Origin of the sequence: Cupriavidus sp. Met-2 (assembly GCF_049843575.1) — a bacterium.
Lineage (GTDB): Bacteria > Pseudomonadota > Gammaproteobacteria > Burkholderiales > Burkholderiaceae > Cupriavidus > Cupriavidus metallidurans.
The window spans coordinates 224,076-281,746 of record NZ_JBBHZL010000002.1 but is presented as its reverse complement, the minus strand read 5'-3'; the positions used below and the strand labels follow the sequence as shown (position 1 = coordinate 281,746).

Genomic DNA, 57,671 nt, shown 5'->3' with positions numbered 1-57,671 from the left:
TCCTTCTTCTGATTCGGTTGCCGGGTCATGCGTCCATTCCCACGGTTGCCTACCAGCGCAATTGCGCGTTACGCGTGCCGGTGGTGATCTTGATGGACTTTGTCTGACCCTTGTAACTGGCCTCGATATTGTAGCTGCCTTCGGGCGCACGTATGAGGCAGCGAGGGCCGCCGGCCTTGAAATTAGCCACGGGCTGGCCTTCCAGTGTCATCTTTACGTCAACGTCGGACAGGTATTCGCCATCACCCTGGGTGAACAGGACACTCATGTTGAAGTTCTTTTCCTGAGCCGCCAGTTTCGCGCGTTCATCCGCTGCAATGCCGCCGCAGACGTAGCTGACGGGGCCCATGGTGCGAATCACCATCTCGTCGGCCGCAAATGCGGGACACAGTGCGGCTCCAATCGTCAGGGCCATGCCTACCAGCGTTGCAGCGATGACGCGCCTGCGCCGCGTTACGCGGGCAGTTCGCGAGAACAGCGTTCTGCTGTTCGAGAGATACCGATTGAACGCTTCCTGCTTGTCCATCGACGCCTCCGTATTGACATGCGTACCCGGAAATCATAACCGGGCCATGTGGTCCTGGCTGTCAGCAAGACACCGACGCCTTTTTCGTTGCCACGCCCGGCAGCGTGCCGCCCGCGGTCTGGATGGCCAGAGCCGCGGACTCGGCGTTGCAAGCTCCGATCCTACAGTACGTCAGCGGCGTGGTCGGCCAGGCGCGAGCGTTCCCCGCGTGCCAGCGTCACATGACCGCTGTGGCTCCAGCCCTTGAAGCGGTCCACCACGTACGTCAGGCCGGACGAACCTTCGGTCAGGTAAGGCGTGTCGATCTGCGCGATATTGCCCAGACAGACGATCTTCGTGCCAGGGCCCGCCCGCGTGACCAATGTTTTCATCTGCTTCGGCGTCAGGTTCTGCGCCTCGTCGATGATCACGAACTTGTTCACGAAGGTGCGGCCGCGCATGAAGTTCATGCTCTTGACCTTGATGCGCGAACGGATCAACTCCTGCGTGGCGGCACGGCCCCACTCGCCTGCGCTGTCGTCGCTCTTCTGCAGTACCTCGAGGTTGTCGTCGAACGCGCCCATCCAGGGCTGCATCTTCTCTTCCTCGGTACCGGGCAGGAATCCGATATCCTCGCCCACGGGCACGGTGGCGCGCGTGACGATGATCTCGTTGTAGAGTTTCTGGTCCAGCACCTGCTCGAGGCCGGCTGCAAGCGCCAGCAGCGTCTTGCCGGTGCCAGCCTGGCCGAGCAGCGTGACGAAGTCCACGTCCGCGCTCATCAGCAGGTTCAGCGCGAAGTTCTGCTCGCGATTGCGGGCTACCACGCTCCACACATTGTTCTTGTTGTGGGTGTAGTCCTTCAGCGTCTGCAGCAGGGCGGTCTTGCCGTTGATTTCCTTGACCTGCGCATAGAGCGGCAGGCTGCCGTCCATCGGCTCCAGGTAGACGAACTGGTTGACCAGGAACGACGGCACCAGCGGCCCGGTCAGGCGATAGAACATCGTGCCGGACTTCGGATCCTGCCAGCTTTCCACGCCTTTGCCGTGCTTGGCCCAGAAATCGTTGGGCAGCTGAAGCACGCCCGAGTAAAGCAGGTCCTTGTCTTCCAGGACCTGGTCGTTGAAGTAGTCCTCGGCGGGCAGGCCCAGGGCGCGCGCCTTGATGCGCATGTTGATGTCTTTCGACACCAGCACGACCTGGCGGTCCGGGTACTGCTGCTGCAGGGCGCTCACCACCGCAAGGATCTGGTTGTCCGCCTTGCCTTGCGGCAGGCCTTCCGGTAGCTTGATGTCGTTCAGGCGCGTCTGGAAGAACAGCTTGCCCTGGGCATCGCGATTGCCGAGCTTGGCCAGCGGTAGCCCTTCGTCGAGCACGCCGTCGGTGCCTCCCACGAGCTGGTCCAACGTCCGGCTGACCGTGCGCGCGTTACGCGCAACTTCGCTCATGCCTTTCTTGTGGTTGTCCAGCTCCTCGAGCGTCATCATCGGCAGATAGATGTCATGCTCTTCGAAGCGGAACAGCGACGACGGATCGTGCATCAGCACGTTGGTGTCGAGGACGAACAGCTTGCTCGGGCCGGTGGCCTTGCGTGCGCGGCGCGTGGGGCTGGCGCCGGGCTGCACCAGGCTGACGGCTGGCGTCGGGGCCGGAGCCTTGGTCGATGCCGGGGCTTCGGTGGTCTTGGCCCGGGTGGTGCTGCCAGCGCGCGCGGTGGCAGGCGCATTGGTGTCGCCGGTCTCGAGCAATGCCACACGCTCGAGGGCCGGCACAGGTTTCTTACCCTGCGCGACTTTGGCCTTGGGCAGTGTGACCGGGGCGAACTCGCTCGGGTCCAGCAGTTGGGCAGGCTTGGCGGGCATGGTAGGCAGCGGCATGCTTGGCTTTCCTTTCAGGGGAACAGACGGGGGCGGAATGGCTGGCGCGTCAACGCCAACGAACGGCAGAAAACCGGAAAACCGTAGAGTGAGGTTGAGGGTGTGGACAAACAAAAAAGCCGCCAGACCTGGTGGACAGGGATGGCGGCTTGCTTGCGGACCCGCGACGCGGCAGGTCCGCTACCAGCCCGGGGACTGAGCCTGCTGGGCTGGACCGATACGGCAGCGTGGCAACTGGGATCTGAACGCATTACGACCCAATCTACCCGAACGATTCCGGTTTGGCAATCAGGCGAAAACGCATCGTTGCGTCACTGTTGCATCGCTGTCGCGAGGATGTCTCCGGTCACATCCCCTTGACGATCTCCAGCACTTCGTCCACGTGATTCGGCACCTTGATGCCGCGCATTTCGTGGCGCAGGACACCCTTGGCATCAAGGATGAACGTGCTGCGCTCGATGCCGCGCACGTCCTTGCCATACATCTTTTTCATCTTGATGACATCGAAGAGCTGGCAGATCGCCTCGTCGGCGTCCGAGATCAGTTCGAACGGCAACTCCAGCTTGGCCTTGAAGTTCTCGTGCGACTTCATGCTGTCGCGAGAGATGCCGTAAACCGCGGCGCCAGCCTTCTCGAAATCGTCGTACTGATCGCGGAAGTTCATCGCCTCCGTGGTGCAACCCGGCGTGTTGTCCTTCGGGTAGAAGTACAGCACGGTGGTCTTGCCGCGCTGGTCGGCAAGACGGAAGTCCCCACCGGTGGCGGGGGCCTGGAAGTCGGGTATGGCCTTGTTGAGACTGACGGTCATGCTGGTGGCTCTCCTGGGATGGCGTGCATCATCGGTGACGGCGGCAGCCCGATGTCGGCCTCGGGCTTTGCGGCCATGGCGAGTGCAGATTGGGGCAGTTCTACGGACTTCAAGCGTGGCGTAAACCGAACCCGGCGGGAATCCGCGGCCCCGGCGGTACGCGCTGGCTCGTCAGGTTGCCCGATGCCGTGCTTCGGCAAGTCAGGCAGCCGGCTCCACCAGCAACACCGCCGCAACCTTGCGGCCTTCGGCCATGAGGATATTGTAGGTGCGGCATGCGGCCTGCAAGTCCATTGCATCCACGCCGATATGCAGGCGGGAGAGAGCGGCGGTCAGGCGCGGGTGGGGAAAGCGCAGCGTGCTGCCGGTGCCCAGCAGCACGACTTCGGGCGATTTTTTCAGCAAGGCTTCGAAATGGGCGGGTTCCAGGTCCTCGAAACGGCTGACCGGCCATGGTTCGACGTTGCCTTCGGGCATCACGAGCACCGCCGTTTCGTGCCGGATCGCATTGATTTCTATATAGCCGGGACCGTAGCCGGTCACGGTATTGAGGCTTTGGGGTTGGTCGGCGTGGAGTTTCAAGTGGGGGCCTCATGCCGTCGGGATGTGTCCGGTGAGCCACCCGGTGCAGAAGGGTGGCCGAAGCAGGAGACTGGCGACGGGTTGGTGGCAGGATCGTGCGCGCGGGAGGGCAAAACGCTCGCCGCAATGCAAGAATCCGTGCCGAAGTCTGTCATAATCCGATATCTTATAGCTTTTGCCTCCAGGTCTGCCACGCCTCGCGAGCCTCATTGCGGACGCGCCGCCAGACGCGCAGGACAATCCAGAGATTCCCAGATTCCGCTGCCGCCAGAGACCGGCAGCTTGCCCTGACATCGCCAACACCGCCGTGAAACCCATCCAGAAATCGCACAAGCTCCAGAACGTTTGCTATGACATCCGCGGCCCGGTGCTGGAAAAGGCCAAGCAAATGGAGGAAGAGGGGCACAAGATCATCAAGCTGAACATCGGCAACCTGGCGGTGTTCGGCTTCGACGCGCCGGAGGAGATCCAGCAGGACATGATGCGCAACCTGCCCAATTCGGCGGGTTACTCGGATTCCAAGGGCATCTTCGCCGCGCGCAAGGCGATCATGCACTACACCCAGGAAAAGAAGATCCAGGGCGTGGGGCTGGATGACATCTATGTGGGCAACGGCGCGTCCGAGCTGATCGTGATGGCGATGAATGCGCTGCTCAACAGTGGCGACGAAATGCTGGTGCCGGCGCCTGACTACCCGTTGTGGACGGCCGCGGTGAGCTTGTCCGGCGGCACGCCGGTGCACTATGTGTGCGACGAGGCCAACGAGTGGATGCCGGACCTCGATGATATCCGCCGCAAGATCACCCCGAACACGCGCGGCATCGTCATCATCAACCCGAACAACCCCACCGGGGCGCTGTATTCGGACGAACTGCTGAAGGAGATCGTGGCCATCGCGCGCGAGCACGGCCTGATCATCTTCGCCGACGAGATCTACGACAAGGTCCTGTACGACGGCAATACGCATACGTCGATCGGCTCGCTGTCCACGGACGTCCTGACCGTGACCTTCAACGGCCTGTCGAAGAACTACCGTTCGTGCGGCTACCGCGCGGGCTGGATGGTGGTGTCGGGCGACAAGCGTCCCGCGCTCGACTACATCGAAGGGCTGAACATGCTCTCGTCGATGCGCCTGTGCGCCAATGTGCCGGGCCAATGGGCGATCCAGACGGCGCTGGGCGGGTATCAGAGCATCAATGACCTCGTGACCGAAGGCGGCCGCCTGCGCCGCCAGCGCGATCTGGCGTATGAGCTGATTACCAAGATCCCGGGCGTTACGTGCGTCAAGCCCAAGGCGGCGCTGTACTTGTTCCCGAAGCTCGACCTGTCCATGTACCCGATCCAGGACGATCAGGAGTTCATTTACGAACTGCTGCAGGAATCGAAGGTGCTGCTGGTGCAGGGTACCGGCTTCAACTGGGGCGCGCCGGACCATTTCCGGATTGTGTTCCTGCCACACGAGGAAGACCTGCGCGAGGCCATCACCCGCGTCGGCCGCTTCCTTGAAAGCTATCGCAAACGTCACGGTACGGCCTGAGCCACCGGACGCCCCTATTTCAGAATCAAGCAAACCAGAGTCAGACGTTCATGAATCCCATCAAAGTCGGCCTTCTCGGCATCGGTACCGTCGGTAGCGGCACGTTCAACGTGCTCAAGCGCAATCAGGAGGAAATTCGTCGCCGTGCAGGCCGCGGCATCGAGATTGCGGTGGTGGCTGACCTGAACACCGAGCGCGCCCGCGAGCTGACTGGTGGGACGGTGGACGTCGTCAGCGATGCGAACGACGTGGTGACGCGTCCGGACATCGACATCGTCATCGAGCTGATCGGCGGCTATGGCATCGCCCGCGAGCTGGTGCTCAAGGCGATCGAGAATGGCAAGCACGTGGTCACCGCCAACAAGGCGCTGCTGGCCGTGCATGGCAACGAGATTTTCGAGGCCGCGCGCAAGAAGGGCGTGATCGTCGCCTTCGAGGCGGCAGTGGCGGGTGGCATCCCCATCATCAAGGCGCTGCGCGAAGGCCTGACCGCGAACCGCATCCAGTGGATCGCCGGCATCATCAACGGCACGACGAACTTCATCCTGTCCGAGATGCGCGACAAGGGTCTGGATTTCGATACCGTGCTCAAGGAAGCGCAGCAACTGGGCTATGCCGAGGCCGATCCGACCTTCGACATCGAAGGCGTCGACGCCGCGCACAAGGTCACGCTGATGAGCGCGATCGCATTCGGGATGCCGGTGCAGTTCGACCGTGCTCACGTGGAAGGCATCACCAAGCTGTCGGCCATCGATATCAAATACGCCGAGGAGCTGGGTTATCGCATCAAGCTGCTCGGTATCACCCGTCGCCGCGAGGAAGGCGTGGAGCTGCGCGTGCACCCGACGCTGGTGCCGGCTTCGCGCCTGATCGCCAACGTGGAAGGCGCCATGAACGCCGTGCTGGTGCAGGGCGATGCCGTAGGCGCCACGCTGTACTACGGCAAGGGCGCCGGCGCCGAGCCGACCGCCTCGGCCGTGATTGCCGATCTGGTCGACGTGACCCGCCTGCACACCGCCGATCCGAACCACCGCGTACCGCACCTGGCATTCCAGCCGGACGAGCTGTCGAACGTGCCCGTGCTGCCGATCGACGAAGTCACTAGCTCGTACTACCTGCGCATGCGTGTGTCGGACGAAACTGGCGTGCTGGCAGAGATCACGCGCATCCTGGCGGAAGCCGGCATCAGCATTGACGCGATGCTGCAGAAGGAATCGCGCGAAGGCGAGCCGCAGACCGACATCATCATCCTGACGCACCTGACGCGCGAGAAGCACGTCAATGCCGCGATTCGCAGCATCGAAGCGCTCCAGACCGTGCTGTCGCCGGTCACGCGCCTGCGCATGGAAGAACTGAACTGATAGCTGACAGACGGACCTGACTCGCCTCATGAATTACCAGTCGACGCGCGGCCATGACGTGCCGCAATCGTTCTCCGAGATCCTGCTCGGTGGCCTGGCGCCCGATGGCGGCTTGTATCTGCCCAAGCAGTACCCGCAGATCACGGCCGAGGAACTCGAAGCCTGGCGCAAGCTCCCGTACGCCGACCTGGCGTTCGAGGTGCTGTCGCGCTTCTGTGACGACATCCCCGCCGAGGACCTGCGCGCGCTGACGCGCAAGACCTACACGGCAGACGTGTACTGCAACGCGCGGGCCGGCGACAACACCGCCGACATTACGCCGTTGCGCACACTGGGCGAAGAGGGCGGCACGAAGCTGCAACTGCTGGGCCTGTCCAACGGCCCGACGCTGGCCTTCAAGGACATGGCGATGCAGTTGCTGGGCAACCTGTTCGAGTACGCGCTCAAGCGCGCGGGCCTGAAGCTGAACATCCTTGGCGCAACTTCCGGCGATACCGGCAGCGCGGCCGAGTACGCGATGCGCGGCAAGGAGGGCATTCGCGTGTTCATGCTGAGCCCGCACCGCAAGATGAGCGCGTTCCAGACCGCCCAGATGTTCAGCCTGCAGGACCCGAACATCTTCAATATCGCGATCGAAGGCGTGTTCGACGACGCTCAGGACATCGTCAAGGCCGTGTCGAACGATCATGCGTTCAAGGCGCGCCAGCGCATTGGCACGGTCAACTCGATCAACTGGGCCCGCGTGGTCGCCCAGGTGGTCTACTACTTCAAGGGCTGGCTGCTGGCGACCAGCGGTCCGGGACAGAAGGTGTCGTTCTGCGTGCCGTCGGGCAACTTCGGCAACGTCTGCGCCGGCCACATCGCGCGCATGATGGGCCTGCCGATCGACAAGCTCGTGGTGGCCACCAACGAGAACGACGTGCTGGACGAGTTCTTCCGCACCGGCACGTATCGCGTGCGGACCTCGGCCCAGACGTACCACACGTCGAGCCCGAGCATGGACATCTCGAAGGCATCGAACTTCGAGCGTTTCGTGTTCGATCTGCTGGGCCAGGACGCCGACAAGCTGGTGGCGCTGTTCAGCGACGTCGACACCAAGGGTGGCTTCGATCTGGCGGGCACGCCGGATTTCGCGCGCATCGGCCAGTTTGGCTTTGTTTCCGGCCGCAGCTCGCACCAGGACCGTCTGGCGACGATCCGCGACGTGAACCAGCGCTATGGCGTGACGATCGACACCCATACCGCCGATGGCGTGAAGGTGGCGCGCGAGTACCTGCAGCCGGGCGTGCCGATGGTGGTGCTGGAAACCGCGCTGCCGGCCAAGTTTGCCGACACAATCCACGAGGCTTTGGGCCATGAGCCGGAACGTCCGGCTGCGTTCGACGGTATCGAGAAGCTGCCGCAACGCTTCGAGGTGATGCCGGCCGACGCGGACAGCGTGAAGGCGTATATCGCCCAGCACACCGGATTGTGATCGAAGGGCGAATAGCCCTTATCACAGCAGGATCGGCCGGTCCGGCGCCAACTCGTTACAATCGGGTTTGCCGGGCTCCGCTGCCACGGCCCCCAGGCTTCCCGGCCCGGGGGCTGTTTCATTTGGAGCCAACCTGAATCCCACACGCATCCCATGACCCAGACTGCTGCGCGCCCTCCGATGCTGACGATGGCCCAGGCGCTCGATGCCCTGATGGCCGGCGTTCGCCCGATCACCGATTCCGAAACCGTTGATACGCTGCAGGCCAACGGCCGGGTGCTGGCGGCCGGGGTCACCAGCGCGTTGCGCGTGCCGCCGGCCGATAACACGTCGATGGACGGCTATGTGATGCGTGCCGCCGATGTGCCGGCGCCGGGCACGCGGCTGCCAGTCTCGCAACGGATACCGGCGGGCCACGTGGGTACCGAACTGGCCCCGGGTACCGCCGCGCGCATCTTCACCGGCGGCCTGATTCCGCCTGGCGCCGATGCGGTGGTGATGCAGGAGCAGTGCCAGGCCGATGGCGACGCGGTGATCGTCAATCATGCACCGGCATCGGGCGAGTGGATTCGCCGTGCCGGCGAGGATATCGAGGCCGGCAGCGAGATCCTGCCCGCCGGCACGCGCCTGTCGCCGCAGGCGCTGGGCCTGGCCGCGTCGGTGGGACAGGCAAAGCTCGACGTGGTCCGCCGCGTGCGCGTGGCCGTGTTCTTTACCGGCGACGAACTGGCAATGCCCGGCGAGCCGCTCAAGCCCGGCGCGATCTACAACTCGAACCGGTTCACGCTGCGCGGTCTGCTGGAGAACCTCGGCTGCGAAGTGACTGACTTCGGTATCGTCCCGGACACGCTGGCAGCCACGCGCGACACGTTGCGCCGCGCCGCCGAGGGCAACGACCTGATCATCACGTCGGGCGGCGTATCGGTAGGCGAGGAAGACCATATCCGTCCGGCCGTCACGGCGGAAGGTCGGCTGGACCTCTGGCAGATTGCGATCAAGCCGGGCAAGCCGCTGGCCTTCGGGCAGGTGGCCAACGGCACCGAGCTGCCCGCGTTTTTCCTGGGCCTGCCGGGCAATCCCGTGTCGAGCTTCGTCACATTCCTGCTGTTCGTGCGCCCGTTCATCCTGCGTCTGCAGGGCGTCGCGGATGTGACGCCGCGTCGTCTGCCGCTGCGTGCGGATTTCGATCTGCCGCGCGGCGACCGCCGCAACGAATTCCTGCGCGCGCGCATCAACGATGCTGGCGGCCTCGACTTGTTTCCGAACCAGAGCTCGGGCGTGCTGACGTCCACCGTGTGGGGCGATGGCCTGATCGACAATCCGCCGAACCAGACCATCCAGCGCGGCGACGTTGTGCAGTTCATTCCATTTGCCAGTTTGCTGGCCTGATCATGCAACTAGAACTCCGATACTTCGCCAGCGTGCGCGAACAGGTGGGGCAGGGCGCCGAACGCGCCGAGGTGCCCGCCGAGGTTCGCACGGTTGGCGACCTGCGCGCATGGCTGCGCGGACGCGGCGGCGCCTGGACCGAGGCTTTGGCCGATGGCCGCGCGCTGCGCATGGCCGTGGACCACGCCGTGGCACGTGCCGACACCCCGCTGGCCGACGGCTGCGAGGTGGCCTTTTTCCCTCCCGTGACCGGAGGCTGAGATGGCGGTGCGCGTTCAGCACGAGGATTTCGATCTCGGCGCGGAAGTGGCGGCGCTGCACGCCGGCAATCCGGGCGTTGGGGCGGTGGCCAGCTTCATCGGAACGGTGCGCGATGCCAGCGAAGGCACGCGCGTCAGTACGATGGAGCTCGAGCACTATCCCGGCATGACCGAGAAGGCGCTGGAGACGATCGAGGCGGCGGCGCGCGAACGCTGGCCGCTGCTTGGCGTGACCATCGTGCATCGCGTGGGCCTGCTGCAGCCGCTGGACCAGATCGTGCTGGTTGCCGTGTCCTCGGCCCACCGTGGGGCCGCGTTTGCGGCGTGCGAGTTCATCATGGACTACCTGAAGTCCGAGGCACCGTTCTGGAAGAAAGAAGACACGCCAGAAGGCGCGCGCTGGGTCGACGCGCGGGTCTCGGACGATGCCGCGCTGCGCCGCTGGGGTATCGAATCGTTCAACGCGGATCCCGCCAATAACAAGGAAGAATGATGGGCCCGATGGGTTTCGTGGCGGTCGGCGTCGGTGCCGCCGTCGGCGCCTGGCTGCGCTGGTTTTTCTCGGTCACGTGGAACGCTATCAATCCGGCACTGCCGTATGGCACGCTGGCATCGAACCTGGTCGGGGGCTACCTGATCGGCCTGGCCGTCGCGTTCTTCGAAACCCACCCGTCTTTGCCGCCTGAGTGGCGCCTGCTGGCCGTCACGGGTTTTCTTGGCGGCCTGACCACGTTCTCGACGTTCTCGAGCGAAGTCATCGCCAATCTGATGGCCGGTGACTATCGTTGGGCCATGCTCCACCTCGCGATGCATCTGGGTGGATCGCTCCTGCTGACCGCGTTCGGCATCTGGTCGTACCGCGCGCTGGCCTGAGGCGGTGTCCCCTAGGCTCTGTACAGGGGCTTCGGGGTAGACCTTAGGTAACACTACGTACCGCCAGGCCGTCCTCCTGCGGCGCAAGACCGTATAACATTGCCGGGCCGGATCGCCGGGTGCGCGCGGCTTCGCATGAAGCCGCACCTCCCAGCGCCTCACCATGGTCCGCGCCACTCCGCAATTCCCCCTGTTTCGCAGTTTGCAGTTGTCTCACCGAGTCCTGGACGGGACGGCGTTCGCGCCATTCCGCCGATAACAACAAGGAGACATACCCATGCAGCAGCGCCACCTCTCGCAGTCCGCCCATTCGCACGGCCATGGCACCCGGCGTGCGCACCGCCGAAACACGATCGCCATCGCCGTCGCCACGCTTGCCGTCGCTGCGTGCGGCGGGTTTGGCACAAATGGGAGCGGCGGGAACACCGGTCCCAACGTCAAGCCGGCGTTCATATCCGGCCCCGTCGGAGTCAAATCCTACGACGGCAACACGGATGACCTGCTGACGGCGGGGCTGGGCAAGGACGGACTGGCGGCCGCAGCGCCGGCGTTTGCCAATCCGAACGCGCCGACGGCCGTGGAATTGCGCCGTAACGCGATCTGGGCCAACTACCGCGCGATCGTGGATGTCCAGGCCGCAGGCGGCTATGGCTCGCTCTACGGCCCCAACGTCGACGCCAAGGGGAATGTGACGACCGGCCAGGGCAAGGTCCCGGGTACCGAGTACATCGCATTTACCGACGACGGCTCGGGCCGGCAAAACGTGACGGTCATGGCCCAGGTTCCGGATGGGTTCGATGTGAAACATCCCTGCATCATTTCCGCCACTTCGTCCGGCTCGCGTGGTGTCTATGGCGGAATTGCCGTGGGGGAGTGGGGGCTCAAGCACAACTGCGCGGTGGCCTATACGGACAAGGGCACCGGCGCGGCGCCGCATGACTTGGGTAGCGACACCGTGCCGCTGATCGACGGCACCCGGCAGACCCGGGCCGGTGCCGGCACGCAGGCCCAGTTCGCGGCACAGCCCGGTGCCTCGGAAACGCTGGCGGGCTTCAATTCCAGCACCCCGCACCGGCTTGCGTTCAAGCACGCGCACTCGCAGCAGAACCCGGAGGCGAACTGGGGCGCCAACACGTTGCAGGCGATCCAGTTCACGCTCTGGGCGGTCAACGACAAGTTCGGCAGGACCAATACCGATGGCATGCGGCAGGCGACGTTCACGCCGGCCAATGTGCTGGTGATCGCGTCGGCCATCTCGAATGGCGGCGGGGCGGCCATTGCAGCGGCGGAACAGGACACCGGCGGGTTGATCGACGGCGTGGCCGTCGGGGAGCCGAATGTGAACCTGCCACCGACGGCAGGCGTGGTCGTCAAGCGCGGTGGCGTACCGGTGGCGGCGTCGGGCAAGCATCTTTATGACTACACGACGATTGCCAACCTGTACCAGCTCTGCGCCAGCCAGGATGCCAGCCTGGGCAATGCGCCATTTGCCAAAACGGCCGGGCAGGCCGCGCTCAACCGATGCGCGTCACTGGCCGCCAAGAAAATGATTGCCGGAGGCAGCACATCCGCCCAGGCAACCTCCGCGCTGGATGCGTTGCACCGCGCCGGCTGGGAGCCGGAGTCGGATGACCTGTTCGCGTCGCTTTCGGCGCTGGAGGTCGGCAGTTCCATTTCGGTGACCTATGCCAATGCCTATGCACGCGCCAGCGTGACGGACCGGCTCTGCCACTACAGTTTTTCCTCGCCGGGCAGCCCGCCGCAGGCCAATCCCGTCACGGCCCCGGCGGCCGCGCTGGCGGGGCTGTTCTCGACTGGCAATGGCATTCCGCCCACTACGGCGGTGACGCTGATGAACGATGCCAACCCGTCCGGCGCGATGCGTGACTTCACGTCGATATCGCCCTCGACCAAGCTGGCCGACGGCAATGTCGACGGCGCGCTCTGCCTGCGTGGCCTGCTGGATACCCGCAACCCGGCGCTGATGACCGGTATCGGCCAGACCTATCGCACGGGCAACCTTGGCGGCCGACCGTCGGTCATCGTGCAGGGCCGCAGCGATGGCCTGCTGCCGGTGAACCACACGTCGCGGCCATATCTCGGGCTGAACAAGCACGTCGAGGGCGCCAGCAGCCGGCTCTCGTACATCGAGGTGACCAACGGCCAGCATTTCGACGGGTTCATCGACGTGATTCCCGGATATGCCAAGCGCTATATCCCGATGCACGTTTACGTGAACCGGGCGCTCGACGCGGTCTACGCCAACCTGCGCGACGGTACGCCGCTGCCGCCGTCGCAGGTGGTGCGCACCACGCCGCGCGGAGGTGCCGACACCGACACGGTCGGCCCCAGGATCCAGCCGTCGAACGTGCCGCCGATCGCTGCCACACCCGCGGCCGGCGACGCGATCACGGTCACCGGCTCGACCGTGGACGTGCCCAACTGAGACGTGGCCGCCAGGCCCGGCGATGCGGGTTACCCGTCATGCACTTGGCCGATACTTGGTCAATGTATGACGGGTGTATCGCCGATGTCTTGAAATGTCATTCCCAAGCCCTATCTTTCGGAAGTAACGTGTCCGGCTGGGCATATGTGGCGGCAGCCGATGCCGCCGCGGGCCTCGCATCAGGACACACTTTCCTAGAGAGAGAGGGCTCCTAATGCGAATTGACAAACTGACCACCCGGTTCCAGGAAGCGCTGGCAGAAGCGCAAAGTCTGGCGCTGGGTAATGACAATCAATACATCGAACCCCAGCATCTGCTGCGTGCATTGCTCGCGCAGGACGATGGTGCGGCCCGCACGCTGCTGTCGCGTGCTGGCGTGAACGTGGGCGGCCTGCAGAGCGCGCTCGATGCGGCGATCCATCGCCTGCCGCAGGTTCAGGGCACGAACGAGGTCCAGGTGGGCCGCGACCTGAACAACCTGCTGAATGCCACCGAAAAGGAAGCGATCAAGCGCAACGACCAGTTCATCGCCAGTGAACTGTTCCTGCTCGCCGTGTCTGACGACAAGGGCGAGACGGGGCGGATCGCCCGCGAGAACGGCTTGTCGCGCAAGTCGCTCGAGGCCGCGATCACGGCCGTGCGCGGCGGTGATACCGTCAATAGCGCCGACGCCGAGTCGCAGCGCGAGGCGCTCAAGAAATACACGGTCGACCTGACCGAGCGAGCGCGTGCCGGCAAGCTGGACCCCGTGATTGGCCGCGACGACGAAATCCGCCGCGCGATCCAGATCCTGCAGCGCCGCACCAAGAACAACCCCGTGCTGATCGGTGAGCCCGGCGTGGGCAAGACCGCCATTGTCGAAGGGCTGGCACAGCGCATCGTCAACGGCGAAGTGCCGGAGACGCTCAAAAACAAGCGCGTGCTCGTGCTCGACATGGCCGGGCTGCTGGCCGGCGCCAAGTATCGCGGCGAGTTCGAGGAACGCCTGAAGGCCGTGCTCAACGACGTGGCCAAGGACGAAGGCCAGACCATCGTCTTCATCGACGAGATTCACACGATGGTGGGCGCGGGCAAGGCCGAAGGCGCGATCGACGCGGGCAACATGCTCAAGCCGGCGCTGGCGCGCGGCGAACTGCACTGCATCGGCGCGACCACGCTGAACGAATACCGCAAGTACATCGAGAAGGATGCCGCGCTGGAGCGCCGCTTCCAGAAGGTGCTTGTGGATGAGCCCAGCGTCGAGGCAACGATCGCCATTCTGCGTGGCCTTCAGGAGAAGTACGAACTGCACCACAAGGTGGAGATCACCGACCCGGCCATCGTGGCTGCGGCCGAGCTGTCGCACCGCTACATCACCGACCGGTTCCTGCCGGACAAGGCCATCGACCTGATCGACGAGGCTGCCGCGCGGATCAAGATGGAAATCGACTCGAAGCCCGAGGCGATGGACAAGCTTGAGCGTCGCACGATCCAGCTCAAGATCGAGCGTGAGGCGGTCAAGAAGGAAACCGACGAGGCATCGCGCAAGCGTCTGGAACTGATCGAGCAGGAAATCATCCGGCTCGAGAAGGAATACGCTGACCTGGATGAGATCTGGCGCGCCGAGAAGGGCGCCGCCCAGGGTGCGGCCGCGCTGAAGGAGGAGATCGAGAAGATCAAGCTCGATATCACCCGACTGCAGCGCGAAGGCAAGCTCGACAAGGTGGCTGAACTCCAGTATGGCAAGCTGCCGGAACTCGAGGGCAAGCTGCAGGCGGCAACCAAGGCCGAGGCCAGCGAGCAGAAGCAGCAGAACAAGCTGCTGCGCACGCAGGTCGGCGCCGAGGAAATCGCCGAGGTCGTCAGCCGCGCCACGGGTATTCCGGTGGCCAAGATGATGCAGGGCGAGCGCGAGAAGCTGCTCAAGATGGAAGATCGTCTGCACCAGCGTGTGGTGGGTCAGGACGAGGCCGTGCGGCTGGTGTCTGATGCGATCCGCCGTTCGCGTGCCGGTCTGTCGGATGAGAACAAGCCGTATGGCTCGTTCCTGTTCCTCGGGCCGACGGGCGTGGGCAAGACCGAGTTGTGCAAGGCGCTGTCCGAGTTCCTGTTCGATTCGGAGGAACACCTGATCCGCATCGACATGAGCGAGTTCATGGAGAAGCACAGCGTGAGCCGGCTGATCGGCGCGCCTCCGGGCTACGTGGGCTATGACGAAGGTGGTTACCTGACCGAGGCGGTGCGTCGCAAGCCGTACGCGGTGATCCTGCTCGACGAAGTCGAGAAGGCGCACCCGGACGTGTTCAACGTGCTGCTGCAGGTGCTGGACGATGGTCGTCTGACCGACGGTCAGGGCCGTACCGTCGACTTCAAGAACACGGTGATCGTGATGACGTCGAACCTGGGCTCACACATCATCCAGTCGATGGCTGGCGAACCGCAGGAGGCGGTGAAGGGCGCGGTATGGCAGGAGGTGCGCACGCATTTCCGGCCCGAGTTCCTGAACCGGATCGACGAAGTCGTGGTGTTCCATGCGCTCGACCAGAAGAATATCGAGTCGATCGCCAAGATTCAGCTCAAGCGCCTGCAGGTCCGTCTGGCCCGCATGGACATGACGCTGGACGTGAGCGAGCGCGCGCTGGAGAAGATCGCCAGCGCGGGCTACGACCCGGTGTTCGGAGCCCGGCCGCTCAAGCGCGCGATCCAGCAGCAGATCGAGAATCCGGTGGCCAAGGCCATCCTGGAAGGCCGGTTTGCCGCGAAGGATGTCGTGCCGGTGGACTATGTGGATGGCGAGTTCACGTTTGGGCGAATGGTGCATTGAGACGCGCCGGCTGCATCGGCCGATCTCCAGCCCGGGCAGTCTGGCCGGGTTGAGCAAGGGACCTCTGCGGAGGTCCCTTTTTTTCGCCACAATGGTGGCTCCTTGCAGCTTTTCTCCCACTTCAGGAGCAATTCCATGGCTCACGGCGAGCACAAGTACCAGACGACGGTCGAATGGACAGGCAACCACGGCACCGGAACGTCGGGATACCGCGCCTACGGACGCGAACACGTGATCCGGTCCGGCAACAAGCCCGAGATCCCGGGTTCCTCCGATCCCGCGTTCCTGGGCGACCCCAGCCGCTGGAATCCGGAGGAACTGCTGCTGGCATCGGTGTCGGCCTGCCACAAGCTCTGGTACCTGCACCTGTGCGCCGACGCCGGCATCGCTGTGCTGGCCTATGTCGATCAGGCCGAAGGCACGATGACGGACAGAGCCTCGCCGGCCAAATTCACCGAGATCGTGCTGCGCCCGCAGGTCACCATCCGCGCCGGTGATGACGCGGCCAAGGCCGAACACCTGCATCACGTGGCACACGAGAAGTGCTACATCGCCAATTCCGTCAATTTTCCGATCCTGTGCGAACCCGTCATCGTTTCGGGCTGATTCTCGCAGGCGCGCTGCTCGTCGGGGGCTGTTCTAGCGTTGCGCCGCCATCGGCGCCACCTACGCCACCTACGTCGACACACGCCGAAGGCGTCTGCCAGGTGCTTGCCGATGATGGCGGCACCGTGGTGGTCGGCTCGAACTTGCCGGGCGATCCTGCCGCGCCGGAGCCCGCCAGCGGCTACCGCAAGGGAATGCGGCCGATCCATGCCCGGTCGTATATGGTGTCGACCTCGAACGCGTACGCCAGTGCGGCGGGTTGCGCGGTGCTCAGTCGGGGCGGCACCGCCGCGGACGCCGCCGTCGCGGTGCAGGCGGTGCTGGGGCTCACGGTGCCGGAGGCCACTGGACTGGGTTCGGGCGGCTTCCTGCTCTATTACGACGCCACCACGCGGACCGTGCAGGCCTACGATGGCCGGGAGACTGCGCCGGCGTCGGCTGGTGCGAACTATCTGGTTCACATCGACGATGCCAGGGACCGGCGTTCGCCAAAGCCCGATCTTCGATCCAGCGGCCGCTCCATTGGCACACCCGGCGTGCCCCGATTGATCGAGCGCGTACAGCGGGAGCATGGCAAGCTGCCCTGGCCGGGGCTGTTCGACGACGCCGTGACACTGGCGACGAACGGCTTCCTGATCGGCGGCAGATTGGCGCAGGCGATTGCCACGAACGCCAATGGTCTCAAGCGCGATGCCGAGGCGCGCGCGTACTTTCTCGATCCCGACGGCAAGCCGAAGGCAATCGGTACGGTTCTCAGGAATCCCGCCTACGCGCGGACGCTGCAGGCCCTGGCCAGCCAGGGTGCCGATGCGTTCTATACGGGGCCGATCGCGGAAGGCATCGTGGCGTCGATCGCGGCCACGACGGGCGCCGATGGCCGGCCCATCACGCCAGGCAAGACGACGTTGGCCGATCTGGCGGCTTACACGGTGAAGCGGCACGAACCGGTCTGCATGGCCTACCGCGCGTTCTGGATCTGCGGTGCGCCGCCACCCGCCGGCGGTATCACGGTGGCATCCGTGATGGGGATTCTGGAGAACTTCGACCTGGCCGAACTTGGACCGACCGCCGTCGACGGGGAGGGCGGCAAGCCATCCGTACACGGTGTGCACCTCGTCAGCGAGGCCGAGCGGCTGGCCTATGCAGATCGTGACAAGTACGTGGCCGATCCCGATTTCGTGCCGCTGCCGGGTGGTAGCGCGGATGCGCTGCTGGGCAAACGATACCTGCGCGGACGAGCGGCGCTGATCGATCGGCATCGCTCCATGGGCACCGCCGTGGCCGGCAGCCTGGGCGGCGCGCTGCTGGGCGTTGTGCCGCAGGCGGAACATGGAACGAACCACTTTTCGATCGTCGATGCGCAGGGGAATGCGGTCAGCGCCACCACATCGGTGGAAGCCAGCATGGGGTCGTTTCATATGACCCACGGATTCCTGCTCAACAACCAGTTGACCGATTTCAGCGCGACGCCGGTGGACGCCAGAGGCCAGCCCGTCGCCAATCGCGTGGAGCCGGGCAAGCGTCCGCGCAGTTCGATGGCGCCGACGCTGGTATTCCGCAAGGGTGCGGATGGCTCGATCGGAGATTTCCTGATGGCGACGGGTTCGCCGGGCGGCGGGGCGATACCGCAGTACGTGATAAAGACGCTGGTCGGGGTGCTCGACTGGGGGCTCAACGCGCAGCAGTCGGCCGGTCTGGTCGACTTCGGCGCCAGCAACAGCCCAGTCACGACGCTCGGTGGCGAGCATCCGCAAATCAACACGACGAACGACGGCGCCAGCGACCCGCTGGTCCAGGGACTCAAGGCACTTGGCCACCGCATCTCGCTACGGGCCCAGCCAAGTGGCGTGAACACGATACTGCGTACCCGGACGGGGGATGACGACCTGCTGGAAGGCGGTACCGATCCACGGCGCGAGGGTGTGGTGCTGGGCGACACTATCCGGCCTTGAAGCGGGCGGGAAGGAGGGGGGATTGTACTAATCTGTGACACCAGCTTCGCCATTGTCTGGCGCTTGACTTGTGTCAAGCCGAGGGGGCGATTCGGTGGCTACTATTCAAACCGTCATGGAGATGCGGGGGCGCTCTTCATGACTTGTCTACCCGTTTCCGGAATGGAAACTTAACCCGCTGCACCTCCCGGTGCCGCGGGTTTTTTCTTTTTGCGGGCCGGCGTTGGTGACCCCGTTTTTTGGTCTTGGTCTTTGCCCTGTCCGTGGCCCCGCTTTCACGGGGCTGAATCAGGCGACGCGCAGGCTATCCACCACCTTGTGCAGGAAGGTCTCGCACGCGGCAAGCTGATCCAGCGAGACGAACTCGTCGGGCTTGTGCGCCTGCTGGATATCGCCGGGGCCGCACACCACGGCCGGAATGCCTGCGCGCTGGAACAGGCCAGCCTCGGTGCCGTAGGCCACCTTGTTGGTATCGCGGTCGGCGGTCAGCGCGCGTACGAGCTGGGTGATGGCATCGGTCTCGGCGGCATCGAGCGAAGGCGCGGCGGCGATCTTGCTGATGGCCATGCCGGCATCCGGATGCTCATTGCGCATCTTCGGCAACAGCACATCGTTCGCGTAGGCCTGGATGCGCGCCAGGATCGCTTCCGGATCCACGCCAGGAAGATTCCGGAACTCGAAGACGAATTCGCACTCGGCGGGAATGGTATTTAGCGCGATGCCACCCTGGATCGTGCCGGTCGAAGCGGTCGTAAACGGCACGTCGAAGGCCCGGTCGTAAGGGCCATTGGCCTTGAACTCGTCGGCAATATCGCGAATGAAACAGATCAGGCGCGCGGCGTACTCGATCGCATTGACGCCCTTAGGGGTCAGCGACGAGTGCGCCGCCTGGCCCTTAACGCAGCACCGGTAGGCATTGATGCCCTTGTGCGCCACGATCACGCGCATGCTGGTCGGCTCGCCGACGATGCAGCCCGCCGGGCGCACGCCACGGTCACGCAGTTCGGCCAGCAGGTACGGCGCGCCCATGCAGCCGATCTCTTCGTCGAACGACAGTGCGTAGTGCACTGGCTCGCGCAGCCTGGCATCAAGGATGGTCGGCAGCAGCGCCAGGCTCGTGCCGATGAACCCCTTCATGTCACAGGTGCCGCGACCGTAGAGCTTGCCGTCGCGCACCACCGGCTTGAACGGGTCGGTGCTCCAGTTCTGCCCGTCGACGGGCACCACGTCCGTGTGCCCGGACAGCACGATGCCACCATTGGTGGCGCCATCGGCTGCGGGAATCGTCACGAACAGGTTGGCCTTGTCGCCCTGCGGGTTGTAGCTCAGATGGGGGCGCAGGCCCTTGGCCAGGAAGTGGTCGCGCACGGACTCGATCAGGCCCAGATTCGAATGGCGGGAAGTGGTATCCATCGATACCAGGCGCTCGGTCCATTCGAGCGCGCTGCCACGCGCGGGGGCATTGGTGGCGGCGGATCGGTTGTCGGGTTGGGCTGGCATGGGGCGTTGAAACGTCTGATTCATTGGGGGTTTGATCGTACACCTGGCCCGGCATCAGGCCAACTGGCGCAGCGTGTGCTTGATGGTTTGCGCGCGGGTAGCCACGTCGGGCATCTTTGCCTCGATACGCAGCTTGTCCTGGCCGGCCAGCTTGATATGCCGATTCTTCTGCACGAGGTCGATGATGCGGATGGCGTCGATCGGCGGATTCGGCACGAACTGCATGCTGACCGTGGCTTCGCCCGCGTCGATCTTGCGTACGCCCAGCGGCGCCGCGGCGATACGTAGCCGGTGCGTCTCGATCAATGCCTGCGCCTGCGAGGGCAGCCGGCCGAAGCGGTCGATCAGCTCCTCCTGGATGTCGTCGACGCGCTCGCCGGCCTCGCAGTTGGCCAGGCGCTTGTAGATCGACAGGCGTTCGTGGACATCCGCGCAGTAATCATTTGGCAGCAGGGCAGGCGTGCCGAGGTTGATCTCTGTAGTGGCGGCCAGCGGTGCCATCAGGTCCGGCTCCTTGCCGGCCTTCAGCGATTTCACGGCGGCATTGAGCATGTCCGTATAGAGCTGGAATCCAATTTCGTGGATTTCGCCTGACTGCTTGTCGCCCAGCACCTCGCCGGCGCCACGGATTTCCAGATCGTGCATGGCCAGATAGAAGCCGGAACCCAGTTCCTCCATCTGCTGGATGGCCTCGAGCCGGCGTTGCGCCTGGCGCGTCAGCCCCTCGACATCATGCACGAGCAGATATGCGTAGGCCTGGTGGTGCGAACGGCCCACACGGCCGCGCAACTGATGAAGCTGGGCCAGACCGAACTTGTCGGCGCGATGGATCAGGATGGTGTTGGCCGTCGGCACGTCGATACCGGTTTCGATAATCGTCGTGCAGAGCAGGATGTTGTCGCGACGCGAGACGAAGTCTCGCATCACGCGTTCGAGTTCGCGCTCGTGCATCTGGCCATGGGCCACGGCGATACGGGCCTCCGGCACCAGTTCGGCCAGCTTGGCGCGCTTGTTCTCGATCGTCTCCACTTCGTTGTGCAGGAAGTAGACCTGACCACCGCGCTTCAGCTCGCGCAGGATGGCTTCGCGGATCACGCCGTCTTCCTCGCGCCGGACGAAGGTCTTGATGGCCAGTCGCTTCTGCGGCGCGGTGGCGATCACAGAAAAATCGCGCAGGCCCTCCAGTGCCATGCCCAGCGTGCGCGGGATCGGCGTGGCGGTCAGCGTCAGCACGTCGACCTCGGCGCGCAGTGTCTTCAGCGCTTCCTTCTGGCGCACACCAAAGCGGTGTTCCTCGTCGATGATCACGAGCCCCAGGCGCTGGAACTTCACCTCATCGGACAGCAGCTTGTGCGTGCCAATCACGATATCGACGGTGCCTTCGTTGATCTGCTTGATCGCGGCGTCGATTTCCTTCTTCGTCTTGAAACGTGACAACTCGACGATACGCACTGGCCATTCGGCAAAACGGTCGGACAGCGTCTGGAAATGCTGCTCGGCCAGCAGCGTGGTCGGCGCGAGCATGGCGACCTGCTTGCCGCCCAGCACCGCCACGAACGCCGCGCGCAGCGCGACCTCGGTCTTGCCGAAGCCGACGTCGCCGCAGACCAGCCGGTCCATCGGCTTGCCCGACGTCATGTCGGCGATCACGGCGGCGATGGCCGCGGCCTGGTCAGGCGTTTCCTCGAAGCCGAAGCTCTCGGCAAATGCCTCGTAGTCCTTGGGCTGCAACGGGAAGGCAAAGCCCTCACGCAGGGCGCGGCGCGCGTACAGGTTCAGCAGTTCGGCGGCCGTATCGCGGATCTGCTGCGCGGCTCGGCGTTTGGCCTTGTCCCACTGGCCCGTGCCCAGCGAATGCAGCGGGGCCGTCTCCGGATCGGCGCCCGAATAGCGCGAAATCACATGCAACTGATGCACGGGCACATAGAGCTTGCTGCCTTTGTCGTAGTCCAGGTGCAGGAATTCCTCGTCGCCCTGGCCCATGTCCAACGTGACCAGACCCTGGTAGCGGCCAATGCCATGCTCGCTATGCACGACGGGGTCGCCGATCTTGAGTTCGGCCAAGTCGCGCACCATCGCATCGACAGTACTCGCCTGTTCCTGCTTGCGCCGGCCCGAGCGGCGTGCCGTGCCGGCGTAGAGTTCGGCCTCGGTCACGAATGCCATCTGCGCCGACGGCAGCGCGAAGCCGGTCTGCAGCGGTGCCACCGCGATCGAGAAATGCGAATCGCCCGCCAGGAAGGCGGCGAAGTCGTCGACGATCATCGGACGCAGGCCGCTTTCCGCGAACAACTGCAACAGCGTCTCGCGTCGGCCAGCCGAGTCGGCGCACATCAGCACGCGCGTGGCCTTGTTGAGCAGCAGCGATTCCAGGTTGACCAGCGGATCTTCAGCGCGTCGATTGACCGATACATCGGGCAGGTGTCCGGCGAAGGCGGGCGCGTCGGCAGGCGCGGCATCCCGCTGCAGTACCAGTCGCGCCAGCGGCTTTGCGCCGACGAAGAACTGTTCTTCTGACAGGAACAGGTCCGCTGGCGGCAGTAGCGGCCGCTCGCGGTCATGACGCATGAAGTTGTAGCGCTGGGTGGTGTCGGCCCAGAAGCGGCGAATGGCCTCGTCCACATTGCCCGAGAAGGCAAGCTGGGTGCCTTCGGGCAGATAGTCGAACAGCGTCGCGCTTTGCTCGAAGAACAGCGGAAGGTAGTACTCGATACCGGCCGACGGCACGCCATTGCCGATGTCCTTGTAAATCGGCGATTTGGTCGGGTCGCCCTCGAATAGTTCGCGCCAACGGCCCCGGAAGGCGGTGCGCGCGGTTTCATCGAGCGGGAACTCGCGGCCGGGCAGCAGGCGGACTTCCTTGACCGGATACAGGCTGCGCTGCGAGTCGGGATCGAATGCCCGGATGGTTTCGATCTCGTCGCCGAACAGGTCGATCCGGTACGGCAGGGCCGACCCCATCGGATACAGGTCGATCAGGCCGCCGCGCACGCTGTATTCGCCGGGGCGCATCACGGCGCTCACGTGCTCATAGCCGGCCAGCGTGAATTGCGCCTTCAAGGCCGCTTCGTCGAGCTTGGCCCCCTGCTTGAAGAAGAACGTGTAGGCCGCCAGAAACGCGGGTGGCGCCAGCCGATAGAGGGCGGTCGACGCGGGCACGAGCATCACGTCGCACTGACCACCCTGGATGTCGTGCAGGGTCGCCAGACGCTCGGAGACCAGGTCCTGGTGCGGCGAGAAGCTGTCGTACGGCAGCGTTTCCCAGTCCGGCAGCAGACGCACGCGCAGTTCCGGGGCGAACCAGGGGATCTCTTCGGCCAGACGCTGCGCATCGACGGCATGGGCACAGACGACGGCCACCATCGGCGCGCTGCGGCGATGCTGCCGCGCATAGGCAGCGACCGCGAGCGCGTCGGCGGAACCGGTCAGGCCGTTGACGGCATGACGCAGACCCGGTTTGATCAAGGGGAAGCTGGCGAACGGAAAAGCGGCGTGGTTGTCAGGCATTGGCAGCAGAGGCGCTTGAAACGACAACACCCCGCCGGCGTTTGCGAGGGCCCCTTGTTGCCGTGTGACGGGCGGGGCCCGGAACTGTTCACGGGCGAGGATCATGGTTCATGCCCACTGCATCGGCAGTGCCAGATGGCGGCGGGCGAGGGCCGTATTATAGAATGCACCCCGGCCGGTTTGCCGGCCGGTTTCCGATATTCCATCTCCCGCAAATCCGTGTCAGATCGCCGCTTCGCCCTGATTCCCTGTGCCGGTACCGGCAGTCGTGCCGGAGGCCCCATCCAGAAGCAGTACCAGACCGTGGCCGGACGGCCGATGCTTTGGTATGCGCTGGCCGCCTTTTCCGCTTGCGATGCCATCAGTGCCACCGCGCTGGTGCTGGCCCCCGACGACATGCCGCTCGAGTCCCGTTTCGGCGCTGCCGCCTTTGCCGGGCTCCGCTTCGATACAGCGTTCGTCGGCGGTGATTCCCGCCATGCCTCGGTACTCGCCGGTCTCCATCATCTTGGGACCATGGGCGCAGTGGATACCGACTGGGTGCTCGTGCACGATGCGGCCCGGCCCGGCCTGACGCCCGCGATGATCGACACACTTGTGCGCGCTGTCGAGTCCGACGATGCCGCCAGCGAGCCGATCGGCGGCATTCTTGCCGTGCCGGTGCCGGACACGCTCAAGCGTGCCGACGCCGCTGCCCGCATCGGCGCCACCGTGCCGCGCGAAGGACTGTGGCAAGCCCAGACACCGCAGATGTTCCGAATCGGCGTGCTGCGCCATGCGCTGGAGGATGCGCTGGCCGCGGGCGCGGTGGTGACCGACGAGGCGAGTGCGATCGAGCGGCTTGGACTGCATCCGCGCCTGGTGAATGGTTCGCTGCGCAACTTCAAGGTGACATACCCCGAGGATTTCGCGCTGGCGGACGTACTGTTGCGCACTGGCACACCGACTTCCAACACGTGACAAACGTGATCCATCCAGACAAAGGAGCCGCATTGAACCCGTTCGATATCCGCATTGGCCAAGGCTATGACGTTCACGCCCTGGTGCCGGGCCGCAAGCTGATCCTCGGTGGCGTGGACATTCCACACGATCGTGGACTGCTCGGTCATTCCGATGCCGACGCGCTGCTGCATGCCGTGACAGATGCGTTGTTCGGTGCCGCGGCGCTGGGCGATATTGGTCGCCACTTTCCCGATACCGATCCGAATTTCGCTGGCGCCGACAGCCGGGTATTGCTGCGTGAGGCGGTCCGTCGTGTGCGCGAAGCCGGTTACGAGATCGGCAACGTCGACGCCACGGTCATCGCGCAGAAGCCCAAGCTGGCGCCGCATATCAGCGGCATGGTGGCCAATCTCGCGGAAGATCTCGGCCTGCCCGTCACGCGCTGCAACGTGAAGGCGAAGACCAACGAGAAACTGGGCTTCGAAGGAAAGGAGGAGGGGATCGTGGCGCAGGCGGCGGTACTGATCTACCGCCGCAACGGCGACGCCCAAGACTGAGCTTGTCGCCTGAAGTCTGAAATCGCGCCGTTGGCCGTCAGGCCTTCGGCGCTGTAGCTTCCGCCGTTTCGGCGGTGATCGGATAGACGTAGTCGATCAGCCGCGCCATCGCGCCGTGACGCGCGCCAGCTTCCGTGCGTTTCTCGAATCCCATCTGCTGGCACAGACGGTTGGCGGAATCCATTTCCGGCATGGTGCGGCAGACCAGCGTCTTCGACCCGATGTCGCGCGCACGCTGGATGCAGATCTGCATCAGCCGGTGCCCCAGTCCAAGTCCCCGTGCCTGCGGGCTGACCGATAGCAGGCGCGCTTCGGGCTGCGTGAGCGTGACCATGCTGCCGTCGAGGGCCGGCACAGTTGCGTCGGGGTGGCAGAACAGCACCGCGCCGCTGATGCCATGGTCGGTCTCCGCGACCCACCACTCCATGTCCGGGTTGTCCTTGGCGGCCAGCACGGATTGCATGCCGCGCTGGAACGATGCGCGACAGTCCTCCATGATTTCGAGCTCATATTGCCCGTAGGCATGTTGCGTGACGGCGGCGATATCGCCCCAGTCGTAGGTCGCGGCCAGGCGAAACCGGAAGCGGGGCGAATTTTGCGAAGGCAGGGTGCTCATGGCGGTAACGATGACGTGGCCTTGGGTGGATTGTAGGCCGTCCGGTGCACAAATGCATCGGTACAACGATGTCTGATGTGTGACTTTTCCACGATGCGTGTGTATTCACGTTCGCCGCGCAGCAAAGGAAAAGCCGGCGGCACCCGTGAGGGCGCGCGCCGGCTTGCATCCGTCACGCAGGTGATTTACCCGCGTACCTCCCGGATTACTCGGCAGCGATCACATTCGCAGCAGCGCCGATCACCGCGGCGATGCGGCCTACGTCGCGCAGTTGCTGAGCAGTCATGCCTTGCTCGGTCTTCAGCAGTTGGTAGTGCGACTTGATGCAGAAATGGCACTTGCCGATGACCGATGCGGCCAGCGCGTACATCTCGAAGCGCCGCTTGTCCACGCCACCATGGGTGGCATAGGCGTTCATGCGCAGGCCTGCGGGCTGGCTGGCCAGATCGGGGTCCTCGGCCATCTCGACATAGGGATACCAGAGGTTGTTCATCCCCATCAGCGCGGCGGCCGTCAGCGCGCCGTTGACTTCTTCCGGCGACAGCACGTTCGCATTGCGGATGGCATCGACCAGGACCTTGCTCTTGGCGGCAAAAGCGGCCGCAAGCGCCACGCCAACCGCGTCGTTGCCTTCCAGCGACGAGCGTGCAATCGTGCCGTCCACGTTCAGACGGATGTCCTTTGCATAGTCAGGGATCAAATTCTTGATCGTGCTGAGGAATTCCATTTATTTCTCCTATCGTCGAGGGCTCAAAAAACCCGCACGGAGCGGGTTTCGACGTGAAAGGGCGCTGGCCCTTTCACGCTTGATGCGCCAGTTTGCTCGAGGCGACTGGCAGGCAGGCCGATTACAGCGTGGCGCCACCAACTGCACGGTTGCACGGGCAGAGTTCGTCCGTTTGCAGACCGTCCAGGATACGCAGGACTTCTTCCGGGTTACGGCCGACGTTCAGGTTGTTCACCGAAACGTGCTGGATCGTGTTGTCCGGGTCGACGATGAACGTGGCGCGCAGCGCAACACCGGCGGCCTGGTCGCGCACGCCCAGTTGATCCACCAGCGAACCGGTCACGTCGGCGAATTGCCACTGGTTCAGCTTGTTCAGGTCCTTGTGTTCGCGACGCCATGCCAGCTTCACGAACTCGTTGTCGGTCGAGCCACCCAGCACGATCGCGTCACGATCGGCGAAGTCGCCGTTCAGCTTCGCGAAGGCCACGATTTCGGTCGGGCACACGAACGTGAAGTCCTTCGGGTAGAAGTAGATGACCTTCCACTTGCCTTCGAACGACTTTTCGGTGATGTCTTCAAACGCCGACTGGCCGTTCTCTTCGTGGTTGTTGAAACCGGGCTTGACGCCAACGACGTGGAAGGCTTCGAGCTTGTCACCAACGGTCTTCATACACTTCTCCTGATACGGTTGAACAGAATGAGGCGCGCATTCGCATGGCGAGTTCCCTGATGCAATGGAAATGTCACTTGTGCGAGTGCAACAAAGGGGGATTATGCGTCGTCGGAGGCGCTGCGGCCAATTGATATTCTCAAACAGCCCGATAGGCAGCGCCTAGGGGGAGAGACGAAGCACGGGGGAGTATGCCATGCGCGGACGCGCCTGACGGGGACACCGTAGAAATTCAGAGGGATCTGAAACGGGTCACGCCGCCTTCACGCTTGCCTGCTATGCGATTTGGCAGGAATGTGAAGGCGGCGTGTGGCGTCAGGTGACGCGCGATACGTGCCACGTGATGTTATGCGGCGCTCAGCGCGGACTGCTCGCGACGTGTGCGGAAGATGATGATCGTGGCAACCAGACCGCATGCGGCGGCGAACATCAGCCACAGACCCGGCGCGGCCTTGTTGCCCGTGGCGTGGATCAGGTAGGTCGAGATCGCTGGCGTAAAGCCGCCGAACAGTGCCGTGGCCAGGCTGTATGCCAGCGAGAAGCCGGCGGTGCGCACGGCGGGCGGCATGACTTCGGTCAGCGTGACGACCATTGCGCCGTTATAGCTGCCGTACAGGAAGGAGAGCCACAGCTCCACCATCAGCAGGCGTTCGAACGACGGGGCGGCCACCAGCCACGAAACGGCGGGGTAGGCGGTCACCAGCGTGGCGATCGTGAAGAACACCAGCAGCGGCTTGCGGCCAATGCGGTCGGACACCGCGCCCATCAGCGGCAGCCAGATAAAGTTCGACAGGCCGACGCACATCGTGACGATCAGGTTGTCCACGTCGTCGAGCTTCAGCACGGTCTTGCCGAAGGTCGGCGTGTAGGCGGTGATCATGTAGAACGACACCGTGGTCATCACCACCATCATGCAGCCGGCGATGATGATGCCCCAGTTGTCGAGCATCGAACGATAGATCTCGTTCACGCTCGGACGATGCTTGCGCGTGCGGAACTCCTCGGTCTCCTCGAGCGAGCGGCGGATGATGAACAGGAACGGCACGATCAGGCAGCCGATCAGGAACGGCACACGCCAGCCCCAGCTATCCATCTGCGCCGGCGCCAGTGTGGCGTGCAGGATCACGCCGAGCAGGCCCGCGAAGATCACGGCTACCTGCTGGCTGGCCGATTGCCATGCCACGTAGAAGCCTTTCTTGCCGGGCTTGGCGATCTCGGACAGATATACCGATACACCGCCCAGTTCCACGCCTGCGGAGAAGCCTTGCAGCAGTCGTCCGAACAGGACCAGCAGCGGCGCGGCCACGCCGATCGCCGCGTATCCTGGCACTACCGCAATGAGCAGCGTGCCGGCCGCCATCAGGATCAGTGTGAGGATCAGGCCCTTGCGACGGCCATGGTGATCGATATAGGCGCCCAGGATGATGGCGCCCAATGGTCGCATCAGGAAGCCCGCGCCGAACGTGGCCAGCGAGAGCATCAGCGATGCGAATTCATTATCCGAAGGAAAGAACGTACGGGCGATGGCTGCAGCGTAAAAGCCATAGACCATGAAGTCGTACATTTCCAGGAAGTTGCCGCTGACAACGCGGAACACGGTGCGGAATCCGTGTTGTGACTGGGTAGTGCTGGACATGACTGTCTCTCGATCACCGCCGGTTGACCGGCGGTATGTTTTCGGTGTGGGCAGCCAGGGCGTTTGGGGTTGCGGCAGGTGGTGCCATGGCTAGGGATGCAACGGTATGCATCGGACCTGTCGATGGGCGGAAGTGTGCGCTGAATCGCTGTCAATCGCCTGTCAACGAGCTTACAAAACCCTATCGTTTGCTGTCGAAAACCTGTCAATGCGCCGCATCGAATACATTCGCGGCGATTTTCGCGAGATGGCGCTCAGGCGCGCCGGAAGATTGCGCTGACCACCAGCCCGGACTTGGGCGCCGGACGGTTGGCAAGGACCAGCCTGCCGCCGTTGCGCTGCAGGATGCGGTTGACGATGGACATGCCCAGGCCGGCCCCCTTGGCCTCGCTGCGGGCGGCGTCGAGCCGGTAGAACGGGCGCGTCAGCAGCGACAGTTCTTCGTCTGGCACGCCCATGCCGTTGTCCGCCACGACCAGCAACGCATCCTTGTCCTCGACGCGCGTGGAGATCTCCACTTCGGCCATGCCGGTCTCTTCGTCCTTGGCGTAGCGCCGCGCGTTCTCCACGAGGTTGTCGAGAATGCGCTGGATTTCCATGCGGTTGGCCATGGCCATCACCGGGCCGTTCGATCGCACGTGGATGCGCACGTCGTCATGCGCGGCATAGACGCCGACGGACTCTTGCACGAGCGTCGACAGATCGACCGGTTCCACGACTTCCTGCCCTGGCCGGGCATAGTTCAGGAACTGGCCGATGATCGCGTCCATTTGTTCGATGTCGGCGATCATCGCGTCGCGGGTGACGTTGTCCACGGGGGACATTTCGGTTTCCAGCCGCAGGCGGGTGAGCGGCGTGCGCAGATCGTGCGAGATACCTGCCAGCATCACTACACGGTCGTCATCGAGCTGACGCAGGTCGTGCACCATCTGGTTGAAGCTGCGGTTGGCCTGCGCCACTTCGCTTGCGCCCTGTTCGCGCAGCGGCGGCGGATCGCCACCGGACCCGATCTGGCGCGCGGCGTTGGCCAGTCGTTTGAGCGGATAGTTGACGCGCGCGGTGATGAATGCCGCGCCGATGATCGACAGCATCAGCGCCGCGATACTCCACCAGAGCCACTGGATGCCTGGCACGCGCTCGAATCGTTCTGGGCTGATGGCGACCCAGTAGTCGTCGCCTTCGATTTCGAAGCTGACCCACACGCCGGGAATGTCGTTGACCGTGGTCGCGATGACCGTGTCTTCGCCCAGGCGGCCGCGAATCTCCTGTTGCACGAGTTGTGTCAGGAACGGGTTGGCCGTGGGCGCGGCGAAGTCATCGTCCTTCTCGCGCGGATAGACCTTGATGCCCTCGTTCTGGACGAGGTCGAGCAGAAGGAACCGGCGACGAGCCGGGTCCGAGTAGAGCAGGGCCGCGCGGGTGAGCTTGACCACGCTGACTACCTGCATGGCGATCTGCTGGGCACGCGGCGCGCGTTCGAAGAGCCGGTAGCTCTGGAACCAGATACCCAGCGAGATCGCCAGCAACAGGGCGATCAGCATGAAGGTTCGCCAGAAGAGCGAACCAAAGAACCGCGTTGCGGTACGGCCGAGAGCGGTCGCCACGATGAAGCTGTGAGGTGCGACCGGAATTACTTCACGCCATCGGGGATAAAGACATAACCCAGGCCCCAGACCGTCTGGATGAAGCGCGGGTTACCCGGATCCGGCTCGATCAGCTTGCGCAGGCGAGAAATCTGCACGTCCAGGCTGCGGTCGAAGACTTCGTACTCGCGGCCGCGTGCCATTTCCATGAGCTTTTCGCGCGAGAGCGGCTGGCGTGGGTGGCGCGCGAAAACCTTGAGCACCGAGAACTCGCCCGTGGTGAGCGTGATTTCCTCGTCGTTCTTGGTCAGCGTACGCGTGGCCAGGTTGAGTACGAAATCGCCGAAGGCGAACGTTTCCGGGGTTTCCGACGGGGCGCCAGGCACTTCGGCGGGACCCTTGCGGCGCAGCACGGCGTGAATCCGCGCGATCAGTTCACGCGGGTTGAAGGGCTTGGGCAGATAGTCGTCCGCGCCCATTTCCAGGCCGACGATACGGTCCACGTCCTCACCCTTGGCGGTGAGCATGATGATCGGGGTCTGGTCGTTGGCGCCTCGCAGGCGGCGGCAGATGGAAAGGCCGTCCTCGCCCGGCATCATCAGGTCCAGCACCAGCAGGTCGAAACGCTCGCGCAGCCAGAGCTTATTCATGGCCGTGGCGTTTTCCGCCACGAGGACCGTGAAGCCCTGCTCGCCGAGATAGCGGCGTAGAAGATCGCGCAGGCGCGGGTCGTCGTCCACGACGAGAATCTTGTGGCTGGTATTTTCCATGGCGGTATCTTAGCGACTATCGCTTTCGCTCAAAATGGCTTAACAAAACGTTACATACTTTACCCTGTGGTATGGCGGCGTGCACCTTTTGTGCATTTACACTCCGCAAACCGTATTCCTGATGCCGATTTTTGGTCCAATTTCAGGAACGGCCACCACGGGCATCCCGCGCCCCTTGTCGACGGCAGGGGCCACGCAGCCTCCCCCCAGTTGATGCTGGATGGCAGGCGGTCGGGGTGCCGTCGAAACCGCCATTATCCAATGAAAGTGAAGCGAATCCGGCCTGGGCATACCCTGCGGCGCGCGACGTACGCGCGAGCAGCATGTCTGGCTGGCCTGACCCTGCTGATTACGGCTGCATCCGGCGTGGCGCTGGCCCAGTCGGCGGGCATGGCACATCTGCTTCATACATCGAAAAGCCAGTCCTCATCCAGCGCCCAGGGCGGCAACGGCCAGGCCTCGGAGCGGGGTCGCTCGTCCGGCCGGCGGTCCGACAAGGCCGAGTCCGAACGGGACATGGCCGACCGCGCCACGCGGCAGGGTCAGCGCGGTGGCAATCCCCGCCTGTCGCCTGACGAGCGCAAGACGTTACGCAAGAATCTCTACGATCTCAGCCGCGAGATGTACCAAGGCGGCTGAGCAACCGCTTCAGAGTGATCCTGGCGTCGTTGCGCGGCCTGCCGTACCGCGCCCCCGAGGCCCAGTCAGCTCAGTCCGCTCAGTCTTTCACCCGGAAATGCCGCAGGAAGTCCACGAAAACTTCGGCTGCCTGTTGCGCGTCTTCCTCGGTGATCGTCTCGAGCGGGTTGTGGCTGATACCGCCATTGCCGCATCGGACGAACAGCATCGCCACATCGATGATGCGGTGCATCATCATCGCATCGTGGCCTGCGCCTGAAGGCAGTTCGAACACTTCATGGCCACGCTTTTTCAGCACCGCGCCGAATTGATCCATCAGCCAGCGCGCGCAGGGCGCATTGTTGACCGGCGTCACGCGCTCCACGCTGGCCTGCAGGCCGCGCTTTGCGGCAATCCGCTCGATCCCGGCGACGATATCGGCGATGGCGGCCTCGCGGATGCCGTCTTCGCCGGCGCGAATGTCCATCGAGAACACGCACGCGGCCGGAATCACGTTGCTTGACCCGTTCGGCACCTGAAGCTGGCCCACCGTTCCCACCAGCGTCGGCACCTGGGCGCAGCGAGACTCCACGAGCAGGATCATTTCGGCGGCACCCGTCGCGGCATCGCGGCGCATATCCATCGGCGTGGTGCCAGCGTGGCTGGCCAGGCCCTCCACGCGTACCTGGAAGCGGCTGCTTCCGGCAATCTGGGTCACGATGCCGAGCGGCAATCCGCGATTGAGCAGCACCGGGCCCTGTTCGATATGGACTTCGACAAAGCCAGCCAGTGTCGACGGATCGACCGCCGCAGCGCGCAAGGCGTCGATGTCGCCGGCGCCGGGCAGGCCGGAGTCGGCCAGCGCCTCGCGCATCGTCACGCCATCCACGTCAGCGCGGTCGAGCAGCGCGGGGTCGAAGCGTCCCGCCAGCACGCTACTGGCCAGAAAGCTGGTCTTGAAACGCAGGCCTTCTTCCTCGGCAAATCCAACCACTTCGAAGTGATAGGGCAGGCGGATGCCGGCATCGCGCAGCGCGCCAACGACGGCAATTGGCAGCAGGATGCCGAGCCTGCCGTCATAGCGGCCGCCATTGCGCACCGTGTCGAAGTGCGAGCCCGTCATCAGCACCTTCGGATTGGCCGTGGCCGAATCGGCGGCGTAACGGCCAATCACGTTGCCGATCGCGTCGATCCTTACCGTCATGCCGGCATCCTCCATCCACCGTGCCAACTGCGCTTGTGCCTGGCGGTGGGCGGGCGTCAGAAAGGCGCAGGTCAGGCCATCCTCCATATCCGAGAAGCGGGCAAGGGCTTCGGCGCGTTCGAGGATCGACTGGCCGAGGGAAGGGGTGGCGATGGTCATGGCGTCAACGACAGTAGGGCAGAAAGCAGAAAGGCAGAAAAGCAGAACGAAGCCGGGGGTTAGCCATTCTTCAGCCAGGTTTTCCAGGCAATCCAGAGCTTGCGCATCGGCGTCAGATCGATGCGCTGGTTCAGGACCTGGAAGTCGCTGGCTTCGATTTCATCCAGAAGAGCGTGCTGAATGGCCGCGAAGGCCAGCTGGGCACGCTGGGACCGACGATCGGCGCGCGGCAATGCGGCCAGCGCTTCGCCATACAGCGCGCGGGCTTTTGTGGCCTGTTCCCGCATCAGCGCGACAAAGCGGTCCGAATGACGCGACTGGAGGATGTCCGCGGCGGGCACTTCGAAGCGTTGCAGCGTATCGACAGGAATATAGATGCGACCATGGCGCGCGTCGCCACCGACATCCATCACGATGCGCACCCGCTGCAAGGACAGCCCGAGCTGTTCCGCGGCATCGAGCGTGCGCGGGTCGGTGTGGCCAAGCACGCGGGCCGTCAGCTTGCCGAACGTGCCGCCCGAGGCCTGGCAGTATCGAACCAGTCCGATCTCGTCCAGATAGCGCGATTGCGCCAAATCCATCTCGGTGGCGGCGAGCATCTCGGCCATTTCGGCCTGCGGCAGCGCATCCAGATGCGGCTGCAGCGCCTGGCTGACCGGGTGGGCTGCCCCCCCGTCGTACAGGCGGCGCAATTCCGCGCGCCACCAGTCCAGGCGCTGATGGGCTACGCCGGCGTCATGGTTCTCGTTGACGATGGCATCGAGTTCCTGGCGCCAGGCTTGCAGCGCGGTCAGGGCGTTGCGGCGGTCGGAGGGGAGAAGCAGGCTACTGTAGTAGAAGCTGGAGCCGCTCTGGGCGGCCTTGTCCTGGCAATACTGATCGGGCGTCACGCCAATCTCTTTGAATGTGGGGCGGCGGGGGCGGCGCCAAAGGCGCGGATTGTAGCACCGGGCGAAGCCGCCGGCGCCTTCAGGCGCCCGCTGACGCTCGCCTGCGGACCTTTCGTCGCACGATACTCCTGTTCGTCATCCGCCGTTTGACGCACTCGAGGGTGATCAGTATATTACTGACCGGCCAGTTATTAATTTCTTCCCTTGGCCCCAGACATCCGCGCAGATGCCTGAAAGTTATCCCAAAGACGCATTCCAGAGAGTCGCTCGCCGTCAGGCGAGGGCCACCGGCTGCACCCGTTCCACCGACCAGATATCGCTTGTCCATGCCAGTGCATTACGCCGGGCCGGAAGTTGCGGCCGTAGACGCTGAAGTTCGTTCTCTCGCGCCGCTGCCGGAACGTCGGCGCGGACGCCGTGCCGCCCGGCCCATCGCCGCGGGGCTGGCCATGCTTGCGCTTTCGACTGCCTTGATGCTGGCTGGCTGCGGCAAGCAGGCGGAATCGGTCGAATACGTGCGGCCGGTGCGGTTGCTGCAACTGAACCCGGCAGGGGGCAAGACGGCCTTTGAATTCTCCGGCGAGGTGCGCCCGCGTGTGGAGTCGCGCCTGGGTTTCCGCGTGGGCGGAAAGATCGCCGCCCGTCTGGTGGACGTGGGTGCCACTGTGCGCAAGGGTCAGCCGCTGGCCCGCCTTGATCCGACCGACCTGGGGCTGGCGGAAGCCGGCGCGCGTGCCCAGTACGACGCGGCCAAGACCGACCGCGATCTCGCGGCGTCCGATCTCAAGCGCTACAACGAACTCGCGGCCAAGGGATTTATCAGTGCCGCCGAGCAGCACCGCCGCCAGGCCACCTACGATTCGGCCGCTTCGAAGCTGGAGCAGGCCCAGGCCAATCTGCGCAATCAGGCGAACCAGACCGGCTATGCGGTGCTGACCGCCGACGCCGATGGCGTGGTGACCGCGATCGACACCGAGGTGGGGCAGGTCGTTACACCGGGCCAGCCGGTGATCCGTGTGGCGCAGACGGCCGAGAAGGAAGTGGCGATCGGCCTGCCGGAAGATCAGGTCGACATGCTGCGTGGCATTACCGAAGTCACGATTCGCACCTGGTCGGAACCGGATCGCGTGCTGCCGGGACGGGTTCGCGAGATTTCCGCAGCTGCCGATACGGTGACGCGGACGTACCCGACGCGTGTCAGCGTGCCCAATCCGCCGGCTGACCTGCGCATCGGCATGACCGCCGTGGTGACCTTTGTCCGATCTGGCGACAGTGCCGCGATTCGCATTCCGCTGACGGCCCTGCTGCAGAACAACGGCAGCAATCAGGTCTGGGTCTATCAACCGGATTCCGGCGGCAAGGGCACGGGTGGCACGGTCAACCCGGTGCCGGTGATGCTCGGCAACGCCGACGGCAACCTGATAGAAGTGCGAAGCGGTCTGAAGCCGGGTCAGGTCATCGTCACGGCGGGTGTGCACCTGCTCAGGCCGGGGCAGAAGGTCAGGCCGATGCAGAGCATCGCTCCGGCGCAGCCGGCCTCGAATCCTGGCGCGCCGCTGGCCGCGCTGGATAGGCGCCTGGGCTGAGGGCGGCGCATGGACCATTCCCGCTTCAACCTGTCGCGCTGGGCGCTTGAGCACCAGCCGCTGACCCGCTACCTGCTCGTTGTGCTGCTGCTGGGCGGCCTGTTGGCCTTCTTCCAGCTCGGGCAGGACGAAGATCCGCCGTTCACGTTCCGCGTGATGGTCGTGCAGGCGCTCTGGCCCGGCGCTACCGCCGAGCAGATCGCCGTGCAGGTGACCGACAAGATCGAACGGCAGCTTCAGGAAGTGCCATACGCGGACAAGATCCGCAGCTTCTCGAAGCCGGGCGAGACCACGGTGATCTTCCAGCTGGCCGACAACGCGCCGGCCAAGGACACTGCGCAGATCTGGTACACGGTGCGCAAGAAGATTGGCGACATCCAGCCGACGCTGCCACAGGGCGTGCGTGGGCCGTTCTTCAATGATGAGTTCGGCGATGTGTACGGCTCGATCTATGCGCTGTCGGCCGACGGCTTCACTTACAAGGAACTGCGCGAGTATGCGGATCTCGTGCGGCAGGAGATGCTGCGCATCCCCGCCGTGGCCAAGGTGTCCCTGCTGGGGCTGCAGGACGAGAAGCTCTATGTCGAGTTCAATCAGGCACGCTTCGCGCAGCTTGGGCTGGACATCAACGCGATCGCCAACCAGATCGCCGAACAGAACAATCCCACGGGTAGCGGTGTCCTTGTGACGCCGACCGACAACCTGCAGATCCGCATCACCGGGCAGCTTGGCGGGGTGGAAGACCTGAAGAACCTGGTCCTGCGCGGGCCGAACGGCATCGCCAACATTCGGCTGGGTGACATCGCGCACGTCTATCGCGGGTATGTCGATCCTCCGGTGAGCCGGATGCGTTTCAACGGCAAGGATGTGATCGGCCTGGGTATTTCGATGGAGAAGGGCGGGGACATCATCGCGCTGGGCAAGGAACTGCGCCGCGTGGTCGATGGCCTGCGCAACCAGTTGCCGGTCGGCATCGAGATGGATCAGGTCCAGGATCAGCCGCAAGCCGTGAAGCACTCCGTGGGCGAGTTCGTGCGGGTGCTGATTGAGGCCGTTGTGATCGTGCTGGGTGTGAGCTTTGTCTCGCTCGGGCTCCATACGCGGCCGTTACGGCTCGACGTACGTCCGGGACTCGTGGTGGCGCTGACGATTCCGCTGGTGCTGGCCGTGACGTTCCTGTTCATGAACATATTCGGCATCGGGCTCCACAAGATATCACTTGGCGCGCTGATCATCGCGCTGGGCCTGTTGGTGGACGACGCGATCATCGCCGTCGAAATGATGGTGCGCAAGCTGGAGGAAGGCTTCTCCAAGATGGAGGCCGCCACGTTTGCCTACACGTCCACGGCAATGCCGATGCTGACCGGCACGCTGATTACGGCGGCGGGCTTCCTGCCCGTGGGGCTGGCGCGCTCGACCGTTGGCGAATACACGTTCGCGATCTTCGCCGTGACGGCGCTGGCATTGGTGTTGTCCTGGCTGGCGGCGGTCTACTTCACACCGTACCTGGGCTATCTGCTGCTCAAGACGCGCCCGAGCGACGGCGGCCATCACGAGGTGTTCGATACGCCGTTCTACGCGCGCTTCCGTGCGCTGGTGAACTGGTGCGTCACGTGGCGCAAGACCGTGATCGTGGTCACGCTGGCGGCGTTCGCGCTGGGGCTGTTCGCGTTCAAGTTCGTTGAGAAGCAGTTCTTTCCCGATTCGAGCCGCCCCGAGTTGATGGTCGAACTCTGGATGCCGGAAGGCACGAGCTTTGTGCAGACCGAGGCCGAAGCCAAGCGCTTCGAAGTGGCGATGCGGCGCGACAAGGCCGTGGGCAGCCTGACCACGTTCATTGGTACCGGCGCGCCGCGCTTCTACCTGCCGCTGGACCAGATCCTGCCGCAGTCGAACGTGGCGCAGCTGATCGTGATGCCGGCGGACGCGGAGCAACGCGACGTGCTGCGCAAGCGCATCGAGCAGGTGCTGGCCGCGGAGTTCCCACAACTCCGGGGCCGTGTGAAGCTGCTGCCAAACGGGCCACCCGTTGCCTACCCGGTGCAGTTCCGGGTGATTGGTCCGGATGCCGCCGGGGTGCGCAAGGCGGCGGATCAGGTGCGGGCCATCATGGCAGCCAATCCGAACACGGTCGGCGTCAACGACAACTGGAACGAGAACGTGAAGATGCTGCGTCTCGAGCTTGACCAGGACAAGGCACGTGCGCTCGGTGTGACCACCAACGCGATTGCCCGCGCCACGCAGGCGGTGCTGACTGGCGTGCCGGTTGGCCAGTATCGCGACGCGGACAAGCTGATCGATATCGTCATGCGCACGCCGAAAAGCGAGCGCGACACGATGTCGGACCTGAACAACATCCTGGTGCCGACCAGCACGGGCCGCGCCGTGCCGCTGACGCAGGTGGCGCGTGTGACGCTGAAATCAGAGCCCGGCGTGCTCTGGCGCGAGAATCGTGACTTCGGCGTTACCGTGCAGTCCGACATCGTCGATGGCATCCAGGGGCCGACCGTGACCGCGCAGATCGATCCGAAGCTCGACGCGATCCGCGCCAGCCTGCCGCCCGGTTACCGCATCACGATCGCGGGCGCGCAGGAGGAAAGCGGCAAGGCCGGCGCGTCGATCGCCGCGCAACTGCCGCTGTGCATTTTCCTGATCTTCACGTTGCTGATGCTGCAGTTGCACAGCTTCTCGCGTTCGGTGATGGTGTTCCTGACCGGCCCGCTGGGCCTGATTGGCGCGGCGGCGACGCTGTTGCTCCTGCACGCGCCGATGGGGTTTGTCGCCCAGTTGGGCATTACCGCGCTGCTGGGTATGATTATCCGCAACTCGGTGATTCTGGTTGATCAGATCGAGCAGGACATCAAGGCGGGCATTCCGCCGTGGCAGGCCATCGTCGAGTCAGCGGTGCGTCGGGCCCGCCCGATCATGCTGACCGCCGCAGCGGCGGTGCTGGCGATGATTCCCCTGTCGCGTTCGACGTTCTGGGGGCCAATGGCCGCCGCGATCATGGGTGGCCTGATCGTCGCCACGGTGCTGACGCTGTTGTTCCTGCCCGCGCTGTACGCGGCGTGGTTCCGTGTCCGGGCCCCGGAAGGCGGGCAAGGGGTGATGACGAACTGAGGGTTTGGGGGCTGGCAGCAGGCCGCTACGGCCTGCGCTTCTTCCATTCGTAGTCGGGCGGCGGGTCAGCCGCGCCCGGCTTGCCGACCGAGTTTGGATTTTCCGAGCAGAGCGTGACAAAGCTGACCGGCTCGCCGGCAAACTGGCGACGTCGTAGCGCCTCCGCGAACTGCAGCGCATCCTTGAGTGCATCGCCGGGGAACGATTGCGCGTGCGGCGCCAGACCGTCGGCGGTGGCCTCGGTCCAGTAGATCATGTACATACGGGGAGCATCTCCAGCTTGGGTGGGCCCGACAGTGGGTCCGCGATGCCGGCATGTTAGCGTGCGAGGAGATAGGGCGCGAGGCGTTAATGCGCGAGGAGCCGGATCATGCCAGCCAGGCGCGAATGACCAGTGCGCTGCCTGAAAGCAATACGATCACGTTCACTACGCGAAGGAACTGCTCGCGCGACATGCGCAGCGTCATCTGGCGCCCGGCCCACAGCCCAGCGATCATCGCCGGCGCCAGTGCCACCGCGAGCTTCAGCAGTTCCGCGCGCGCATAAACGCCCGCCAGCAGGAACAGCACCAGCCGCGTCAGCGTGGACAAACCAATCAAAGTCGATTGGGTGACGCGCATGGCGTCCTTGTCGAGCCGGCTCGATAGATAGATCGCGTACAGAAAGCCACCGCTACCGAACATTGCGGAGCAGATGCCACCGACCAACCCGAACGGCACAGCGGCGGATGAGGAAAGTCGCGTGGCCGGCCGCTTGCCGAGCAACGACCAGATCGCATACGTCGTGACGAAGACACCCAGCACGGCGGGCAGCAGGTCGGCACGTATCCGCAGCAGCAGTGCCGCGCCGATCAGGCTGCCAATGAGCAGGCATGGCACCAGCCGCCGCAACTCGGTACGATCGGCGGCGCGTCCGTCGCGTGCCAGGTTTAGAAGTGCCGCCGAGCAGTCCATTAACGCCAGCAGTGGCACGATCTGCGCGACGGGCATCACATAGGCCAGCACAGGTGCTGCCACCAGCGCCGTGCCGAATCCGGCGATGCCGAAGATGACGTACGCCACGGCCAACGCGGCGCTCATGGTGGCATAGGCGGGTAGAGAAACGTCGGGAAGCAGGGCGGACAGGTCCATCGGCGAGGCTGGGATTGGGAGAGGATTCAGCGTAGCGCCGCGCGACGGGCCGATCGATCGCAAATGCCGTGCGCTGCCATCGCAAATCGGCATGGCAGCCAAAGTCAATGAAGCGCGTGGCACACTCATGCTTATGACGCCCTCCCTGAAGCAGTTGCGCTATTTCGTCGAGATTGTGGACGCAGGCAATTTCAGCCTGGCGGCCGAACGGCTGTTCATCGCCCAATCGGCGCTGAGCCGGCAGATCCGTGACATGGAAGCGACGCTGCAGGTGGAACTGCTGGTGCGCAAGCCTCGGCACGTGGAGCCGACGGCGGCGGGGCAGGCGTTCTACGATTCGGCGCGCCGCATTCTGTCCGACCTCGCCGGCGCAGCCGTGCAGGCCCGCCAAGTGCAGCGTGGTGGGGCCGATGCGATACGCCTGCTCCACTCGAGTTCGGTCGTGCTGACGCCGCAGCGTTGCGGCTGGTTGCATCGCTGGCAGTCCGACCATCCCGCCGCCCGCTTTGAAGTTGCCCAGGCATCGTCGGAGCAGCAATCGGTCGACATCGAGGAGGGCCGTGCCGACCTCGGGTTGGCGCGTGATCCGGTACTGCGCCGCTACCCGAACATCCAGATCGATCCGATGGCCGGGGAGCGCCTGGTCGTGGCTGTCTGCGCCGATCATCCGATGTCGCGACGGGAATCGCTGACGCTGAGTGCCTTGCGAGAGATGCCGTTTGTCTCGCTGCCGCACCCGGAGCGGGGCGGGCTCAGCTACCGCGTGGCGCAGCTTTGCCAGGCGAGCGGCTTCTATCCAACGGCGGCCGGTGCGATTTCGCGCAAGCTTTCGCAGCTATCTCTTGTGGCGGCGGGCTTTGGCGTAGCCGTGGTGCCGGAATCGATGCAGTGGTTCGGGCCCGATGGCGTCCGGTTTGTGCCACTGTCCGATGCGGGCGCGACGACACGTGTGGTACTGCTCTCCCGCCGAGATGCGCCCGAGCCGGTGGCGGCGCTCCGTACGCTGGCGTTGTCCACCGGCGCCGCCTGAACCTGTCAGGCCAGTTCGAATACGACGTCCTGGGCGCCTTCCCATAGCACCTTGGTGCCCAGGGCGCGCAGGTTTTCCTTGCCCTCGACGATGGTCAGGAAGTGGTTGCCCGCCAGTTGTCCCAGCTTGCTGGCGAAGCAGCAGCTCCCGTAGGCCAGGATGATCTCCGTCTCGCTGTAGCCGCCTGGGTAGAACAGGATGTCGCCCACGGACGGATGGCTCGTGTGGTTCTCGAAGTCGACACCGAGCCTGAACTCGCCCAATGGAATCCAGCAGCCCTCGCCACTCCAGCGTACGTGGATCAGCTTCTGGCGATAGGGCAGCAGCTTCAGGAACGCGGCAACGGTCTGCGGCGCATCGGGGTTGGTATCGGCGATAAAGGTGTAGCCGGCGGCGGAGATGCGGAGTCGGGTCATGATGTGATTGCCGTGATGGGAGCGGTTGGCGCCATCCGCGCCGCCGACGAGGATCGGGGAGCGGTCTGGCACCAGCTTAGTTCAGGCAATCGCCGTCATCAATGTTTCGGCCACGGCAATCAGGCTGCGGTCGCTCCCCATGGGGCCAATCAGGGATACTCCCAGTGGCGCGCCGTCGCGCCCGGATAGCGGCAGGCTGAGTTGAGGGAATCCGGTCAGCGGGGTCAGGCATAGCGTATGCGCCGCGGTGGTCCGGTAGTCTTCGAGTGCTTCCATCGGCGTCGTACGCAGTGGCGCGATGTCCGGCATCGTCGGTAGCAACAGAATGCCGTCTTGACCCAGCAGACAGCCCAGGTGAGCCGTGAACTCCCGGCGCACGGCGCTCGATTTCTCGAACTGCGCTGCCGTTACCTCCTTGCTGAAGGCGAATCGGCCGGCGACATCGGGCCCCAGCTGCAGTCCATAGTTCTCGATCAGCGCGCCATCCGCCCGCCACGCCTCCCAGCCCTGCACGTAACGAAAGGCCCAGTACAGATCCGACAGCGGACGATCGGCCACGTCAACGGGCGAGGCTTTACCGAGCACGGCCTCGATGCGAGCGGTGGCGGGTGCAAGCGCCTTGCGCGCCTCGGGCGTTGGCAGTTCGAACAGGTCGGCTGCCAGCAACAGCCTGGGCCGGCTGGGCAGCGGATTGGCATCCGCACCCAGCAGGACATCGGCCACGCGCGCGAAGGTGGCGATATCCCGGGCGAAGAAGCCGCACGTATCCAGTGTTTCGCACAGTGGCATGCAGTGAGTCAGCGATATCCGGCCATGTGACGGACGTATGCCGAACAGACCGCAATGACTGGCCGGTGCGCGGACCGAGCCACCGGTGTCGGTGCCGAGCGCGAAGTCGCACAGCTTGTTCGACACTGCGGACGCCGAGCCCGACGACGAGCCCCCCGTAATGCGATCGGGCGCCGCGCCGTTGTAAGGGCCGCCGTAGTGATGGTTCTGCCCGTTCATGGAAAACGCGAGCTCGTCCGTATGGACCTTGCCGACGAACGCCGCGCCAGCATCGAGCAGTTTCTGGACGGTGGGCGCTGTGGTGGTCTTGATGCCCGAGCGTGCCAACACATGCGGATTGCCGCCGCCCGTGGGGTAGCCGGAGACGTCGAAAAGGTCCTTGACGGCGAACGTCAGGCCGCGAAGCGGGCCATTGGCCGCGTTTGGCACGGGGGCATCGGGGTAGGGCAGAAAGGCGCGCGAGGGATGGGTGGCCAGGCTCATGGGTGCGATTTCCTTGGAATCGATCAAACGGTTTCAGGCGACGCATTCGCTGGCAGCGGGCGCGGTAACACGCACACAGCTGACGCGATGCTCATTGCCGAGCGATACGGCTTTCGGGACCTCCGACAGGCAGGCCGCACTGGCCTGTGGGCAACGTGGTGCGAACGTGCAGCCGGGCGGCAGCGCTGCGAGGTCAGGCGGCGCGCCACCGATCGTCGCGAGGCGTTCGCCACGGCCCATGCCATGCTGTCGGCTTTGCAGCAACGCGATCGTGTAGGGATGGCGCGCGTCACGCATCAGCGTGCGGATGGGGCCCTCCTCGACAATGCGTCCGCCATACATCACGGCGACACGATCTGCGATTTCCACGGCGGCGCCGATATCGTGGGTGACAAAGATGATCGACAGGCCGAGCTCGCGCTGCAGTTCGCGCAGCAGTATCAATACCTGGATCTGCACCGTGGCATCGAGTGCCGTCGTGGGCTCGTCGGCCAGCAGGATCCTGGGCTGCGCGGACAGCGCCAGCGCGATCATCGCGCGCTGACGCATGCCGCCCGACATCTCATGCGGATAGGCGGCCAGGCGTCGCTCCGGGCTGGGAATGCGCACGGATTCCAGCGCCTTGAGTGCCAGCGCACGCGCTTCCGAAGTCGATACCCCACGGTGTGTGCGGATGCATTCGACAATCTGTTGCCCAACCGTGTAGACGGGGTCCAGCGCCAGGAGTGGCTCCTGGAACACCATGGCGACGGTGCCGCCGCGCAGGCGGGCCAGCCCGCGTTTGTCGAGATCCAGCACGGACTGGCCGTCGACCTGAATCTCGCCGGATATCGTCGTGCGGCGTGGCGGGTGCAAACGCATCAAGGCGCGTAGCGTGACGCTCTTGCCAGAGCCCGACTCGCCGATCAGCGCCACGGCTTCGCCCGGCGCTACTTCCAGCGATACACCGTTGACGGCCTGGATCGTCTTGCCGCCGCTTGCGAAGGACACACGCAGATCTCGCACGGAGACTGCGGGTGGTTGGGAATGGAGGGGGTCGGTGGACATTGGTGTCTCCGCGAGTTCAGGGCGTGGCGGCATGCAGGTTCGTCGTCAGCCGGCGCAGCGGCAGCGAGTGGCCGCCGTCTGGCATGGCGATCAGGCATGACACTGGATGGCCGGCGAGCGCGTCGGTGAGCACAGGCTCGCGCCGCTCGCAAATGGGCTCGGCACGCACGCAGCGCGGATGGAAGCTGCAGCCCGATGGCGGATTGATCGGGTTGGGCGGATCGCCGGCCAACGGCGCGGCCAGCGTGCGCTGGTCGGGGTCCATCGAAGGCATCGATGTCAGCAGCGCCCGCGTATAGGGATGGGCCGGGTTGGCATAGACGGATTCGGTTGCGCCGATCTCCACGACCTTGCCCAGATACATGACCATGACGCGGTCGCAAAGGTAGCGAATCACATTGAGGTCGTGACTGATGAATACGTAGGTCAGGTTGAATTCGGCCTTGAGGTCCATCAGCAGGTTCAGTACCTGGGCTTCCACGGACTTGTCGAGGGCGGACACGGCTTCGTCAAGAATGACAAGGCGGGGCCGTGGCGCCAGCGCACGCGCAATGTTCACGCGCTGGCGCTGTCCGCCCGACAGTTCGTGCGGATAGCGCCCGGCGAATCGCTTCGGCTCCAGCCCCACGCGCTCCAGCAGGTAGCGGGCGCGTTCCGTGGCTTCCCGTGCGGAAACGCCGTGGACACGTGGCGTGAACGCGATCGATTCCTCGATAGTCAGTCGTGGGTTGAGCGACGAGTAGCTGTCCTGGAATACCATCTGCACCTGACTGCGGAACGCCTTCATCGGCAATTGCCGGGAGTCGACGCCCTGCGCATCGAAGATCAGTTCGCCGCTGTCCTGCGGCGTGAGCTGCATCAGCAGGCGTGCCGTGGTGGACTTGCCGCAGCCAGATTCCCCGACGACGCCAAGTGTTTCGCCCTTGAGGACATCGAAGCTCACGCCGTCCACGGCACGCACGACACCGCCCTTGCGCAGCGGGACCGGGGACTTCAACGGAAAGTGCTTGACCAACTGGCGTGCGATGAGCAGTGGCTGCGCCCGGCCGCCGACATCTGTGGGGGCGGTAGGCAGGGGGGCATGCGTTTCAACCATGCTTACTCCTTGATTTCCATGGCCGAGCGAATGCCATCGGCCAGCAGGTTGAACGAGATCGAGGTCAGGAAGATCATCGCGCCGGGCAACGCGGCCACCCATGGCTGGGTGTAGATGGCGGTGCGCAGGGTGTTCAGCATCAGGCCCCATTCGGGCTCCGGTGGCTTGACGCCAAGCCCCAGGAACGACAGCCCGGAAGCCAGGATCATCGAGACCGAGATCAGGCTCGTGGCATAAACGAAGATTGGGCCGAGCACGTTGTTGAGGACGTGCACGCGCACGATGGTCAGCGACGATGCGCCCGAGGCGCGGGCGGCATCGACGAATTCCCGGTTGCGTACCTGCGTGGTCACGCTTTCGGCGACGCGAACGATCTGCGGCACGAACACGATGGTCAACGATAACAATGCGTTGCCAACCCCCGCGCCCAGTGTGCCGGATAGCGCGATGGCCAGCAGTACCGAGGGAAACGCATAGAGGATGTCAGTGAGCCGCATGATGACGGTGTTCGTCCAGCCACCCGCATAACCGGCGACGATGCCGATCGTGCTGCCGATCAGGAAGGCGAGCAGTACCGGCGTGATGCCCATGAATAGCGACAACCGCCCGCCAAGCATCAGGCGCGACAGCATGTCGCGGCCCAGTTCGTCGGTGCCAAGCAGGTGACCGTCGAAGCCGATCGGCTTCAATCGCTTGAGAATCGACGACGCATAGGGGTCGGCAGGCATCAGCGCCGGCGCGAAGATCGCCGTCAGGACAAGCACGATCAGGATCAGTGCGGCCAGCATCGCGAGCTTGTTGCGCAGCAGCCGGCGGCAGACCGTGGTCCAGTATCCGGGTGAACGCTCCACGGGAAGCGGTGCCACGGCCTTGTTCAATGTCATTTCCATCGTGGCGTCCTCAGTTGCGTTGGATACGGGGGTCGAACAATGTCTGCAACGCGTCGACCAGCAGGTTCAGCATCACGAAGAACACGGCCAGGACGAGAATCGTGCCCTGCAACAACGGGAAATCGCGCTGGAAAATGGCGGAGTTCAGCAGGAAGCCGGTGCCTGGCCAGGAGAACACCGTTTCGATCAGGATCGAGCCGCCGAGCAGATAGCCCAGTTGCAGGCCCATGACCGAGAGCGCCGTCGGCGTAACGTTCTTGACCACGTGACGGAAGACGGCAAGGTCCGACAATCCGCGCGCCCGCAGGCCGACAATGAACTCGTTGGACAGGATCTCGGCCACCAGTGCGCGGATGGTGCGCGCCACGATGCCCATCGGAATCACCGACATCGTGACCGCAGGCAACAGCATGTACTGGATGTGTTCCCAATCCCAACTCCAGTCGCCCGAGCCGTTAGGGCCGGCGCCGGTGGCCGGCAGCCATCCCAGAAGCACGGAGAACGCAATCACCAGCACCATGCCGAGCCAGTAATGGGGAATGCTGACGCCCAGTACCGACAGGAACGACGCCACACGATCGGGCACCGAATCGCGCAGGTAGCCGGCCACGAAGCCGAACAGGCAGCCGAACGTGAAGCCGATCAGCGTGGCGACGGCGGCCAGGCGCACGGAGTTGACGACGGCTACCGACACCTCGCTCATCACCGGCCGGTTCGTGGCGATCGACGTACCGAGGTCCCCATGCAGCGCGCGCAGCAGCCAATGGAGGAATTGCTCGAGAAACGGCTTGTCGAACCCGTACAGCGCGGTCAGTTGTCGCCGCAGATCCTCGGATGCATCGGGTGGCAGCACCGACACAAGGGGATCGCCGGGAGCAATGTGGACCAGCGAGAAGCAGAGCAGGGCGACCCCAAGCAGGATCGGCAGGGCATATGCGATGCGGCGAAGCAGGTAAGTCATGGTCTATGGCCGGCTTGCGGAATAGGCAAATACGTTGGCGCGGGAAAGTGCCCCCTTCCGCGGAGGAGGGCACTGCGGCGAGTCCGTCAATCGATAGACATCGTCGCGATATCGATGAACCAGCTCTGCGGCTGCACCACCCCCTTGACCTTCCGGGAGATCGCTCGCGGGCCCACATCGTGGGCGATCAGCACGAATGGCGCTTCTTCAACGATGCGCGCGTGGAGTTTTGCCAGCGCGGCATCTCGTTCCTTTTCGCCAAACGAGGTGCGCGCGGTCTCGATCAGCTTGTCAAACTCCGCGTTGCCGAAGTAGCCCCAGTTGTTCGAAACCGGCGGCTGCGTCTTCGTGCTGACGAAGCGGACCATGGCAAAGAAAGGGTCCATCGCCGCAAAGCTCACGTTGATCGCGTTGGCGCCATGCGCGCTCGCGTCCTTCGCGCCAATGCGCCAGTTCGTGAACAGCGTGTTCCATTCGACGACGTCAAAGTCCACGTCGAAGAAGCACTCCTTGAGGTTTTGCTGTACGTACTCGTTCATGGGCAGCGGCTGCATCTGGCCGGAGCCCGATGCGGATACCTGGACCTTTACCTTCACCGGCTTGGCGGCGGAGTATCCGGCCTCCGTCATCAGCTTGCGCGCGGCCGCGGGGTCGTACTTGATGGTGAATGCCGGATTGCCCCACCACGGGTTTCCGGCTTCGACGATGCCCTTGGCCTCGGCCATGTAGCCGCCGAGCAGTGTCTTCAGGCCGGCGCGATTCACGCAAAGGTTCGCGGCCTGGCGCACGCGCTTGTCGAGCCACGGGGAATTCGGCGCGAATGACAATTGCCATGGCCACATGTGCGGCTGCGCGTTGGCGTACACATCGAAGCCACGGCTCTTGATCTGCGCGATGGCATCAGGTGCCGGGGCCTCGATCCAGTCCACCTGGCCTGACAGCAGTGCCGCGGTGCGTGCATTGGCCTCGGGCATCGGCAGCATCACGACCTTGTCGATCTTTGGCACCCGCTTGCTGTCCCAGTAGGCGGGGTTCTTGGCAAGCTCCAGGCGTTCGCGCGGGACGAATCGGGTCATCTTGAATGGGCCCGTGCCCGATGCATCTGCCGCAAAGGCCACCCATGCCTGCTTGCTGCGCTCCGCCGGCTCGGTCACGGAGGCAGGGACCGCCGCGTACTTCTTCTCCCACTGGGTCGGCGACGCCATGAACAGGTTCGACACGTTGTACGGCAGGAACGAATCCGGCTCTGACGTGACGAGTTGCACGGTCATGTCATCGATCTTCTTCGCGCTACGCAACGTGGGCATGCGCGATGCGGTGACACCAACCTGGCTGGGGTCGAACTGCTTCGCGGTCTTGTCGAGCACCTTGTTGACGTTCCAGACCACGGCATCGGCATTGAACGGCGTGCCGTCGTGAAACGTCACGCCTGGGCGCAGCTTGAACGTCCATTCGGTCTTGTTCTTGTCGTCGACCTTCCATTCGGTTGCCAGGTCGGGAATCAGCAGGCTTGGGCCGTTGCTCTTCGACAGGTCCCACTGGGTGAGTGCGTCATACATCGGGATGCCGGTGAACCGGTTGCCTTCGAAACCCTGGTCGGGCTGGCCGAGTGTGCGCGGGATGTCAGCGGCCGTCATGCCGATGCGGAGCACCTTCTCGGCCATCGCGGCGCCGGGCAGGGCCAGCAGCGACAACGTGACGGCGGCGGAGACAGTGCGAATCGCGGCGGAAAGGCCTTTCGAATGGGAGGGCGTGGAGTAGGTCACGGGCGGGGCTCCTGAAACGGAATGGGCTGTGGATGGACATCGCTCCGTCAAGCAATTGATGTGCCAGTGGCCATGCACCATCGACGGGTGGTCATGGCCGAGACTGTCCGCACCTGTCAGTGGTCTGCTTCTTGCTCGTACCCAGGTTGATGTTCACTCACTGCAGACAACACAGACATGGATTCGCAATTCACTCCTCGCATCAATGGCGCACGCCTGTGGCAATCGCTGATGGATCTGGGCGCGCTCGGCGCCACGCCTAAGGGTGGCGTGTGCCGTATTGCGCTGACCGAAGACGACCGAAAGGGCCGCGACCTCGTGGCGAGCTGGTGCCGCGAGGCTGGGCTCGACGTGCGCGTGGACGAGATCGGCAATGTGTTCGCACGACGTGCCGGCACAGACCCCACCGCACCAGCGGTGGCCACGGGAAGCCATATCGATACCCAACCGTCCGGCGGCAAGTTCGACGGCAATTTCGGCGTGCTGGCGGGTCTGGAAGTGATGCGCACGCTCAACGATCTGGGCATTGCCACACGTGCACCGCTGGAGGTGGCGATCTGGACCAACGAGGAAGGCACGCGCTTTACGCCCGTGATGATGGGATCGGGCGTATTCGCGGGCGTATTCGATGCGGAGTTCGCCAGACGGCAGCAAGACCGAGACGGCGTGAGTGTTGGTGATGCGCTCGCAGCTATCGGCTATCGCGGCACGCAGCGTGCGGGTGAAGTGCCCGGTGGCATGTATTCGGCCTACTTCGAGGCGCATATCGAGCAAGGGCCAGTCCTGGAGGCGGCTGGCCTACCGATCGGCGTGGTATCGGGGGCACTTGGGCAGCAATGGTACGACGTGACGGTCACCGGCCAGGATGCGCATGCAGGCCCGACGCCGCTGGCCTTGCGTCACGACGCGCTGCTGGCTTCGGCGCGCATGATCGAGGCGGTGAATCGCATTGCGCGCGACGAAGCGCCGCATGGCCGCGGCACGGTGGGCTTCCTGGAGGTCACGCCGAACTCGCGCAACGTGATACCAGGGCGCGTGGATTTCTCGGTGGATGTTCGTCATCTCTCGCAAGATGGCCTTGACCGGATGGACGCAGCGATGCGTGGGGCGTTCGCCGGTATTGCCGATGCGGCGGCCGTAGACGTGGAGATTCGGCAGGTGGTCAAGTTCGAACCCTGCCTGTTCGCACCGGCGTGCGTCGATAGCGTTCGCCGCGCGGCGGTTGGGTTGGATCTGCCGCACATGGATGTGGTCAGTGGCGCCGGACACGATGCGGTGTACGTTGCACAGCGCGCACCCACCGGCATGATCTTCGTACCGTGCAAGGACGGCATCAGCCATAACGAGCTGGAGGATGCGCTGCCCGAGCATATCGAAGCCGGTGCCAACGTCCTGCTGCGAGCCATGCTGGAACACGCGCGATAAGCGCCTGCCGGCTCAGTGGGCGATCGATCGCGAGATCGCCCACGCGCATTCGACCACCAGCGGGCCGAGCTTTTTCTGCGCGTCGACCATGGTCCAGCGGCTGGCTGGTGGCGAAACATGGACCGCTCCCACTGCCTCGCCACGGCTGTTCACCACCGGCGCGGCAATTCCCATGTCGCCCAGGAACAGTTCCTCCTCGTTGCACGCATAACCGACGGTGCGGCATGCCACGACGCGCTCGAAGATGGTCTCGACGTCGGTCAGCGTGACCGGTGTGCGTGGCGTGCGCGCGGACGCTTCAAGCATCGCTCGCACGCGTTCGTCCGGCAGCGTGCTCAGGTAAGCGCGTCCCGAGCTTGTGCAGTACATCGGAATCCGCATGCCCACCGGCGTCAGCACTGGCATGTGCTTGGCGGTCACGAGCTGCGCCATGTAGACCATCTCCAGGCCGACAGGCTCGGTCAGGTTGGCGGTCTCGCCGCTGGCATTGGCCAGTTGCGAGAGGTAGGGGCTGGCGATCGGAATCAGGGCGTCTGCGGCAAGGTAGTTGTAGCCGATCTCCATCACTCTGGGCGTCAGCCGGAAACGCCTCGTCTGGGGATGCTTGTCGACGTACCCGAGCCGCTCCAGCGTGTGGATCGTGCGCTGGGCGGAGCTCTTGGTCATGCCTGTCAGTGCTGCCAGCTCGGCCAACGTCAGCGTGCGATGCACGGCGCTGAATGCACGCAGTACTTCGAGGCCCTTTTCAAGGGACTGGTTGAACAGCGGGTCGGGGCGTTCTTTGTCGTCGGTGGTCATGGTCTTGGACCTGAAGTTGGCACCATCGGCGTGACCCGCTGCACCACGATGTAGATGTATTGCACCAAGATGCGGTCGAATCGATTATCGATTTCAGACCGATTGCCCATGATACGTGAGCCGGCCTATTTGCGAAGCTGCTTGGTGTTTACCCCTACAATTTCTCGGGTTGTGCTCAGTGAAATATCACACTAGTATCACTGCAACATCAAACAGATTCCGATCTGCCGTGGCGAATCCCATCCGACTGGTCGGCGCAGCCGACGCCGAACCCACAATCCCGACCCCCGCCCAGAGCGGCGCGGCCATGCGCGAACACGCATACACCGAGATCAAGCGTCGCATCATCTCGTGCGAGTTCCGGCCCGGCGAGCCGCTGAACGAGGCCCAGGTGGCCGCGTTGCTCGGTCTTGGTCGTACCCCCGTGCATCAGGCGCTGCATCGCCTGGAGGTGGAAGGGCTGGTATCGATCCTGCCGCGCAAGGGCGTGCTGGTGACGCCGCTGTCGCTCAATGAAGTGCTCGACATGATCGAAGTGCGCGCGACCAATGAGGTGCTGTGCGCCACCCTGGCCTGCGAACGCGGTCACGACAGCGATTTCAAGGCGATGCGCGACATCGTCGACCGCTCGCCCGAGTTGATCGCCAGGCGCGATATCCCGGCGCTGGCCGCGCTGGACCTGAAGTTCCACACGGCGATGTCGGCCGCCTCGCGCAACCGCGTGCTGGCCGATCTACTGCGCGGCCTGCATGAGAAGCAGGCGCGTTTCTGGTTCCTCTCACTGTCGGATCCGCAGCACCTGGAGAACGTCTACCAGGAGCATCTGGAGATCGTCAACGCCCTGGAGCGGCGCGACGTGCCGGCGGTGCGCGAGGCCATCCGCGAACATATCGACGAATTCCGGAAGAACATCATCCGGACACTCTGACCGACCCTTTTCCCCTCGTAACAAGGTAGTACGCAATGCCGACACTGCATCTTCAGGTAGCCGGCGGGGGCGCGCTCGCCCTCGACATCGAACGATTGATCATCGCTGGCTGGACCGGCCGCGACATGGACGCCGTCCAGCACCATATCGACGAACTCAAGGCGCTCGGCGTCAAGCCGCCCGCAACCGTGCCGACGTTCTATCCGCTGGCCGCCTCGCTGCTGACCACCGACGACGTGCTCGAAGTGCCGCGCGACGATTCCTCGGGCGAAACCGAGTTCGTGCTGCTGCAGGGCGCAGACGGACTCTATATCGGCATCGGTTCCGATCACACCGATCGCAAGGTCGAGGCGTATGACGTGACGGTGTCGAAGCAGTTGTGCGCCAAGCCGATGGGCCGCGAAGTCTGGCGTTTTGACGAGGTGGCCGACCACTGGGACGTGCTGGAAATGCGTTGCTGGCGCGTGCGCGATGGTCAGCGCTCGCTATATCAGGAAGGCAAGGTGACGCGCCTGCTGGACCCGCGCGACCTGATCCAGCGCCTGACCGGCGAGGCGCAATTGCCCGTGGGCACCGCAATGTTCTGCGGCACGCAGGCAGTGATCGGCGATCTGGGCCATGGCGAAGCGTTTGAAGTGGAACTGCACGACCCCGTGCGCAACCGCACGCTGCGCCATGCATATCGCGTGGAATCACTGGCGGTGGCCGAATGAGCGCGCCGACCATTGCCCAACTGGCCGCAGCGCTGGCTGCAGGCCGCACCACGAGCGTGGCGCTGACCGAGGCCGCGCTGGCTAATATCGCCCGGCATCAGCAGGGGGGCGGATCGGCCTTCATGACGGTCGATGCAGAGGGCGCGCTGGCCCAGGCACGTGCGGCCGATCAGGCGCGCAGCGTGGGCCTTGTGGCCTCGCCGCTGGCCGGGCTGCCGATCTCGATCAAGGACCTGTTCGACGTTCGCGGTCAGGTCACGCGTGCCGGATCGAAGGCCCTCGACGGTGGTGCGCCGGCGCAGGCTGACTCGCCCGCCGTGGCGCGACTACGTGCCGCTGGCGCGGTGCTGATCGGCCGTACCAATATGAGCGAGTTCGCGTTCTCGGGCCTGGGGCTGAATCCGCACTACGGCACGCCGCGCACGCCGTTCGACCCCGAGCGTGTTGCCGGTGGATCGACATCGGGTGGCGCGGTGAGCGTGGCCGAGGACATGGCTGTCGCTGCGCTCGGCACCGATACCGGCGGCTCGATCCGCATTCCGTCGGCATTCTGCGGCTTGACTGGTTTCAAGCCGACGGCGCGTCGCGTGCCGCTGGACGGCGCAGTGCCGTTGTCGACGTCGCTCGACTCCGCAGGGCCGCTGGCGCGCTCGGTTGCCTGTTGCGTGGCGATGGATGCGGTGCTGAGCGGCGAGACGCTGGATACCCGCGCGGCGGACCTGCGTGGACTGCGCTTCTACGTGACGCGCGATTTCGTCTGCGATGGTCTCGACCCGGAAGTGGCGCAGACGTTCGAAGCCGCACTGGCAAGGCTGTCAGCCCAGGGCGCCACGATCGTTCCATTCGACTTCCCCGAACTGCGCCGCCTGCCGGAGATCAATGGCGGTGGAGGCCTGACCGCGGCCGAGTCGTGGGCCTGGCATCGCACATTGCTGGCGGCCAAGGGTGACCAGTACGACCAACGAGTGGCACAGCGCATTCGCCGGGGCGAGAAGCAGTCGGCGGCGGATTACATCGACTTGCTGGCCGCGCGATGCGCGATGCAACAGCGTGCCGCCGTCTTGCTGCGTGACGCCGATGCATGGCTGATGCCGACCGTGGCCGTACGCCCGCCGCGTCTCGATGCCCTCGAACGCGACGAAGACTTCTTCGCGGTCAACGGCCTGGTGCTTCGCAATGCAAGCGTGATCAATTTCCTCGACGGCTGTGCGGCGACACTGCCAGCCGGCGAAGGTATTGGCCTCGGCGTGTGCGGCCTGCATGGCAGTGACGCGCGCGTGTTGCAGGTGGCCGCGGCCATCGAACGCGCCTTCGATTGATGCGCTGATCCTTCTTTCCGCCGGATCCCACGGCTAGCACAACGCAAGACCGAGAGGGCCGCGCCAACGCAGCGCGGCCCCGCCCACCACACCCAAGGAGTAGTCACAGATGTCCATCGTGATGAGCGGCGCCCCTGGCGCCCCGGAGAGCCTGCCTGCCGCGGAACTGGCTCAGCAACGCAACGAGGCGTATCGCAAGATTACCGTGCGCCTGATCCCTTTCCTGGTCTTCCTGTTCATCCTGGCTTGGATCGACCGCGTCAACGTCGGCTTTGCCAAGCTGCAGATGCTGCAGGACTTGCAGTTCAGCGAGGCCGTGTACGGGCTGGGCGCGGGAATTTTCTTCATCGGCTACTTTCTGTTCGAGGTGCCGAGCAACCTGCTGCTCGAGAAGATCGGCGCCCGCAAGACGCTGGCGCGCATCACGATCCTCTGGGGCCTGGCGTCGATGGCGATGATCTTCGTGAAGACGCCGATGCAGTTCTATACGCTGCGCTTCGTGCTCGGTGTCTTCGAGGCGGGCTTCTTCCCGGGCGTGGTGCTGTACCTGACGTACTGGTTCCCGGCCGCGCGTCGCGCACGCATCAATGGCCTGTTCATGACCTCGTTCGCAATTGCCGGCGTGGTGGGCGGCCCGCTGGCCGGCTTCATCATGAGCGCGATGGACGGTGTGGATGGCCTGGCCAACTGGCAATGGCTGTTCGTGATCGAAGGGATCCCTTCGGTGCTGGCGGGCATCGCGGTGCTGATGTATCTGCCGGAGAAACCGGTCAACGCGAAGTGGCTGACGCAGCAGGAGCAGACCATCGTCACGCGCGACGTGGAAGCTGAGGCGCGTGACCCCAACAAGCACTCGTCCCTCAAGGACGCCTTCGCCAATGCACGCGTGTGGATCTGCGCGGCGATTTACTTCTGCGTCGTCAGCGGCAACGCCACCATCGCATTCTGGTCGCCATCGATCATCAAGGAACTCGGCGTACAGGGCAACCTGCAAATCGGCCTGGTCTCCGCAATCCCGTTCGTGGCCGGCACCATCGCCATGGTCCTCAACGGTATCCACTCGGACCGCACCGGCGAGCGCCGCATGCACTGCGCGATGGCAACACTGGTGGCAGCCGTGGGCCTGACGCTGACCGGCTTCCTGCTCCACAGCGCCGTGCTGGCCCTGATCGCGCTGACGATCGCCTCCATCGGCATCCTGGCCGCCTTCCCGGTGTTCTGGTCGCTGCCGTCGGCATTCCTTGCCGGCACCGCAGCCGCAGGCGGCATCGCGCTGATCAACTCGATTGGCAATCTGGCCGGCTTCGTGGCGCCGTACATGATTGGTTGGTTCAAGACCAGCACCGGCCAACTGGCCGGCGGCCTGTACTTTGTGGCCGCACTGGAAGCCTGCGCGACGGTACTGGTGATCGCTTTCATCCGCGCCCGCCACTGATCACGGCGCAGGATGCCCGCAGGGCGGGCAGGGGACTGGATTCCCCTGCCGCCTTGCGTTACAATCCGCTTCCTTATTGCGCCGCAGGCAGAAGTTACGCCAGCGGCACGGACGGTGTCCCGGCGCCTAGTCGCCGCAAGCAAGAAAAGGCGGGCAGTTCCAGCCGCCTTTTTTGCTTTGTCGACCACCGTCCAAGGACCGCGAGGGTGGCGAAATTGGTAGACGCACCAGGTTTAGGTCCTGACGCCAGCAATGGTGTAGGGGTTCGAGTCCCCTCCCTCGCACCAAGATTTCCTTATAAATCAATGCTCTAGGCTGCTGATACTGGCAAAAATTTAGCCAGTTTTTGCCGGTTTGGCTGCCGATTTGCCAGCATTTTTGCCAGCATTTGCAGCGAACTTCTTCACGGCCCGATTCCCCGCCTCGGCGTCAGCCGACGGCATCCAGCGGCCATACACGCGGGCGATCATCGTCCAGTCAGCGTGCCCCATCTGCTTTGCCACCCACATCGGGTGTTCCCCGGCCGACAGCATCATCGAGGCGTACGTGTGCCTGGTCTGGTACGGGTTTCGGTACCGGACGCCGGCGCGCTTCAGCGCTGACCGCCAGATGCGCCAGATCTGGTGCGACCCCGAAAACCGCTCCCCCGCGTTCGTCTTGAAAACTGGCCCGTCCAACTCAGCCAAGAAGGTGAGTGGCTTCTGCGCCTCCAGCGCGGCGGCGGCCGGCGCCAGCAGGCGGATGTCGCGGCGCCCGGCGTTCGTCTTGGGAAACTCAACCACACCCTTGGCTTCACGGGTCAGCGCGCGACGGACGCGCACATAGCCCTCCACGAAATCGATGTCGGACCAGTTCAGCGCGATCAGCTCGGACGTGCGCATGCCGGTCCACAGGGCGAACTGGATCATGTTGGAGTCGCCCGTACGCAGCTTTTCCAGCACGGCTGACTGCTCGGCGGGCGACAGCGGGTCGATTTCGTCGGTGTCCTCGCCATCCGGCGCCGGGCGCTCGGCGCGGGCGTAGGTGTAGCCGGCGATGGGGTTTGCATCGATGATCTCGTCGGCGGCAGCATCGCCCAGGGCGGAGCGCATGCAGCTCTGGATGTTCGACAGCCGCTTGTTGGAGACCTTCTTTTCCTTGGCGTCATCGATGACTGCCAGCCAATCCCGGATGGCTGCGCGCTTCAGCTCGGAGAGCGGCAGCTTGCCAAATTTGGGGATGACCCAGCGGTTCACGATCAGCTCATAGCCGGTGTAGGTGGAGGCCTTGAGCTCGACCTTCTTCCGTTTCAGCCAGGTGTCGAAATAGGACTCGACCGTGAGGGCGTCGCCGGGACGCTCCGCCAGTTCCGCCGCATGCTTGGACTGGGGGAAGGTCTCGGCGTAGTTGAACTCGCCTTTCTCGATCGCGTGCATGATCGCGGCGCGGAACTGCTCTAGCTTTCGAGTATTGGCAGGCGAGGGCTTCGTCCGGATACGCTCGCGACACCGCTTCCCCTTGAAAGGGAAGGTGATTTCATAGCTGGAGTCTGAAACGATAGCGACTCCTGTCCCTTTTCGACCCATTTTTCGTATCCGGCGAGGTCCATCAGAATTTTCTTCGAGCCAGGGGCATAGCGCCAGACGCCGCCCTCGGGCCAGATGCCCTTGCATTTCCGCGTGTAGACAGCTGCCGCCGTGAGGCCGGTCAGTTCGCAGAACTTGGCGATTGTTACAAAGCGTACCATGGCGTCCTATCTCAGCCCCCAGTGGCGGGCGGTCAGTTCGATGATGCGTTGCGCTGCTTCGGTCACTGCAATTCCTGTTCTGCCTGCCGCATGGCGGCTGTGAGCTGGGCCATCTCGTCGTGCGAGCCACCGGGGCGGTCCGGATGAGCGGCCTGGGCCCGCCGGCGATACGCCGCACGGACAGCGGCCAGGTCTCGCTCCGCAGCGGGGACGCCGATCACTTCGCGCCAGGTGCGCGCGGCTGCCGGCGAGGGCAGCGACGTGAAACCGGTGAATGCCCGGTCGAGGATTTGCGCGCCACCGTGCCGCTCGATCGCACGCAGCGCTTCCAACGTCGCGGCGATCGCGGCAAGGTTGTCGGCAACCCTCCGGTATTGGTCGATCGCCATGACGCGTCGATCGCCATTCTTCGTTTCCCAATACACGGCCACGCCGGGATCTTCAGGCGCCTTCTGATCCGATCGCGGCAGACCATCGAGGCGTGTCGTGATGTTGGTTGAGATCACAATATCGTCACGCCAGATGCTGAGCCTCCCCAGTTCATCGAGAACGCGCTCGACGCCTTGCATGACAGTCAGTTCCGCTGAGAACTTCGAGTTCCGCCGCGAATTAAAGCGTCCAGCCTGGCGGGCATAGCTTTTCGTGCGTGGCCAGCCTTCGGGCCAGCAGAGAGGGTAGGCGGGGATCATGGATGGAAATTTGTGGTTCTGAATAATTTGGTCTAAACGGAAGGTGCTTCGAGCACCAGTCCCGGCTGCCGCGTGCGCTCGGTCTGCAGCGAGATGTAATCCGGGTTCAGTTCGGCACCCAGCCAGCGGCGGCCGAGCCGCTGCGCGACGCTGGCCACCGTGCCGGAGCCCATGAACGGATCGAATACGATGTCGCCGGGCCGGCTGCCGGCCAAGATGCATGGCTCGACCAGAGCTTCGGGAAAAGTGGCGAAATGCGCGCCGCTGTATGACTGCGTCGGGATGGTCCAAACGGAGCGGCGGTTGCGCTCGGTCGGCATGATTGCCATGGCCTGGTTGAAGCTCGCATTGTTCTTCACGCGCGGCTTCGGCTCGGCGTCATATCCTCGGCCAAAGCCGACGCCAGTGCCGGGATAGACTTTCCGCTTTGCCGTGTAGCGGCCGTCGATCTCTTCGTGTTTGCGATCTGTAC

The 57,671-nt window shown here is 64.4% G+C and carries 50 protein-coding genes and 1 tRNA gene (2 of these 51 cut by a window edge); 23 read left to right on the top strand and 28 right to left on the bottom strand.

Annotation, left to right across the window (positions count from 1 at the left end):
- The 5 genes from WD006_RS06545 to WD006_RS06525 all read right to left on the bottom strand — a co-directional run.
- Position 1, bottom strand: partial view of a C40 family peptidase gene (locus tag WD006_RS06545; RefSeq protein WP_029307719.1) — a 1-nt sliver only. It extends 647 nt beyond the left edge of the window; a 1-nt sliver of its 648-nt coding sequence is all that appears in the window; the start codon is cut by the window's left edge — 1 of its three bases falls inside, at position 1; the stop codon falls past the left edge of the window.
- Between the two features lie 48 nt (positions 2 to 49).
- Positions 50 to 526, bottom strand: a complete 477-nt coding sequence (locus WD006_RS06540) for a hypothetical protein (RefSeq protein ID WP_029307720.1) — start codon at positions 524 to 526, stop codon at positions 50 to 52.
- 161 nt (positions 527 to 687) lie between these two features.
- On the bottom strand, positions 688 to 2,382 hold the full coding sequence (locus WD006_RS06535) for a PhoH family protein (protein WP_029307721.1): 1,695 nt from the start codon (positions 2,380 to 2,382) through the stop codon (positions 688 to 690).
- Between the two features lie 346 nt (positions 2,383 to 2,728).
- Positions 2,729 to 3,190, bottom strand: coding sequence for a peroxiredoxin (locus tag WD006_RS06530; RefSeq protein WP_011516693.1), 462 nt, complete (start codon positions 3,188 to 3,190; stop codon positions 2,729 to 2,731).
- A gap of 201 nt (positions 3,191 to 3,391) precedes the next feature.
- A complete protein-coding gene (locus WD006_RS06525) occupies positions 3,392 to 3,772 on the bottom strand; it encodes an Mth938-like domain-containing protein (RefSeq protein WP_011516692.1) in 381 nt (126 codons plus the stop codon).
- Between the two features lie 307 nt (positions 3,773 to 4,079).
- On the opposite strand from WD006_RS06525, the gene WD006_RS06520 reads away from it, so the two are divergent.
- The 11 genes from WD006_RS06520 to WD006_RS06470 all read left to right on the top strand — a co-directional run bounded on the left by WD006_RS06520 (position 4,080) and on the right by WD006_RS06470 (position 18,473).
- Complete coding sequence (locus WD006_RS06520) at positions 4,080 to 5,309, top strand: pyridoxal phosphate-dependent aminotransferase (RefSeq protein ID WP_008650683.1); 1,230 nt, start codon at positions 4,080 to 4,082, stop codon at positions 5,307 to 5,309.
- A gap of 50 nt (positions 5,310 to 5,359) precedes the next feature.
- On the top strand, positions 5,360 to 6,670 hold the full coding sequence (locus WD006_RS06515; protein ID WP_011516690.1) for a homoserine dehydrogenase: 1,311 nt from the start codon (positions 5,360 to 5,362) through the stop codon (positions 6,668 to 6,670).
- 28 nt (positions 6,671 to 6,698) lie between these two features.
- The gene (thrC, locus tag WD006_RS06510) at positions 6,699 to 8,144 is read left to right on the top strand and encodes a threonine synthase (protein WP_029307722.1); all 1,446 of its coding nucleotides are present in this window, start codon (positions 6,699 to 6,701) and stop codon (positions 8,142 to 8,144) included.
- 153 nt (positions 8,145 to 8,297) lie between these two features.
- Complete coding sequence (gene glp, locus WD006_RS06505; protein ID WP_011516688.1) at positions 8,298 to 9,533, top strand: molybdopterin molybdotransferase MoeA; 1,236 nt, start codon at positions 8,298 to 8,300, stop codon at positions 9,531 to 9,533.
- Positions 9,534 to 9,535: 2 nt separating this feature from the next.
- Positions 9,536 to 9,793, top strand: a complete 258-nt coding sequence (moaD, locus tag WD006_RS06500) for a molybdopterin converting factor subunit 1 (protein ID WP_011516687.1) — start codon at positions 9,536 to 9,538, stop codon at positions 9,791 to 9,793.
- A gap of 1 nt (position 9,794) precedes the next feature.
- Entirely contained in the window at positions 9,795 to 10,286 is a 492-nt protein-coding gene (gene moaE, locus WD006_RS06495) for a molybdopterin synthase catalytic subunit MoaE (protein ID WP_029307723.1), read from the top strand.
- Positions 10,286 to 10,666, top strand: coding sequence for a fluoride efflux transporter CrcB (gene crcB, locus WD006_RS06490; protein ID WP_008645434.1), 381 nt, complete (start codon positions 10,286 to 10,288; stop codon positions 10,664 to 10,666). The genes moaE and crcB overlap by 1 nt, the downstream gene beginning before the upstream one ends.
- A 277-nt stretch (positions 10,667 to 10,943) precedes the next feature.
- Positions 10,944 to 13,112 (top strand): D-(-)-3-hydroxybutyrate oligomer hydrolase, encoded by a 2,169-nt coding sequence (locus WD006_RS06485; protein ID WP_011516685.1) that lies wholly within the window; start codon positions 10,944 to 10,946, stop codon positions 13,110 to 13,112.
- Between the two features lie 214 nt (positions 13,113 to 13,326).
- Positions 13,327 to 15,915 (top strand): ATP-dependent chaperone ClpB, encoded by a 2,589-nt coding sequence (clpB, locus tag WD006_RS06480; protein ID WP_011516684.1) that lies wholly within the window; start codon positions 13,327 to 13,329, stop codon positions 15,913 to 15,915.
- Positions 15,916 to 16,050: 135 nt separating this feature from the next.
- Complete coding sequence (locus WD006_RS06475) at positions 16,051 to 16,521, top strand: OsmC family protein (RefSeq protein WP_011516683.1); 471 nt, start codon at positions 16,051 to 16,053, stop codon at positions 16,519 to 16,521.
- Positions 16,522 to 16,622: 101 nt separating this feature from the next.
- Positions 16,623 to 18,473, top strand: coding sequence for a gamma-glutamyltransferase family protein (locus WD006_RS06470; protein ID WP_141192884.1), 1,851 nt, complete (start codon positions 16,623 to 16,625; stop codon positions 18,471 to 18,473).
- 288 nt (positions 18,474 to 18,761) lie between these two features.
- Here the strand turns inward: WD006_RS06470 and argE are convergent, their stop codons facing one another.
- Together argE and mfd are read right to left on the bottom strand one after the other, a co-directional pair.
- Complete coding sequence (gene argE / locus WD006_RS06465) at positions 18,762 to 19,973, bottom strand: acetylornithine deacetylase (RefSeq protein WP_029307725.1); 1,212 nt, start codon at positions 19,971 to 19,973, stop codon at positions 18,762 to 18,764.
- A gap of 54 nt (positions 19,974 to 20,027) precedes the next feature.
- Positions 20,028 to 23,480, bottom strand: a complete 3,453-nt coding sequence (gene mfd / locus WD006_RS06460) for a transcription-repair coupling factor (protein ID WP_008651552.1) — start codon at positions 23,478 to 23,480, stop codon at positions 20,028 to 20,030.
- Between the two features lie 135 nt (positions 23,481 to 23,615).
- On the opposite strand from mfd, the gene ispD reads away from it, so the two are divergent.
- Together ispD and ispF are read left to right on the top strand one after the other, a co-directional pair.
- Positions 23,616 to 24,440, top strand: coding sequence for a 2-C-methyl-D-erythritol 4-phosphate cytidylyltransferase (gene ispD, locus WD006_RS06455; RefSeq protein ID WP_008651553.1), 825 nt, complete (start codon positions 23,616 to 23,618; stop codon positions 24,438 to 24,440).
- Positions 24,441 to 24,472: 32 nt separating this feature from the next.
- Positions 24,473 to 24,979, top strand: coding sequence for a 2-C-methyl-D-erythritol 2,4-cyclodiphosphate synthase (gene ispF, locus WD006_RS06450; protein WP_011516680.1), 507 nt, complete (start codon positions 24,473 to 24,475; stop codon positions 24,977 to 24,979).
- A gap of 37 nt (positions 24,980 to 25,016) precedes the next feature.
- On the opposite strand, the gene WD006_RS06445 is transcribed toward ispF, so the two are convergent.
- The 6 genes from WD006_RS06445 to ompR form a co-directional block, all read right to left on the bottom strand.
- Positions 25,017 to 25,595, bottom strand: coding sequence for a GNAT family N-acetyltransferase (locus WD006_RS06445; RefSeq protein ID WP_011516679.1), 579 nt, complete (start codon positions 25,593 to 25,595; stop codon positions 25,017 to 25,019).
- A gap of 205 nt (positions 25,596 to 25,800) precedes the next feature.
- Entirely contained in the window at positions 25,801 to 26,322 is a 522-nt protein-coding gene (locus tag WD006_RS06440; RefSeq protein ID WP_011516678.1) for a carboxymuconolactone decarboxylase family protein, read from the bottom strand.
- A gap of 121 nt (positions 26,323 to 26,443) precedes the next feature.
- Positions 26,444 to 26,992, bottom strand: coding sequence for a peroxiredoxin (locus WD006_RS06435; protein WP_008651557.1), 549 nt, complete (start codon positions 26,990 to 26,992; stop codon positions 26,444 to 26,446).
- Between the two features lie 346 nt (positions 26,993 to 27,338).
- A complete protein-coding gene (locus WD006_RS06430; RefSeq protein ID WP_011516677.1) occupies positions 27,339 to 28,628 on the bottom strand; it encodes an MFS transporter in 1,290 nt (429 codons plus the stop codon).
- A 254-nt stretch (positions 28,629 to 28,882) separates the two neighbouring features.
- Complete coding sequence (locus tag WD006_RS06425; RefSeq protein ID WP_011516675.1) at positions 28,883 to 30,232, bottom strand: ATP-binding protein; 1,350 nt, start codon at positions 30,230 to 30,232, stop codon at positions 28,883 to 28,885.
- A 26-nt stretch (positions 30,233 to 30,258) separates the two neighbouring features.
- A complete protein-coding gene (ompR, locus tag WD006_RS06420) occupies positions 30,259 to 30,981 on the bottom strand; it encodes a two-component system response regulator OmpR (RefSeq protein ID WP_006576352.1) in 723 nt (240 codons plus the stop codon).
- 261 nt (positions 30,982 to 31,242) lie between these two features.
- Here ompR and WD006_RS06415 point away from each other — a divergent pair, with 261 nt between their 5' ends.
- Positions 31,243 to 31,620, top strand: coding sequence for a hypothetical protein (locus WD006_RS06415; RefSeq protein ID WP_029307726.1), 378 nt, complete (start codon positions 31,243 to 31,245; stop codon positions 31,618 to 31,620).
- Between the two features lie 79 nt (positions 31,621 to 31,699).
- On the opposite strand, the gene WD006_RS06410 is transcribed toward WD006_RS06415, so the two are convergent.
- Positions 31,700 to 32,962 (bottom strand): Zn-dependent hydrolase, encoded by a 1,263-nt coding sequence (locus tag WD006_RS06410; protein ID WP_029307727.1) that lies wholly within the window; start codon positions 32,960 to 32,962, stop codon positions 31,700 to 31,702.
- Positions 32,963 to 33,021: 59 nt separating this feature from the next.
- Positions 33,022 to 33,852: a presqualene diphosphate synthase HpnD gene (gene hpnD, locus WD006_RS06405; RefSeq protein ID WP_029307728.1), complete on the bottom strand. Its 831-nt coding sequence runs from the start codon at positions 33,850 to 33,852 to the stop codon at positions 33,022 to 33,024.
- A gap of 326 nt (positions 33,853 to 34,178) precedes the next feature.
- On the opposite strand from hpnD, the gene WD006_RS06400 reads away from it, so the two are divergent.
- A complete protein-coding gene (locus tag WD006_RS06400; protein ID WP_035822548.1) occupies positions 34,179 to 35,438 on the top strand; it encodes an efflux RND transporter periplasmic adaptor subunit in 1,260 nt (419 codons plus the stop codon).
- Between the two features lie 9 nt (positions 35,439 to 35,447).
- The gene (locus tag WD006_RS06395) at positions 35,448 to 38,558 is read left to right on the top strand and encodes an efflux RND transporter permease subunit (protein ID WP_011516670.1); all 3,111 of its coding nucleotides are present in this window, start codon (positions 35,448 to 35,450) and stop codon (positions 38,556 to 38,558) included.
- A 25-nt stretch (positions 38,559 to 38,583) separates the two neighbouring features.
- Here WD006_RS06395 and WD006_RS06390 read toward each other — a convergent pair whose 3' ends face one another.
- Both WD006_RS06390 and WD006_RS06385 read right to left on the bottom strand, forming a co-directional pair.
- Positions 38,584 to 38,820 carry a hypothetical protein gene (locus WD006_RS06390; RefSeq protein ID WP_008651565.1) on the bottom strand — a complete coding sequence of 79 codons (237 nt, stop codon included), beginning with the start codon at positions 38,818 to 38,820 and terminating at the stop codon, positions 38,584 to 38,586.
- 106 nt (positions 38,821 to 38,926) lie between these two features.
- Complete coding sequence (locus WD006_RS06385) at positions 38,927 to 39,781, bottom strand: sulfite exporter TauE/SafE family protein (RefSeq protein WP_196765217.1); 855 nt, start codon at positions 39,779 to 39,781, stop codon at positions 38,927 to 38,929.
- On the opposite strand from WD006_RS06385, the gene WD006_RS06380 reads away from it, so the two are divergent.
- A complete protein-coding gene (locus WD006_RS06380) occupies positions 39,780 to 40,718 on the top strand; it encodes a LysR family transcriptional regulator (protein WP_227874035.1) in 939 nt (312 codons plus the stop codon). The genes WD006_RS06385 and WD006_RS06380 overlap by 2 nt on opposite strands.
- Before the next feature lie 5 nt (positions 40,719 to 40,723).
- Here the strand turns inward: WD006_RS06380 and WD006_RS06375 are convergent, their stop codons facing one another.
- The 7 genes from WD006_RS06375 to WD006_RS06345 all read right to left on the bottom strand — a co-directional run bounded on the left by WD006_RS06375 (position 40,724) and on the right by WD006_RS06345 (position 48,064).
- Positions 40,724 to 41,134, bottom strand: coding sequence for a DUF3830 family protein (locus WD006_RS06375; RefSeq protein ID WP_008651568.1), 411 nt, complete (start codon positions 41,132 to 41,134; stop codon positions 40,724 to 40,726).
- 81 nt (positions 41,135 to 41,215) lie between these two features.
- Complete coding sequence (locus WD006_RS06370; RefSeq protein ID WP_011516667.1) at positions 41,216 to 42,406, bottom strand: amidase; 1,191 nt, start codon at positions 42,404 to 42,406, stop codon at positions 41,216 to 41,218.
- Between the two features lie 33 nt (positions 42,407 to 42,439).
- Positions 42,440 to 43,453: an ABC transporter ATP-binding protein gene (locus WD006_RS06365; protein WP_029307731.1), complete on the bottom strand. Its 1,014-nt coding sequence runs from the start codon at positions 43,451 to 43,453 to the stop codon at positions 42,440 to 42,442.
- A 16-nt stretch (positions 43,454 to 43,469) separates the two neighbouring features.
- Positions 43,470 to 44,549 carry an ABC transporter ATP-binding protein gene (locus WD006_RS06360; protein ID WP_029307732.1) on the bottom strand — a complete coding sequence of 360 codons (1,080 nt, stop codon included), beginning with the start codon at positions 44,547 to 44,549 and terminating at the stop codon, positions 43,470 to 43,472.
- Positions 44,550 to 44,551: 2 nt separating this feature from the next.
- Complete coding sequence (locus WD006_RS06355) at positions 44,552 to 45,439, bottom strand: ABC transporter permease (RefSeq protein ID WP_008651572.1); 888 nt, start codon at positions 45,437 to 45,439, stop codon at positions 44,552 to 44,554.
- Positions 45,440 to 45,449: 10 nt separating this feature from the next.
- On the bottom strand, positions 45,450 to 46,400 hold the full coding sequence (locus WD006_RS06350; RefSeq protein WP_029307733.1) for an ABC transporter permease: 951 nt from the start codon (positions 46,398 to 46,400) through the stop codon (positions 45,450 to 45,452).
- Between the two features lie 86 nt (positions 46,401 to 46,486).
- Positions 46,487 to 48,064, bottom strand: a complete 1,578-nt coding sequence (locus WD006_RS06345; RefSeq protein WP_227874149.1) for an ABC transporter substrate-binding protein — start codon at positions 48,062 to 48,064, stop codon at positions 46,487 to 46,489.
- A gap of 279 nt (positions 48,065 to 48,343) precedes the next feature.
- Between WD006_RS06345 and WD006_RS06340 the strand changes: the two genes are divergently transcribed.
- Entirely contained in the window at positions 48,344 to 49,591 is a 1,248-nt protein-coding gene (locus tag WD006_RS06340; protein WP_011516662.1) for a Zn-dependent hydrolase, read from the top strand.
- 12 nt (positions 49,592 to 49,603) lie between these two features.
- Here WD006_RS06340 and WD006_RS06335 read toward each other — a convergent pair whose 3' ends face one another.
- Positions 49,604 to 50,389 carry an IclR family transcriptional regulator gene (locus tag WD006_RS06335; RefSeq protein WP_011516661.1) on the bottom strand — a complete coding sequence of 262 codons (786 nt, stop codon included), beginning with the start codon at positions 50,387 to 50,389 and terminating at the stop codon, positions 49,604 to 49,606.
- A 229-nt stretch (positions 50,390 to 50,618) separates the two neighbouring features.
- On the opposite strand from WD006_RS06335, the gene WD006_RS06330 reads away from it, so the two are divergent.
- From WD006_RS06330 to WD006_RS06310, 5 genes are all read left to right on the top strand, one after another.
- Positions 50,619 to 51,317, top strand: a complete 699-nt coding sequence (locus tag WD006_RS06330; RefSeq protein ID WP_017514871.1) for a GntR family transcriptional regulator — start codon at positions 50,619 to 50,621, stop codon at positions 51,315 to 51,317.
- A gap of 35 nt (positions 51,318 to 51,352) precedes the next feature.
- Positions 51,353 to 52,030: a DUF2848 domain-containing protein gene (locus WD006_RS06325; RefSeq protein ID WP_029307736.1), complete on the top strand. Its 678-nt coding sequence runs from the start codon at positions 51,353 to 51,355 to the stop codon at positions 52,028 to 52,030.
- Positions 52,027 to 53,349, top strand: coding sequence for an amidase (locus tag WD006_RS06320; RefSeq protein ID WP_029307737.1), 1,323 nt, complete (start codon positions 52,027 to 52,029; stop codon positions 53,347 to 53,349). The genes WD006_RS06325 and WD006_RS06320 overlap by 4 nt, the downstream gene beginning before the upstream one ends.
- Positions 53,350 to 53,458: 109 nt before the next feature.
- Positions 53,459 to 54,784 carry an MFS transporter gene (locus WD006_RS06315; protein ID WP_008651583.1) on the top strand — a complete coding sequence of 442 codons (1,326 nt, stop codon included), beginning with the start codon at positions 53,459 to 53,461 and terminating at the stop codon, positions 54,782 to 54,784.
- Positions 54,785 to 54,984: 200 nt separating this feature from the next.
- Positions 54,985 to 55,071: transfer RNA gene (locus WD006_RS06310), tRNA-Leu, on the top strand.
- Between the two features lie 48 nt (positions 55,072 to 55,119).
- On the opposite strand, the gene WD006_RS06305 is transcribed toward WD006_RS06310, so the two are convergent.
- The 3 genes from WD006_RS06305 to WD006_RS06295 all read right to left on the bottom strand — a co-directional run.
- The gene (locus WD006_RS06305; RefSeq protein WP_029307738.1) at positions 55,120 to 56,349 is read right to left on the bottom strand and encodes an Arm DNA-binding domain-containing protein; all 1,230 of its coding nucleotides are present in this window, start codon (positions 56,347 to 56,349) and stop codon (positions 55,120 to 55,122) included.
- Between the two features lie 223 nt (positions 56,350 to 56,572).
- A complete protein-coding gene (locus tag WD006_RS06300) occupies positions 56,573 to 57,079 on the bottom strand; it encodes a hypothetical protein (protein ID WP_196765216.1) in 507 nt (168 codons plus the stop codon).
- A 152-nt stretch (positions 57,080 to 57,231) separates the two neighbouring features.
- On the bottom strand, positions 57,232 to 57,671 hold the end of the coding sequence (locus tag WD006_RS06295; RefSeq protein WP_029307740.1) for a DNA-methyltransferase. 715 nt of this gene lie beyond the right edge of the window; the window shows 440 of its 1,155 coding nt (coding positions 716–1,155); the start codon falls outside the window, past its right edge — the gene reads right to left on this strand; the stop codon is at positions 57,232 to 57,234.

What these genes read in the sequence shown, in the direction of transcription:
- WD006_RS06540 (WP_029307720.1), bottom strand. Translation starts at nt 526, where the DNA reads ATGGACAAGCAGGAAGCGTTCAATCGGTATCTCTCGAACAGCAGAACG.
- WD006_RS06535 (WP_029307721.1), bottom strand. Translation starts at nt 2,382, where the DNA reads ATGCCGCTGCCTACCATGCCCGCCAAGCCTGCCCAACTGCTGGACCCG.
- WD006_RS06530 (WP_011516693.1), bottom strand. Translation starts at nt 3,190, where the DNA reads ATGACCGTCAGTCTCAACAAGGCCATACCCGACTTCCAGGCCCCCGCC.
- WD006_RS06515 (WP_011516690.1), top strand. Translation starts at nt 5,360, where the DNA reads ATGAATCCCATCAAAGTCGGCCTTCTCGGCATCGGTACCGTCGGTAGC.
- thrC (WP_029307722.1), top strand. Translation starts at nt 6,699, where the DNA reads ATGAATTACCAGTCGACGCGCGGCCATGACGTGCCGCAATCGTTCTCC.
- glp (WP_011516688.1), top strand. Translation starts at nt 8,298, where the DNA reads ATGACCCAGACTGCTGCGCGCCCTCCGATGCTGACGATGGCCCAGGCG.
- moaD (WP_011516687.1), top strand. Translation starts at nt 9,536, where the DNA reads ATGCAACTAGAACTCCGATACTTCGCCAGCGTGCGCGAACAGGTGGGG.
- moaE (WP_029307723.1), top strand. Translation starts at nt 9,795, where the DNA reads ATGGCGGTGCGCGTTCAGCACGAGGATTTCGATCTCGGCGCGGAAGTG.
- crcB (WP_008645434.1), top strand. Translation starts at nt 10,286, where the DNA reads ATGGGCCCGATGGGTTTCGTGGCGGTCGGCGTCGGTGCCGCCGTCGGC.
- WD006_RS06485 (WP_011516685.1), top strand. Translation starts at nt 10,944, where the DNA reads ATGCAGCAGCGCCACCTCTCGCAGTCCGCCCATTCGCACGGCCATGGC.
- clpB (WP_011516684.1), top strand. Translation starts at nt 13,327, where the DNA reads ATGCGAATTGACAAACTGACCACCCGGTTCCAGGAAGCGCTGGCAGAA.
- WD006_RS06475 (WP_011516683.1), top strand. Translation starts at nt 16,051, where the DNA reads ATGGCTCACGGCGAGCACAAGTACCAGACGACGGTCGAATGGACAGGC.
- argE (WP_029307725.1), bottom strand. Translation starts at nt 19,973, where the DNA reads ATGCCAGCCCAACCCGACAACCGATCCGCCGCCACCAATGCCCCCGCG.
- mfd (WP_008651552.1), bottom strand. Translation starts at nt 23,480, where the DNA reads ATGCCTGACAACCACGCCGCTTTTCCGTTCGCCAGCTTCCCCTTGATC.
- ispD (WP_008651553.1), top strand. Translation starts at nt 23,616, where the DNA reads ATGGCGGCGGGCGAGGGCCGTATTATAGAATGCACCCCGGCCGGTTTG.
- WD006_RS06445 (WP_011516679.1), bottom strand. Translation starts at nt 25,595, where the DNA reads ATGAGCACCCTGCCTTCGCAAAATTCGCCCCGCTTCCGGTTTCGCCTG.
- WD006_RS06440 (WP_011516678.1), bottom strand. Translation starts at nt 26,322, where the DNA reads ATGGAATTCCTCAGCACGATCAAGAATTTGATCCCTGACTATGCAAAG.
- WD006_RS06435 (WP_008651557.1), bottom strand. Translation starts at nt 26,992, where the DNA reads ATGAAGACCGTTGGTGACAAGCTCGAAGCCTTCCACGTCGTTGGCGTC.
- WD006_RS06430 (WP_011516677.1), bottom strand. Translation starts at nt 28,628, where the DNA reads ATGTCCAGCACTACCCAGTCACAACACGGATTCCGCACCGTGTTCCGC.
- ompR (WP_006576352.1), bottom strand. Translation starts at nt 30,981, where the DNA reads ATGGAAAATACCAGCCACAAGATTCTCGTCGTGGACGACGACCCGCGC.
- WD006_RS06415 (WP_029307726.1), top strand. Translation starts at nt 31,243, where the DNA reads ATGAAAGTGAAGCGAATCCGGCCTGGGCATACCCTGCGGCGCGCGACG.
- WD006_RS06410 (WP_029307727.1), bottom strand. Translation starts at nt 32,962, where the DNA reads ATGACCATCGCCACCCCTTCCCTCGGCCAGTCGATCCTCGAACGCGCC.
- WD006_RS06400 (WP_035822548.1), top strand. Translation starts at nt 34,179, where the DNA reads ATGCCAGTGCATTACGCCGGGCCGGAAGTTGCGGCCGTAGACGCTGAA.
- WD006_RS06395 (WP_011516670.1), top strand. Translation starts at nt 35,448, where the DNA reads ATGGACCATTCCCGCTTCAACCTGTCGCGCTGGGCGCTTGAGCACCAG.
- WD006_RS06390 (WP_008651565.1), bottom strand. Translation starts at nt 38,820, where the DNA reads ATGTACATGATCTACTGGACCGAGGCCACCGCCGACGGTCTGGCGCCG.
- WD006_RS06380 (WP_227874035.1), top strand. Translation starts at nt 39,780, where the DNA reads ATGGCAGCCAAAGTCAATGAAGCGCGTGGCACACTCATGCTTATGACG.
- WD006_RS06385 (WP_196765217.1), bottom strand. Translation starts at nt 39,781, where the DNA reads ATGCCGATTTGCGATGGCAGCGCACGGCATTTGCGATCGATCGGCCCG.
- WD006_RS06375 (WP_008651568.1), bottom strand. Translation starts at nt 41,134, where the DNA reads ATGACCCGACTCCGCATCTCCGCCGCCGGCTACACCTTTATCGCCGAT.
- WD006_RS06370 (WP_011516667.1), bottom strand. Translation starts at nt 42,406, where the DNA reads ATGAGCCTGGCCACCCATCCCTCGCGCGCCTTTCTGCCCTACCCCGAT.
- WD006_RS06365 (WP_029307731.1), bottom strand. Translation starts at nt 43,453, where the DNA reads ATGTCCACCGACCCCCTCCATTCCCAACCACCCGCAGTCTCCGTGCGA.
- WD006_RS06360 (WP_029307732.1), bottom strand. Translation starts at nt 44,549, where the DNA reads ATGGTTGAAACGCATGCCCCCCTGCCTACCGCCCCCACAGATGTCGGC.
- WD006_RS06355 (WP_008651572.1), bottom strand. Translation starts at nt 45,439, where the DNA reads ATGGAAATGACATTGAACAAGGCCGTGGCACCGCTTCCCGTGGAGCGT.
- WD006_RS06350 (WP_029307733.1), bottom strand. Translation starts at nt 46,400, where the DNA reads ATGACTTACCTGCTTCGCCGCATCGCATATGCCCTGCCGATCCTGCTT.
- WD006_RS06345 (WP_227874149.1), bottom strand. Translation starts at nt 48,064, where the DNA reads ATGGCCGAGAAGGTGCTCCGCATCGGCATGACGGCCGCTGACATCCCG.
- WD006_RS06340 (WP_011516662.1), top strand. Translation starts at nt 48,344, where the DNA reads ATGGATTCGCAATTCACTCCTCGCATCAATGGCGCACGCCTGTGGCAA.
- WD006_RS06335 (WP_011516661.1), bottom strand. Translation starts at nt 50,389, where the DNA reads ATGACCACCGACGACAAAGAACGCCCCGACCCGCTGTTCAACCAGTCC.
- WD006_RS06325 (WP_029307736.1), top strand. Translation starts at nt 51,353, where the DNA reads ATGCCGACACTGCATCTTCAGGTAGCCGGCGGGGGCGCGCTCGCCCTC.
- WD006_RS06320 (WP_029307737.1), top strand. Translation starts at nt 52,027, where the DNA reads ATGAGCGCGCCGACCATTGCCCAACTGGCCGCAGCGCTGGCTGCAGGC.
- WD006_RS06315 (WP_008651583.1), top strand. Translation starts at nt 53,459, where the DNA reads ATGTCCATCGTGATGAGCGGCGCCCCTGGCGCCCCGGAGAGCCTGCCT.
- WD006_RS06305 (WP_029307738.1), bottom strand. Translation starts at nt 56,349, where the DNA reads ATGGGTCGAAAAGGGACAGGAGTCGCTATCGTTTCAGACTCCAGCTAT.
- WD006_RS06300 (WP_196765216.1), bottom strand. Translation starts at nt 57,079, where the DNA reads ATGCAAGGCGTCGAGCGCGTTCTCGATGAACTGGGGAGGCTCAGCATC.